Annotated in this window: 57 protein-coding genes and 2 tRNA genes (1 of these 59 only partly in view); 33 read left to right on the top strand and 26 right to left on the bottom strand. The window is 30.1% G+C overall.

Translation table 11 applies throughout. The annotated features are described in order from the left end of the window. Positions 1-661, bottom strand: the 5' portion of a protein-coding gene (locus ACW9UN_RS12465) for an MFS transporter (protein WP_459486624.1). Its footprint begins 647 nt before the window's first position; 661 of the gene's 1,308 nt are visible here — the first part of the coding sequence; its start codon is at positions 659-661; its stop codon lies off the left edge, out of view. Positions 662-791: 130 nt separating this feature from the next. After that, a complete protein-coding gene (locus tag ACW9UN_RS12470) occupies positions 792-1,607 on the bottom strand; it encodes a M48 family metallopeptidase (protein ID WP_459486625.1) in 816 nt (271 codons plus the stop codon). A gap of 182 nt (positions 1,608-1,789) precedes the next feature. Here ACW9UN_RS12470 and ACW9UN_RS12475 point away from each other — a divergent pair, with 182 nt between their 5' ends. From ACW9UN_RS12475 to ACW9UN_RS12510, 8 genes are all read left to right on the top strand, one after another. After that, positions 1,790-2,218 carry a hypothetical protein gene (locus ACW9UN_RS12475; RefSeq protein WP_459486626.1) on the top strand — a complete coding sequence of 143 codons (429 nt, stop codon included), beginning with the start codon at positions 1,790-1,792 and terminating at the stop codon, positions 2,216-2,218. Then, on the top strand, positions 2,215-2,373 hold the full coding sequence (locus ACW9UN_RS12480; RefSeq protein WP_459486627.1) for a hypothetical protein: 159 nt from the start codon (positions 2,215-2,217) through the stop codon (positions 2,371-2,373). The genes ACW9UN_RS12475 and ACW9UN_RS12480 overlap by 4 nt, the downstream gene beginning before the upstream one ends. Positions 2,374-2,400: 27 nt before the next feature. Beyond that, positions 2,401-2,595: a hypothetical protein gene (locus ACW9UN_RS12485; protein WP_459486628.1), complete on the top strand. Its 195-nt coding sequence runs from the start codon at positions 2,401-2,403 to the stop codon at positions 2,593-2,595. A 2-nt stretch (positions 2,596-2,597) separates the two neighbouring features. Next, positions 2,598-3,080 (top strand): peptide-methionine (R)-S-oxide reductase MsrB, encoded by a 483-nt coding sequence (gene msrB, locus ACW9UN_RS12490; protein ID WP_459486629.1) that lies wholly within the window; start codon positions 2,598-2,600, stop codon positions 3,078-3,080. Positions 3,081-3,873: 793 nt separating this feature from the next. After that, entirely contained in the window at positions 3,874-4,314 is a 441-nt protein-coding gene (locus ACW9UN_RS12495; RefSeq protein WP_459486630.1) for a hypothetical protein, read from the top strand. Between the two features lie 64 nt (positions 4,315-4,378). Further along, positions 4,379-5,707 carry a signal recognition particle protein gene (gene ffh / locus ACW9UN_RS12500; protein ID WP_459486631.1) on the top strand — a complete coding sequence of 443 codons (1,329 nt, stop codon included), beginning with the start codon at positions 4,379-4,381 and terminating at the stop codon, positions 5,705-5,707. An 88-nt stretch (positions 5,708-5,795) separates the two neighbouring features. Next, entirely contained in the window at positions 5,796-6,671 is an 876-nt protein-coding gene (folD, locus tag ACW9UN_RS12505; protein WP_459486632.1) for a bifunctional methylenetetrahydrofolate dehydrogenase/methenyltetrahydrofolate cyclohydrolase FolD, read from the top strand. 8 nt (positions 6,672-6,679) lie between these two features. After that, positions 6,680-7,594 (top strand): YitT family protein, encoded by a 915-nt coding sequence (locus ACW9UN_RS12510; protein WP_459486633.1) that lies wholly within the window; start codon positions 6,680-6,682, stop codon positions 7,592-7,594. A 162-nt stretch (positions 7,595-7,756) separates the two neighbouring features. Here the strand turns inward: ACW9UN_RS12510 and ACW9UN_RS12515 are convergent, their stop codons facing one another. Then, the gene (locus ACW9UN_RS12515; protein WP_459486634.1) at positions 7,757-8,572 is read right to left on the bottom strand and encodes an FKBP-type peptidyl-prolyl cis-trans isomerase; all 816 of its coding nucleotides are present in this window, start codon (positions 8,570-8,572) and stop codon (positions 7,757-7,759) included. 79 nt (positions 8,573-8,651) lie between these two features. Between ACW9UN_RS12515 and hslR the strand changes: the two genes are divergently transcribed. Next, positions 8,652-9,020 (top strand): Hsp15 family ribosome-associated heat shock protein, encoded by a 369-nt coding sequence (hslR, locus tag ACW9UN_RS12520; protein ID WP_459486635.1) that lies wholly within the window; start codon positions 8,652-8,654, stop codon positions 9,018-9,020. A gap of 4 nt (positions 9,021-9,024) precedes the next feature. Continuing rightward, the gene (locus ACW9UN_RS12525) at positions 9,025-9,528 is read left to right on the top strand and encodes a phosphoribosyltransferase domain-containing protein (RefSeq protein WP_459486636.1); all 504 of its coding nucleotides are present in this window, start codon (positions 9,025-9,027) and stop codon (positions 9,526-9,528) included. Here the strand turns inward: ACW9UN_RS12525 and ACW9UN_RS12530 are convergent. Continuing rightward, on the bottom strand, positions 9,520-10,035 hold the full coding sequence (locus tag ACW9UN_RS12530) for a shikimate kinase (protein ID WP_459486637.1): 516 nt from the start codon (positions 10,033-10,035) through the stop codon (positions 9,520-9,522). The two genes, ACW9UN_RS12525 and ACW9UN_RS12530, sit on opposite strands and share 9 nt — an antisense overlap. A gap of 95 nt (positions 10,036-10,130) precedes the next feature. Here ACW9UN_RS12530 and ACW9UN_RS12535 point away from each other — a divergent pair. The 4 genes from ACW9UN_RS12535 (at position 10,131) to ACW9UN_RS12550 (ending at position 11,878) form a co-directional block, all read left to right on the top strand. After that, positions 10,131-10,203, top strand: a tRNA-Lys gene (locus tag ACW9UN_RS12535). 52 nt (positions 10,204-10,255) lie between these two features. Next, positions 10,256-10,339: transfer RNA gene (locus ACW9UN_RS12540), tRNA-Leu, on the top strand. A gap of 70 nt (positions 10,340-10,409) precedes the next feature. Then, positions 10,410-11,216, top strand: a complete 807-nt coding sequence (locus ACW9UN_RS12545) for a carboxypeptidase-like regulatory domain-containing protein (protein ID WP_459486638.1) — start codon at positions 10,410-10,412, stop codon at positions 11,214-11,216. Positions 11,217-11,494: 278 nt separating this feature from the next. Continuing rightward, complete coding sequence (locus ACW9UN_RS12550) at positions 11,495-11,878, top strand: VOC family protein (RefSeq protein ID WP_459486639.1); 384 nt, start codon at positions 11,495-11,497, stop codon at positions 11,876-11,878. 75 nt (positions 11,879-11,953) lie between these two features. Here ACW9UN_RS12550 and ACW9UN_RS12555 read toward each other — a convergent pair whose 3' ends face one another. Together ACW9UN_RS12555 and ACW9UN_RS12560 are read right to left on the bottom strand one after the other, a co-directional pair. Further along, the gene (locus tag ACW9UN_RS12555) at positions 11,954-12,787 is read right to left on the bottom strand and encodes a prohibitin family protein (protein WP_459486640.1); all 834 of its coding nucleotides are present in this window, start codon (positions 12,785-12,787) and stop codon (positions 11,954-11,956) included. A gap of 64 nt (positions 12,788-12,851) precedes the next feature. Beyond that, positions 12,852-14,723 carry a VWA domain-containing protein gene (locus tag ACW9UN_RS12560; protein ID WP_459486641.1) on the bottom strand — a complete coding sequence of 624 codons (1,872 nt, stop codon included), beginning with the start codon at positions 14,721-14,723 and terminating at the stop codon, positions 12,852-12,854. A gap of 563 nt (positions 14,724-15,286) precedes the next feature. Here ACW9UN_RS12560 and pta point away from each other — a divergent pair. The 3 genes from pta to ACW9UN_RS12575 all read left to right on the top strand — a co-directional run bounded on the left by pta (position 15,287) and on the right by ACW9UN_RS12575 (position 19,469). Then, complete coding sequence (gene pta / locus ACW9UN_RS12565) at positions 15,287-17,377, top strand: phosphate acetyltransferase (RefSeq protein ID WP_459486642.1); 2,091 nt, start codon at positions 15,287-15,289, stop codon at positions 17,375-17,377. Between the two features lie 4 nt (positions 17,378-17,381). Next, entirely contained in the window at positions 17,382-18,566 is a 1,185-nt protein-coding gene (locus ACW9UN_RS12570) for an acetate/propionate family kinase (RefSeq protein ID WP_459486643.1), read from the top strand. 189 nt (positions 18,567-18,755) lie between these two features. Continuing rightward, complete coding sequence (locus tag ACW9UN_RS12575; protein ID WP_459486644.1) at positions 18,756-19,469, top strand: YebC/PmpR family DNA-binding transcriptional regulator; 714 nt, start codon at positions 18,756-18,758, stop codon at positions 19,467-19,469. Positions 19,470-19,820: 351 nt separating this feature from the next. Here ACW9UN_RS12575 and rny read toward each other — a convergent pair whose 3' ends face one another. The 3 genes from rny to ACW9UN_RS12590 form a co-directional block, all read right to left on the bottom strand. After that, complete coding sequence (gene rny / locus ACW9UN_RS12580) at positions 19,821-21,389, bottom strand: ribonuclease Y (RefSeq protein WP_459486645.1); 1,569 nt, start codon at positions 21,387-21,389, stop codon at positions 19,821-19,823. Between the two features lie 250 nt (positions 21,390-21,639). After that, entirely contained in the window at positions 21,640-21,933 is a 294-nt protein-coding gene (locus ACW9UN_RS12585) for a cell division protein ZapA (RefSeq protein WP_459486646.1), read from the bottom strand. A gap of 14 nt (positions 21,934-21,947) precedes the next feature. Further along, complete coding sequence (locus ACW9UN_RS12590) at positions 21,948-22,238, bottom strand: coiled-coil domain-containing protein (RefSeq protein ID WP_459486647.1); 291 nt, start codon at positions 22,236-22,238, stop codon at positions 21,948-21,950. Positions 22,239-22,384: 146 nt separating this feature from the next. On the opposite strand from ACW9UN_RS12590, the gene ACW9UN_RS12595 reads away from it, so the two are divergent. Genes ACW9UN_RS12595 through ACW9UN_RS12605 form a run of 3 tightly spaced genes read left to right on the top strand, consistent with a single transcriptional unit; the run spans position 22,385 to position 26,999 of the window. After that, on the top strand, positions 22,385-24,079 hold the full coding sequence (locus ACW9UN_RS12595; RefSeq protein ID WP_459486648.1) for a M23 family metallopeptidase: 1,695 nt from the start codon (positions 22,385-22,387) through the stop codon (positions 24,077-24,079). A gap of 14 nt (positions 24,080-24,093) precedes the next feature. Further along, positions 24,094-26,541, top strand: a complete 2,448-nt coding sequence (locus ACW9UN_RS12600) for a TonB-dependent receptor (protein WP_459486649.1) — start codon at positions 24,094-24,096, stop codon at positions 26,539-26,541. Positions 26,542-26,546: 5 nt separating this feature from the next. After that, positions 26,547-26,999, top strand: a complete 453-nt coding sequence (locus tag ACW9UN_RS12605) for a thioredoxin family protein (RefSeq protein ID WP_459486650.1) — start codon at positions 26,547-26,549, stop codon at positions 26,997-26,999. Here ACW9UN_RS12605 and ACW9UN_RS12610 read toward each other — a convergent pair. From ACW9UN_RS12610 to ACW9UN_RS12660, 11 genes are all read right to left on the bottom strand, one after another. Then, positions 26,996-28,036 (bottom strand): AI-2E family transporter, encoded by a 1,041-nt coding sequence (locus tag ACW9UN_RS12610; RefSeq protein WP_459486651.1) that lies wholly within the window; start codon positions 28,034-28,036, stop codon positions 26,996-26,998. The genes ACW9UN_RS12605 and ACW9UN_RS12610 overlap by 4 nt on opposite strands. 72 nt (positions 28,037-28,108) lie before the next feature. Next, positions 28,109-28,474: a cupin domain-containing protein gene (locus ACW9UN_RS12615; RefSeq protein ID WP_459486652.1), complete on the bottom strand. Its 366-nt coding sequence runs from the start codon at positions 28,472-28,474 to the stop codon at positions 28,109-28,111. 63 nt (positions 28,475-28,537) lie between these two features. After that, positions 28,538-29,095, bottom strand: a complete 558-nt coding sequence (locus ACW9UN_RS12620; RefSeq protein WP_459486653.1) for a hypothetical protein — start codon at positions 29,093-29,095, stop codon at positions 28,538-28,540. 44 nt (positions 29,096-29,139) lie between these two features. Continuing rightward, entirely contained in the window at positions 29,140-30,690 is a 1,551-nt protein-coding gene (locus ACW9UN_RS12625; protein WP_459486654.1) for a helicase HerA-like domain-containing protein, read from the bottom strand. A 92-nt stretch (positions 30,691-30,782) separates the two neighbouring features. Beyond that, the gene (locus ACW9UN_RS12630; protein ID WP_459486655.1) at positions 30,783-31,538 is read right to left on the bottom strand and encodes a LytR/AlgR family response regulator transcription factor; all 756 of its coding nucleotides are present in this window, start codon (positions 31,536-31,538) and stop codon (positions 30,783-30,785) included. Positions 31,539-31,585: 47 nt separating this feature from the next. After that, complete coding sequence (locus tag ACW9UN_RS12635; RefSeq protein WP_459486656.1) at positions 31,586-31,921, bottom strand: 2TM domain-containing protein; 336 nt, start codon at positions 31,919-31,921, stop codon at positions 31,586-31,588. Positions 31,922-31,925: 4 nt separating this feature from the next. Further along, positions 31,926-32,513 (bottom strand): 2TM domain-containing protein, encoded by a 588-nt coding sequence (locus tag ACW9UN_RS12640; protein WP_459486657.1) that lies wholly within the window; start codon positions 32,511-32,513, stop codon positions 31,926-31,928. 4 nt (positions 32,514-32,517) lie between these two features. Then, positions 32,518-32,805, bottom strand: coding sequence for a 2TM domain-containing protein (locus ACW9UN_RS12645; RefSeq protein WP_459486658.1), 288 nt, complete (start codon positions 32,803-32,805; stop codon positions 32,518-32,520). 2 nt (positions 32,806-32,807) lie between these two features. Then, positions 32,808-33,128, bottom strand: coding sequence for a 2TM domain-containing protein (locus tag ACW9UN_RS12650; protein ID WP_459486659.1), 321 nt, complete (start codon positions 33,126-33,128; stop codon positions 32,808-32,810). Continuing rightward, entirely contained in the window at positions 33,128-34,495 is a 1,368-nt protein-coding gene (locus ACW9UN_RS12655) for a 2TM domain-containing protein (RefSeq protein WP_459486660.1), read from the bottom strand. The genes ACW9UN_RS12650 and ACW9UN_RS12655 overlap by 1 nt, the downstream gene beginning before the upstream one ends. Positions 34,496-34,504: 9 nt before the next feature. Beyond that, positions 34,505-34,921, bottom strand: coding sequence for a DUF2141 domain-containing protein (locus tag ACW9UN_RS12660; protein WP_459486661.1), 417 nt, complete (start codon positions 34,919-34,921; stop codon positions 34,505-34,507). Between the two features lie 636 nt (positions 34,922-35,557). On the opposite strand from ACW9UN_RS12660, the gene ACW9UN_RS12665 reads away from it, so the two are divergent. The 11 genes from ACW9UN_RS12665 (at position 35,558) to argH (ending at position 47,065) form a co-directional block, all read left to right on the top strand. After that, complete coding sequence (locus tag ACW9UN_RS12665; RefSeq protein WP_459486662.1) at positions 35,558-36,175, top strand: GNAT family N-acetyltransferase; 618 nt, start codon at positions 35,558-35,560, stop codon at positions 36,173-36,175. Positions 36,176-36,179: 4 nt separating this feature from the next. Then, positions 36,180-37,355: an argininosuccinate synthase gene (locus ACW9UN_RS12670; protein WP_459486663.1), complete on the top strand. Its 1,176-nt coding sequence runs from the start codon at positions 36,180-36,182 to the stop codon at positions 37,353-37,355. Between the two features lie 64 nt (positions 37,356-37,419). Next, a complete protein-coding gene (gene argC / locus ACW9UN_RS12675; protein ID WP_459486664.1) occupies positions 37,420-38,403 on the top strand; it encodes an N-acetyl-gamma-glutamyl-phosphate reductase in 984 nt (327 codons plus the stop codon). Positions 38,404-38,503: 100 nt separating this feature from the next. Further along, positions 38,504-39,298, top strand: a complete 795-nt coding sequence (gene proC, locus ACW9UN_RS12680; protein WP_459486665.1) for a pyrroline-5-carboxylate reductase — start codon at positions 38,504-38,506, stop codon at positions 39,296-39,298. Between the two features lie 57 nt (positions 39,299-39,355). Further along, the gene (locus ACW9UN_RS12685) at positions 39,356-40,489 is read left to right on the top strand and encodes an aspartate aminotransferase family protein (protein ID WP_459486666.1); all 1,134 of its coding nucleotides are present in this window, start codon (positions 39,356-39,358) and stop codon (positions 40,487-40,489) included. 27 nt (positions 40,490-40,516) lie between these two features. Further along, entirely contained in the window at positions 40,517-41,710 is a 1,194-nt protein-coding gene (locus tag ACW9UN_RS12690; protein ID WP_459486667.1) for a glutamate-5-semialdehyde dehydrogenase, read from the top strand. A gap of 124 nt (positions 41,711-41,834) precedes the next feature. Next, the gene (gene proB / locus ACW9UN_RS12695) at positions 41,835-42,596 is read left to right on the top strand and encodes a glutamate 5-kinase (protein WP_459486669.1); all 762 of its coding nucleotides are present in this window, start codon (positions 41,835-41,837) and stop codon (positions 42,594-42,596) included. Between the two features lie 57 nt (positions 42,597-42,653). Continuing rightward, a complete protein-coding gene (locus ACW9UN_RS12700) occupies positions 42,654-43,592 on the top strand; it encodes an N-acetylornithine carbamoyltransferase (RefSeq protein WP_459486671.1) in 939 nt (312 codons plus the stop codon). 237 nt (positions 43,593-43,829) lie between these two features. After that, on the top strand, positions 43,830-44,609 hold the full coding sequence (gene argB / locus ACW9UN_RS12705) for an acetylglutamate kinase (protein WP_459486672.1): 780 nt from the start codon (positions 43,830-43,832) through the stop codon (positions 44,607-44,609). Then, entirely contained in the window at positions 44,609-45,679 is a 1,071-nt protein-coding gene (locus tag ACW9UN_RS12710) for a M20 family metallo-hydrolase (RefSeq protein ID WP_459486673.1), read from the top strand. The genes argB and ACW9UN_RS12710 overlap by 1 nt, the downstream gene beginning before the upstream one ends. A 108-nt stretch (positions 45,680-45,787) precedes the next feature. Further along, positions 45,788-47,065: an argininosuccinate lyase gene (gene argH, locus ACW9UN_RS12715; RefSeq protein ID WP_459486694.1), complete on the top strand. Its 1,278-nt coding sequence runs from the start codon at positions 45,788-45,790 to the stop codon at positions 47,063-47,065. A gap of 148 nt (positions 47,066-47,213) precedes the next feature. On the opposite strand, the gene ACW9UN_RS12720 is transcribed toward argH, so the two are convergent. Both ACW9UN_RS12720 and ACW9UN_RS12725 read right to left on the bottom strand, forming a co-directional pair. Further along, positions 47,214-48,554, bottom strand: coding sequence for a T9SS type A sorting domain-containing protein (locus tag ACW9UN_RS12720; RefSeq protein WP_459486674.1), 1,341 nt, complete (start codon positions 48,552-48,554; stop codon positions 47,214-47,216). A 74-nt stretch (positions 48,555-48,628) separates the two neighbouring features. Next, positions 48,629-50,266 carry a putative phage tail protein gene (locus tag ACW9UN_RS12725; protein WP_459486675.1) on the bottom strand — a complete coding sequence of 546 codons (1,638 nt, stop codon included), beginning with the start codon at positions 50,264-50,266 and terminating at the stop codon, positions 48,629-48,631. Positions 50,267-50,557: 291 nt separating this feature from the next. Here ACW9UN_RS12725 and ACW9UN_RS12730 point away from each other — a divergent pair, with 291 nt between their 5' ends. Then, on the top strand, positions 50,558-51,889 hold the full coding sequence (locus ACW9UN_RS12730) for a cytochrome P450 (RefSeq protein WP_459486676.1): 1,332 nt from the start codon (positions 50,558-50,560) through the stop codon (positions 51,887-51,889). Here ACW9UN_RS12730 and ACW9UN_RS12735 read toward each other — a convergent pair. The 3 genes from ACW9UN_RS12735 to ACW9UN_RS12745 all read right to left on the bottom strand — a co-directional run bounded on the left by ACW9UN_RS12735 (position 51,869) and on the right by ACW9UN_RS12745 (position 56,262). After that, complete coding sequence (locus ACW9UN_RS12735) at positions 51,869-52,081, bottom strand: hypothetical protein (protein ID WP_459486677.1); 213 nt, start codon at positions 52,079-52,081, stop codon at positions 51,869-51,871. The two genes, ACW9UN_RS12730 and ACW9UN_RS12735, sit on opposite strands and share 21 nt — an antisense overlap. A gap of 112 nt (positions 52,082-52,193) precedes the next feature. After that, on the bottom strand, positions 52,194-53,783 hold the full coding sequence (locus ACW9UN_RS12740; RefSeq protein WP_459486678.1) for a sulfatase family protein: 1,590 nt from the start codon (positions 53,781-53,783) through the stop codon (positions 52,194-52,196). Positions 53,784-53,847: 64 nt separating this feature from the next. Beyond that, positions 53,848-56,262 carry a T9SS type A sorting domain-containing protein gene (locus ACW9UN_RS12745; protein WP_459486679.1) on the bottom strand — a complete coding sequence of 805 codons (2,415 nt, stop codon included), beginning with the start codon at positions 56,260-56,262 and terminating at the stop codon, positions 53,848-53,850. Between the two features lie 369 nt (positions 56,263-56,631). Between ACW9UN_RS12745 and ACW9UN_RS12750 the strand changes: the two genes are divergently transcribed. Beyond that, a complete protein-coding gene (locus tag ACW9UN_RS12750; RefSeq protein ID WP_459486680.1) occupies positions 56,632-57,090 on the top strand; it encodes a helix-turn-helix domain-containing protein in 459 nt (152 codons plus the stop codon). A gap of 76 nt (positions 57,091-57,166) precedes the next feature. Here the strand turns inward: ACW9UN_RS12750 and ACW9UN_RS12755 are convergent, their stop codons facing one another. Next, on the bottom strand, positions 57,167-57,562 hold the full coding sequence (locus ACW9UN_RS12755; RefSeq protein ID WP_459486681.1) for a VOC family protein: 396 nt from the start codon (positions 57,560-57,562) through the stop codon (positions 57,167-57,169). Positions 57,563-57,671: the final 109 nt, after the last annotated feature.

Consider the following 57,671-nt stretch of genomic DNA (forward strand, 5'->3'; position numbering starts at 1 on the left):
TTTCTTCATTTGGCAATCTTGCATAGGTTATTTGTGCAAAACCTAGCCACCAAATACCTACTAAAACAAATGATAATTGAGAGCCAAATTGTTTATCAAAAAAACCAAATACTTCAGTTTCTATTAAAACTAAACACATAATTAATAAGATGATAGACCCTGTGTAACCTAACATAAAACCTTTTGCACTTACGTTATCTTGTTGTTCTGGATGCGCAACTTCTGGCAAATATGCATTGTAAAAAACAATACTCCCCCAAAAACCAATACTTGCCAAAATAGTGAATACTATACCCACCCAAAGTGTTTCTTTATCCGTAAAAAAAAACAAACACATTACTGAAATTGAGCCCAATAAGCAAAAACCTTTTAAAAATTTCTTTTTATTACCTGCATAATCTGCAGTACCCGATAACATAGGCGACATAAATGCTACCACTAAAAAAGAAAATGCTAATGCATAATCGTATAATGTAATTGGATTCCACACTGTACCTAAAAAGGCTATTTTTCCATCTGCACCTGCAAAATCTTCTGCCGTAGTTAAACCTGCATAATAAATAGGAAAAATAGCTGTACCAATTACCAAAGAGTATACAGAATTTGCCCAATCGTAAAATGCCCATGCATTTATTAATTTTTTATCTCCAATTTTTAACATCTATTTATTTTTTAGTGATTTTTTTAAAAAAAATACAGTACTAATTTTGTGTTTATTTAAAACAAAAAAACCGTTCAAAAAACTTATTTTTTGAACGGCTACAATATAGGCAATCTATTTTGTTATCTATTTACTTTACATTACCATTTGCATTATATTGCGTGGCATACTTTCTTGCCGTTGGTAAATAATTTTTCAAATCTTGAATTCTTGATGCATTAGATGGGTGTGTACTTAAAATTTCTGGAGTAGAACCACCACCAGATTTTTCACTCATTCTTACCCAAACTTCAGCAGCTTCTGTACCATCATAACCAGCCATAATCATAAAAACCAAACCTAATCTATCTGCTTCTTGTTCGTGAGTTCTACTAAACTTTAACATTCCTAAGCCAGATCCAACACCATATGCCGTATTCCATATCTGTTGGCCTTCGGCACTTTTATTAGATGTTCCTAACGCTACTAATAAGCCCCCTATTTGTTGGCCATAAGAGTTTGTCATTCTTTCTTGTCCATGTTTTGCAAATGCATGTGCAATTTCATGACCCATTACTGCTGCTACACCATCTTCATTTGCACAAATTGGCATAATACCCGTGTAAAAAACCACTTTTCCACCTGGCATACACCAAGCGTTAACTGTTTTGTCTTCTATTAAATTAAACTCCCATTTATAAGCATTTGCTTCTTCCACCATATTATTTGCACGCATAAAACGATCTACAGCTGCAGAAATATTTTTGCCAACGTTTTTTATTTGATTGGTCATTTCTCTATTTGTAGACAACTTGTTTTCATCTAAAAAACTACTATATTGGGCAAAACTTGCAGGTAATACCTGAGCATCACTAACTAAATTAATTCTTTTTCTACCTGTTATTGGAACAGTACTGCATTCTGATAACAAAAAAACTGCTGTTAGAATTATTACTATTTTTTTCATTTTTTAACTTTTTGGCTTCTTAAAGTAGGACACTAAATACCTAATTTCGTCACTACATAAGAATATTTATATTTTTTTTAAAATTACATATTCTAATCATATCTAAAAAATATTTTTTTGATGCAATTTTTCCCAAAACAGAAACCCTACCTCCAAATACATAAACTCTTACTATTGTAAAATTGATTATAAAAATTACGCTTACCTTTTCTAATCGTTTGTCGATGTTTCTTGGCTCTAAATTATTTACCACTCCTATTTCTTTTAAAACTCCTAAAAGAGAAATTCAAATGGAGGAAAGCGCTCAAAAAAAGATGTTAAAAGTAGTACCTATCGATAAAGAAATTTGCATTTTATCTTACGGTTTTTCTGACAAAAAAATACTATTGGCTCACGGTTGGTCTGGCAGAAAAATACAGCTTTTTATAGTTGCTAATAAACTATTAGAAAAAGGATATATGACAATTTCTTTTGATGTACCTGCTCACGGAAAATCATCAGGAAAAACAACAGATTTATTAGAATATATAACAACTATTAAAGCAATAATTAAAGCTTATGGCCCTTTTTATGCAGCTGTTGGTCTTTCTTTTGACCTATGGCTATTATGAATGTACAATCTCAAACTCAATGTTTTCAAAAAATTGTAACTATAGGTTCAGTTGATAAAATTACTGATATTCTATATGATTTTTCTAATAATTTAGGTGTAAAAAAAGTATTTGGAAACAAATTAATTACCTATTTTAAGCAAAAATGGCAGTAAAAAATAGAGGATTATGCCACAGGTAAAGTGGCTAATAATATAAAAATTTCTATTTTAGTTATTTACGATAGTATAGATGGTAATGTACATGTAAGTTCTGCCATACATATTCGACAAAACTTAAAGAAAGGGGTACTTCTTATAACAAATGGCTTAGGAAACACTAAAATTCTTAGAGATAATAAAACTATAAACAAAATAGTATATTTTATAAAACAATAAATATGAAAAAATTAGCAAGTCTTTTTATTTTAATATTAATGATAAGTTGTGCAGGTAATGCTCAAAATTCATCCAAAGAAAAAAAGAAAACTTACAAAGTTCAAAAAACAGAGGCTGAATGGAAAAAAATACTATCGCCAATGGCATACTATGTTTTACGAGAAGCAGGAACAGAAAGGGCATTTACAAGCCCACTTAATAAAGAAAAAAAAGCAGGTATTTTTGTTTGTGCAGCTTGCGAAACACCATTGTATAAATCTAAACATAAATACGATTCAGGCTCTGGATGGCCATCATTTGACCGAGCAATAAAAGGAAATGTTGAAAAAGATGTAGATTATAAAATTGGTTATGCAAGAACCGAACTAAAATGTAACACTTGTGGCGGACATTTAGGCCATTCTTTTGATGATGGACCAAGCAAAACTACTGGAAAACGCCATTGTATAAATGGTGTAGCATTAAAGTTTATACCAGAAAAATAAAATTATAGTATCTTTAAAAACCTCTTTTAATTTTTCAATATTTGGAGTTTTATATAGCTTTTCAGGTTGATAAAGGTTTATTTTACTACAAAACAGCAGATTATCATTTCTAATAGTACTGAAATAAAACTAAATCACTATGACCTGAAAGTCCATATTGGTTTAGTTTTAGAGTTTTAAGATTTTTTAAATGTTCTGATAAATGTATCTAACGCGCTAATATTCTAATTAATTTTCTTAAATTTAAACATCAAATGAGTTTAAATGAATAAACATGAAATAGTTGAGTTATTAGAAGATAAACATAATAAAATGTTGGCTTGGTTAGCAAAACAACCTATATAAAAATTGGAAAATAGGAGCCACTGATAAATGGATAACAGCGCAGCATATTTATGCATTTGGTAAACAGTTTACAGCTATTAAACAAAATAGTAAGATACCCTAAGTTTATTTTAAAATATAAATTTGCCGTTTGTAATAGAGCAAACAGAGATTATGAAAGAGTTGTAAATAGGTATCAACAAAAATTCAATGAAAATCGAGAGAATGCAAGAAGATTTAATTCAAAGTAAAAAAAGCTATGTATCGAAGAAAGAGAAAGCTTGTTAACTACTTACCAAATTCAACCTAAAAAAAATTACAATACAAAACAAAAAAAAATCAGCAATAAAAATTTAGATACTCTAGTAATTCCTCATCCTTTATGGCTAAAATGATCCTAGGAAAAATTATCATCTAAACAGCCTTTCGCACAGAGCACCACTTATCAACACTACAAAAATTGTATTAATTGAACAGAATCATTCAAAAACCACACTTATTTTTCTTTAGCCTTATTCCTATATTTATAGCTTTAGGTATTATCAAAAGAAACATTCCTATAGATATTAACATATCTTTTATTTATTACTTAATTAATGTAGATTTTTGGTGCTACATAACAGCAGTGTATTTTGGATTAATAGGTATTAATTATCTAGCTTTATATTGGATAAAAAAAACACCAAACAACTGGCTAACAGCTATCCATATTATTTTACAAATAATTTGCTTAATCCCTTATTTAATTTCTGTTTTTAATTTAGATGATTCTGGTAATTTAGCCTATTCTAATATTCCTTTTAAAGACAATTTAAGTAGTATTTTACTAATATCATTTTTTATATTTTTAGCATCAATTTTAGTGCATTTAATCAATTTTTTTAGTAGCTTACTTTTAAAAGCAGATTAACCTTTTTAATCTTTTTTAAGCGAACTCTTATTTTTATATTTGTCTTTTAAACAGAATACAAATTATGTTCAATAATTTAAGCGATAAATTAGATAAAGCCCTACACACCTTAAAAGGTCATGGGCAAATTACAGAGATAAATGTTGCAGAAACTTTAAAAGAAGTTCGTAGAGCTCTTTTAGATGCCGATGTTAACTTTAAAATTGCCAAAGATTTTACAAAGAAAGTTCAGCAAAAAGCCATTGGGCAAGATGTATTAACTACATTAAACCCTGGGCAATTAATGGTAAAGTTGGTTAAAGACGAACTTACTGACTTAATGGGTGGAGAAACTGTAGGTATAAATTTAGGAGGCGCACCTACTGTAATTTTAATGTCTGGTTTACAAGGTTCTGGTAAAACAACTTTTTCTGGTAAACTGGCTAATTACCTTAAAACTAAAAAATCTAAACAAGTATTATTAGTAGGTTGTGATGTTTACAGACCAGCTGCCATAAATCAATTACAAGTTGTTGGAGAACAAATTGGTGTAGAAGTTTATGCAGAAGTGGGAAACCAAAACCCTGTAGAAATTTCTCAGAATGCCATTGCACACGCCAAAGCAAATGGTAAAAATGTGGTGATTATAGATACTGCTGGGCGTTTGGCCGTTGATGAGGAAATGATGACTGAAATCTCCAACATTCACAAAGCAGTAAATCCACAAGAAACCTTATTTGTTGTAGACTCTATGACTGGGCAAGATGCTGTAAATACTGCAAAAGCCTTTAATGACATCTTAAATTTTGAAGGTGTTGTACTTACAAAATTAGATGGTGATACCAGAGGTGGTGCTGCTTTATCTATTAAATCTGTAGTTGATAAACCCATTAAATTTATTGGTACTGGAGAAAAAATGGAAGCTATTGATGTTTTTCATCCAGATCGTATGGCAGACCGTATTTTGGGAATGGGAGATGTTATATCTCTTGTAGAAAGAGCTCAAGATCAATATGATGAAGAAGAAGCCAGAAAATTACAAAAGAAAATTGCTAAAAATCAATTTGGTTTCGACGACTTTTTAAGTCAGATTCAGCAAATCAAAAAGATGGGTAGCATGAAAGATTTAGTGGGTATGATACCTGGTGCTGGAAAAGCAATGAAAGATGTAGATATAGATGATGATGCTTTTAAAGGCATTGAGGCAATTATCCATTCTATGACACCTTCTGAAAGAAGTACGCCCTCTACAATAAATGCCAGTAGAAAAAGAAGAATAGCTAAAGGATCTGGAACATCTATTCAAGAAGTAAATCAGTTAATGAAACAATTTACCCAAATGAGTAAAATGATGAAAATGATGCAAGGTGGTGGTGGTAGAAAGATGATGCAAATGATGAAAGGAATGCGTTAAAATCAATTATGAATTACGAATTTTAATTTTTTAAAATATCTGAAAATTTTAATTCATAATTCTAAATTTAAAATTCGTAATTACATATATGACACTTTTAGACGGAAAAAAGACATCTGCTGATATTAAAGAAGAAATTGCTTTAGAAGTAAATAACTTAAAAAATAAAGGATACAAAACTCCTCATTTAGCTGCAATAATTGTAGGAAATAATGGTGCAAGTATCACCTACGTAAATGCAAAAGTAAAAGCATGCGAACGTGTTGGTTTTGAATCTTCTTTAATTAGATTGCCCGAAGAAACCACAGAAGAAGAATTACTTAACGAAATTGCTGTTTTAAATGTTGATAATGACATTGATGGCTTTATAGTACAACTGCCTTTGCCAAAACATATAGATGAGCAAAAGGTAATTATGGCTGTTGATCCTGATAAAGATGTTGATGGTTTCCATCCAACCAATGTTGGTAAAATGGCACTAAACCTACCCACTTTTATATCTGCAACTCCTTTTGGAATTTTAGAATTATTAGATAGGTATGATGTAAAAACATCTGGAAAACATGTTGTGGTTTTAGGAAGAAGCCATATTGTAGGTAGCCCAATGAGCATTTTATTGTCTCAAAAAAGAAAAGTAGGTAATGCTACAGTTACCATGTGCCATAGTAGAACTAAAAACTTAAAAGAAATTACTTTACAAGCAGATATTATTGTAGCTGCAATTGGTATTCCAGAGTTTTTAAAAGCAGATATGGTTAAAGACAATGTAACTGTAATAGATGTTGGTATTACAAGATTGGCAGACCCAAGTAAAAAAAGCGGATTTAGATTAGTTGGTGATGTTGCCTTTGATGAAGTTTCAAAAAAATCTGAATTTATAACGCCAGTTCCTGGAGGTGTTGGTCCAATGACGATAGCAATGTTGCTTAAAAACACCTTATTAGCTTGTAAAAGAAAAAATTGACACCTTAAATGAAACACTCAAAAACCTCAAACTATTTCTCTGAATATTTTCAAATTTTTATTGGAATAGTGCTAACAAGTTTGGGGTTAAAAGCTTTTCTCCTCCCCAATGGCTTTTTAGATGGTGGTGTTACAGGTATTGCTTTATTGGTTAGAACTCAGGTAGATGTTAATATGTCTTACTTACTTGTTGTTTTTAGTATTCCTTTTTTAATTCTAGGCTACTTTACGGTTTCTAAAAGAATTGTTATAAAATCTATCATTAGTATTTTAGGAGTGGCTTTATTTATTCACTTCGAAAATTTTCAAACCATAACCAACGATAAATTATTGATATCAATTTTTGGAGGTTTATTGGTTGGTTCAGGAATCGGAATTGCCATTAGAAATGGTTCAGTTTTAGATGGTTCAGAAATTCTTGGTATCTTTTTGAATGATAAATATGGAATTAGTATTGGTAAAATTGTTATGTTTTTTAATATCGTTTTATTTACAATTACGGCTTTTGTAGAAACTATAGAAATTGCACTCTACTCAGTTTTAACTTATATTATTGCTGCAAAGGTAACAGACACAGTAATAGAGGGTTTTGAAGATTTTATTGGTGTAACTATTGTATCTAAAAAAAATGATTTGATTAAAATTGCCATTTTAGAAGAATTAGGCGTAGGATTAACAATTTACAAGGGCAGCTCTGGTTTTGGCAGTAAAGGTATTTCAGAAGAGTTTGATATTATTCATACCATTATCAACAGAATAGATATTAAAAAAATGCACAGAATTATAGACGATATTGATGCTGAAGCATTTACCATTGAATTTGATGTAAACAATGTTAAAGGAGGGGTTTTACGACATTATCTTGATAAGAAGAAAAACAGCAAATTCCTAAAACTTAAAGAATCTATAAATCAAACAAACTAGAAACAGAATTTTATCAAAAACTTGTTCGAGAATTGCAACTTTTCTAGGCATCTAACCCTATCTTAATACAAAATACCTTAAAGCAATCTCATAAAAAAACTCTTTATCATTTAAGAAAAAGAGTTTTTTGTTCTTTGAAACCTACGTATAAATTAAACTTGTTTAGTATTTTGGATTTAAATAATCTGGTAAATTCGGCTCACTAGAATCACTAAAATCGTTAGTAGGGTCACCATCACCATTAGCATCCTCTTCGATTGATGGAATACCATCATTATCATGATCTGTATCTTTTACAAAATCTAAAAGTTCTACTTTAAAAACAATAATTTTATCAAACAAGGGGTTATCAGGTCCACCCAATTGATAATTTATTGATGAATAAGCCAAACCACTAGGAATAAAAATAAAACCTTTACCCGTATTTTGAAACATAAGTGGTCCATTATTTGTGATGTTTTCTCCAGGTTTCAGTTTCGGAAATCCCTTAGTCCAACCTCTTATTGGTGTAGATGCCATACCTGGAATTCCAAAAGTAGTTGCCAAACTCCACCAAGTTTCATCTCCCTGATCAAAAGGATCTGTATCCAAACTATTATTAATAAGCTGTAATCCTGTTCTATTAACAAAAATAGAATCCATTTCTGTTGGGTTACCTTTATCTGGAGTCGTTACTCCTACTTCAGTAACAAAAACATACAACTTATGATCAATACTATTTTGTTCAGTTTCAATAATTTTTAACCTACTATCTTCTAGCATTGATGTTTGATTTGCATCTATTAATTGCAAAGAATCTAAACTCTCATTGTAAAAATGGCTACTTAAAAAAGCAACTATACTATCATTATCAGAAATTGCCAAAGCTTCATAATCTACATTTTCATATGGATTTGTAAAACCATTTAAATTATCATCGCAGGCATATGCAATCACTGCAAACACTACAAAAGCAAATAAATATTTTATTTTAGTCATTTAATCATAAAATTTAAGCGTGCAATTTACCATTTTTATACCTTTGTAAAAAGACAAAAGATATATTTTAACTTTTTTTATGAGGGTAGATAAATACTTGTGGTGTATTCGTATTTTTAAAACAAGAAGCCTAGCAACTGCAGCTTGCAAAAAGGGTCAAGTTAAGATAGATAATAGCAATATAAAACCATCTAAAGAAGTTTATGGAGATGAGTTGATTTTGATTCGTAAAAATCAGATTAATTATCAAATAAAAGTTTTAGATTTACCAAAAAGCAGAGTTGGTGCAAAATTGGTAGATTTATATCGAAAAGACATAACACCAAAAGAAGAGTTTGAAAAAAATGAGCTTTTAAAATACTCAAAAGATTACTATAGAAAAAAAGGGAGTGGAAGACCAACTAAAAAAGACAGAAGAGATTTAGAAGGATTTACTGAAGATTTGTAAAATTATGACTATACAAGGAAATATTATTTTAAATACCAATCAAATTAACCAAAAGATAAGACGTATTGCGTATCAAATTTATGAAACCAACAGCAACGAAAAAGAGGTTATTATAGCTGGTATTGTTGGTAATGGTTATGTATTATCTGAAAAATTAGTGAAAATTTTAAATGAAATATCTACTTTAAAAGTTACACTTTGTGAAGTGAAAATTAACAAGAAAAAACCTTTAGAAGCAATTTCTACATCGTTAAAAGTTGAAGATTATAAAAATAAATCTTTAGTTTTAGTTGATGATGTTTTAAATTCGGGTACCACTTTAATTTATGGTGTTAAGCATTTTTTAGAAGTACCTTTAAAAAAATTTAAAACTGCTGTTTTAGTTAATAGAAATCATAAAAAATATCCTGTAAAAGCAGACTTTAAAGGGGTTTCTTTATCAACATCAATTAAAGAACATGTACAAGTTGATTTTTTAGATGATGAAGCACAAGCTTATTTAGTTTAAAATAGTATAAATTTCTTCTGCAACTTCACGCTTTTTTTTATCATCAATTTTAATGGTTATTTTAGCCTGTTCGTAAAAAAAACGCCTTTCAAACAAGTGCTTGGCAACAAATTCTGGTATCTTATCATCTCCTAAAGAAGCTATTAAAGGTCTTTTGGCTTTCTTGTTAATCAATCTTTTTATCATTGTTGGTACACTACCTTGAAGATAAATGGAAGTGGAGTTTGAATCATTTATAAGTTTCATATTGTTAGAATAACAAGGGGTCCCCCCACCTAAAGAAAGAATACAATCAGCTTCATTCTCTAAAATTTCTTTTAAATATATATGTTCTATATTTCTAAAATAAATTTCTCCCTTTTCTTTAAAAATAGTGGTCACAGACATTTTTTCTTTGCCAATAATATAATCATCTAAGTCTATAAACTTAACATTTAACATTTTAGAAAGTTTTTTTCCAATACTCGACTTTCCAGAAGCCATATACCCAAGCAGAACAATTCTCATTTTTTTTAAATTTTTTGTAAATATCGGTAAAATTAATTCAATTTTATATTTCAGTTTTAAATGATTGATAGTATATTTGCACCTCGTAATTTTTTGACCTGGTAGCTCAGTTGGTAGAGCATCTCCCTTTTAAGGAGAGGGTCCTGGGTTCGAGCCCCAGCCCGGTCACTAAAAAAAAGTTAAGCAAATGCTTAACTTTTTTATTTGAAAATATTTTTATGCGCACGTGGCGAAATTGGTAGACGCGCAGCCTTGAGGGGGCTGTTTTCGTAAGAAAGTGGAAGTTCGAATCTTCTCGTGCGCACTAAAAAATTATTTTACATCTTCACAAAATATTAACCTTTCTATTCAGTTTTATACTTAATTTTGTTTTTATGCAAAAAAATCTACTCTTTCTGTACTTACTATGTTTAAGTTTAGGTACATTTTCTCAACAAGATAGTATTCGTACTAAAACTTTAAAAGGTCAAATTATTCATGCCGTTAACAAACGTGCTTTGAGCGCTGCACACATTTTAAATTTAAATACAGTACAAGGTACAATTACAGATGATAAAGGTTTTTTTAAACTACCTGCAACAGCCAACGATACCATTTTAGTTTCTTACTTGGGTTTTTCATCTATTAAAGTTAAAGTAACCAACGATTTATTAAAGGGTAATGAGTTAGAAATTGCATTGTACGAAAAACCAGAACAAATTAGAGAAGTTATTATAAAATCTACCAAACTAATTGGTGTTTTAGAAATTGATGTAAAACAAGTACCTAAAGACAGATTTACTAGAATTCATATTAATGGGCTACCACAAACGTATGAGGTGGGTGAACCTCAAAAAAGAAACTTTGCGTCTCCTGTTGCTGCACTTTTTCAGCCTGTTGATTTCCTCTACAATTTATTTGGTAAAAAACCAAAGCAGTTAAAAAAATTACAGAAATTAAAAAAAGAAGATGATTTACGTAAAATGCTAGCAGGAAAATTTGATAGAGAAGTGATGATGGAGTACTTGAATATGGATAGACAAGAGTTAACAGAACTTTTAACAGATTGTAGCTACTCTGAATATTTTATAAAAAAAGCTTCTGATTTACAAATGATTGAAGCTATTTTAGGCTGTTATGAAAATTATAAAGCTTTAAAAAAAGGAAAAATTCAACGAGATAAAATTCCGAGTAGAAATTAAGCAAAAAAAGAGTCAAAAACAAATGAATTGTGATTGACTCTAATCAACTATTAAAAACTAACTAATTCAACTAAATATCTTGTAAAGACTATAGTTGTACATTTATAAGACGCGGCTATATTTAATTAGTTACATTCATTTTTTGTGTTTAACAGAACTTTAAGAATATACTTTGTAAATACATCATTACACAATAATAGTATTTCAGAAATTTTACAGTTATTCTTATAAAAATCTACAAATAAATTTCGATATTTGATAACTAATTAGATTCAAATATGTCCAACTTTAACTTTAACCATATTGCACTTTCTGTAAAAGATGTTAATACATCTGTAGCTTTTTATAAAAAAGTATTTGACTTTAACGAAATAAAAAATACGGCTTCAAATTCTAAAACAAGATGGCTTTCATTAGGAGATGGAAAACAGCTTCACTTAATTCCTCGTCCTGATTTTGAGATTAAAGTAAATAAAGCAGTTCATTTTGCATTAACTACAAAAGATGTTCAATCATTTGTAAACCATTTAATATCACTAAAAATTGATTATACAGATTGGCTTGATACCCCCAATAAAGATTACATTAGAAAAGACGGAATTTTACAGGTATATTTTCAAGACCCCAATGGTTTTTGGATTGAGGTTAATAACGCATTTTAAAAAATACAAATTAAGTATATAAAAAAAATCCAGCTTTTTTCAGCTGGATTTTAAATTCTATGAAAATCAGAATGTTTAATTATTTCCTCCTAATATAATTGGCATTCCACTCTCTCCAGAACCGATAACAATTACCTTACTATTTGGCGATTTTGATAGCTCTAAAGTTGCTTCAATACCTTTTTCTTGCAAAATTTTGTCCGTTAAAGATTCACTTAAAATTTTATTTGCTATAGCTTTACCTTGCGCATCAATTTTTTGTCTTTCTGCCTCTTTTTCTGCTTTAGCAATTCTAAATTCATATTCTAAAGATTCTTGCTCTTGTTTTAATTTTGTTTCTATTGCAGTTCTAATTGTTGTTGGTAGTTTTACATCTTCTACCAAAACACGTTTTACAATTAAAAATTGATCTGCTAATAATTTTGTAACCTCGTCTAAAATTTCTTGTTCAATAACGTCTCTTTTACTAGAGTACAATTGTTCTGGTGTATAACGTCCTACAACACTTCTAGCTGCTGCATTAATTGCAGGGTCTAACAACTCACGTTCGTAATCTTCACCTTTTGTTTTAATTAATAAACCTAAATTTTCAAACTCTGGTTCATACCATATTGTTCCGTTTACTTTTACCTCTAATCCGTTTACAGAAAGTACATTCATTTCATCAGAAATTGATTGCTGACGTACTTTTCTTACAATCATCTTGTTCCAAGGTGCTACAATATGAAAACCTTCACCATAAGATCTTTCTGTATTTATACCATCACCAAGGGTTTCAAAAATTACACCTCCTTCTCCAGGTCCTATTGTAACTGTAGATTTCGAAAATAATATGATTACTGCAATTGCTATAACTACTAAAAAGATGCCTCCCTTTGGGAACTTCAATTCCATTTGATTATTTGCCATTTTATCTATTTTTAATTTTAACAAATTTACAACATCTAATCATCAAAGGCAATGTAACAAGAAGTTAAATTTTTCCATAATACTTTCTAATAAACCATTCTGCTGCAAATAGTGCTAAAATTACCAGCAACAACCATTTCCAATCAATTAAATTTTGGGGTTTGGTAGATGTTTTTTGAATGGTATAATAAGATGTATTATCTAATAGCACTTTGGTTAAACTTTCTATTTGATCTTTGTAATACACCTTCCCTCCTGCTTTGTCTGCTAATTTTTGCAATTTATCAACATTAGCATTCGTAAATTGTTCTTCAATTTGATAATCCGTTATTTTAAATCTACCTGTTTTAGAAATATTTTGTCCTAAAACTGAAACTTTATATGTATAATTGCCAGAAGGAAGATTTTCAATTTCTGTTTGAAAAGAATTGTTGACCAAAGAAAAAGGTACTTTTGTAACCTGATTTGTTGTAGAATTTATAATGGTAATTTCTAAATTAGCTCGAGCATCAAATTGATAATTTTTATCAGTATAAAATGCAGCAATTGTAATTGTAGAATTTGCTGGGTACAAAGATTCTGCATTAACATTAAGGCGATCTCTTTTTTTATTGGATGCTAAATATTGAATAAAGTTACCTAAAAAAGTATCAAAATCTTCGAAAGAATTGGTGTTTAAAAAACTATTGGCTCTCCATCTCCAAATACCTTCACCGAATACAAGTCCACTTTTTTGATTATTCGAATCGAAAGTGGCTATTAAAGGATTATTTGTCTGAAGTCCGTTGATATTTTGATACAACAATGTTTGATGCTTTTTAGAGATTTTAACTTCACCAAATTTATCTGTTAAAGGTGGAAAATTATTATATCCAATATCTTCTTGCAAAAAAGTTAAAAAACCATCGTTAAAAACTGCACCATAATTTTCGGTTTGGTCAATTGCATTCTTAGAAAATCCTAATTGTTTTTTATTGATAAAATTCCAATCTGTTTTAGACCCTGAAAACAATAAGAAATTGCTGTTTTTTTGTTGAATTTCATTAATTATGGTATTAAATCTACTATCTGGTTGATACAAAATAAGCAACTGATAATCTTCAATCTGATTTTTAAAATTATCGATATTTACAATATCAACACTACGCTGTTTATTACGTTCTATTGATTTTTTTAGAGCACCTAAATCTGGATGTAAAATAGAAGTTAATACTAACACTTTGGTTTGCTCATCAATAACATCGACAGAAAATGTTTTTATGTTATTTTTAATATTTTTTTCGTCACTAATTTTTGCTATCGATGCTGTGTAATATTGGGTACCTTTACTATTAGAGGTTAAATTGGCAGTAATGGTTGAAGATTTTTTTAATGCTGAAAAACGTATATTTTTTCTATAAATTGTTTTTCCTTTCCTAGAAATTGAAAATTGAGTCGTAACATCTTTCTTACCTTCATAATTCAAAATAACTTCTACAGGAAATTTGTTTTTAATATAACTGTACCTATTTACGTTTAATTGACTGATTTTTACATCAACATACATAGTAGTATCTCCTAAAATTATGGGGTAAATGGGTTGTTTTGAGTTGATAAATTCGTAATCTTGACCTATAGTTTGATTGCCGTCAGAAATTAAAATAATAGGAGCTATTTTCTTTTTTTGAAATTCATTAACACTAGAAATTGCTTTAAAAATATTGGTTTGAGGTTTAGAAAAAGAAAGACTATCTAAAACTTGAATACCATCTCCAAAAGCAAATTGTTGAATTTCGAATTTATTATTTATTTCATCATTGGTTTCTATGGCGCTGATAAAATCTTGCACTGATTTACCTTCTTTAAAAAAAGAAATAGACTGAGAGTCATCAACTAAAAGCGATAACGTAGGCTTTAAATTCGTTATTTTTAGGGTATCAATTTTTATGTTTATCAATAATAACAGTATTAAAAACAGGCTCAATGTCTTTAAAAAAAACAGCCAAAAAGTAACTTTTAATTTGTTTTTTACTTTGTAATAATACTGAAAATACGCAGTTGCAATACTAAAAAATAGGGCGAAAATTAAATAAAAAATCAAAGTAGAATGCAATAGATTTATTTTTATGGGAAAGATATAAAGAACTATTTGAAAAAGAAAAACCACAAAGGTTAAATATTAAGTTGTTTTTAAATATTTAAGATGTAGGCTTTAAAACAGATCATTTATAAAAATTATTTTTTCTTTTACAAAATGAAATGTTGTCACTAAAAAAATTTAGTTCATTGTTAATGAGCTTTAGCAAATTAGCCTTAAAAATAACAAACATATAATGAGAAATATTACTTTATGATTAATAAATCTTAAAGAATACATCCATTTTTGAAAATATATTGGCTTGTTTAAAGATTTTTTTGAACATCTTTTAACAAAAAATAACATTTAATGACTAATGTCACTTTTAGTATTTTTTTTATGTCTTATTTTTGCCTGAAACAATCAACATAATAATACATAAAATGAGTAAAGCAATCTATGTTACAACCATAGAATCTAATAGCGGAAAATCTTTAGTTTCCTTAGGTTTATTAAGAATGATGTTAACCAGATCTCCAAAAGTAGGCTATTTTAGACCTATTATCAATAAAGGGATTAATGATGCATTCGACAATCACACCAATACTGCAATAAGTTTTTTTAATTTAGAAACTGATCATGATGAATGTTTTGCTTACCATCAATACGAAGTGGTAGAATTATTAAGCGAAGGTAAAGAAGATGAAATTATACACACCATCATAAAAAAATACAAAGAACTCGAAAAAAAGTTTGATTATGTTCTTGTAGAAGGTACAGATTTTTCGGGCGAAGGTGGCTTTACAGAAGTTGACGTTAACTTAATGATTGCCAAAAATTTAGGAATACCCGTTTTAATTGTTGGAGCTGGTAATGGTAAAAAGAAGAAAGATTTTATCAATACCATGCAAATCACCTACAATTCTTTTGTAAGTAAAGAAGTAGATGTAATTGGTGTTATTGCCAATAAAATAGAAATTGATGAAGTAGGTTTTATCAAACAAGAATTAACCAAAGTTTTTCCTACTAAAGTTTCTATAGATATTATACCAAACATTAACTTTTTAGCATACCCCACAGTAAAAGAGGTAGTAGACGCTTTAGATAGTACCATTTTATTTGGTGAACAATTTATAGACAATGCAATTGGCAGCTACAGTATTGGTGCTATGCAATTGCGAAATTACTTAACAAGAATTCGAGAAAATGCACTAGTAGTAACACCCGGAGATAGAGCAGATATTATATTGGGCGCATTACAAGCAAATGCTTCTAGTAACTATCCAAAAATTGCAGGAATAATTTTAACAGGTAAATTAATTCCAGAAGACTCTATTATTAAACTAATTGAAGGGGTACAATCTACTATTCCAATTATTTCAGTTAGCGGCGGTACATTTAGTATCTCTAATAAAATTGGTGCTGTAAAACCAAAAATATACGCTGGCAATAATAGAAAAATCTTATTAGCTTTAGATACTTTCGATAACTATGTAAATGTAGAGCGTTTAACAAACATCTTATCTACCTTTCAATCAGAAAGATTAACACCAAGTATGTTTCAATATAATTTGCTGCAAAAAGCAAGACAAAACAGAAAACATATTGTGTTGCCAGAAGGTAATGATGAGCGTATTTTAACAGCAGCTGCAAGATTACAATTGCTAAATATTGTTGATTTAACAATTTTAGGTGATAAAAATACGATTCAATTAAAATGCGATCAAACTGGTTTGCAAATAGATTTAGAAAAAATCAATATTTTAAACCCTGAAGATTCTATCTATAATGATGATTTTGCAAAAACTTTATACGAAGCTCGTAAGCATAAAGGCATGACAGAAACTACTGCTGTAGATTTAGTTCGTGATGTTTCATACTTTGGAACACTGATGATTTTAAACGGCTTAGCAGATGGTATGGTTTCTGGTGCAGTACATACTACGATGCATACTATAAAACCATCTTTACAATTGATAAAAACAAAACCAGGAGTATCAGTAGTATCTTCTGTATTTTTTATGTGTTTATCAGATAGAGTTTCTGTTATGGGAGATTGTGCTGTAAACCCAAATCCGAATGCAGAACAATTGGCAGAAATTGCCATTTCATCTGCGCAATCTGCAGAAGCTTTTGGTATTGAAGCTAAAGTTGCTATGCTATCTTACTCTTCTGGAAGTTCAGGAAAAGGTGAAGAAGTTGAAAAGGTTAGAAAAGCTACAGAAATTGTACAAGCAAAAAAACCTGATTTAAAAATTGAAGGGCCAATACAATATGATGCAGCTGTAGATATGTCTGTAGCCAAAACAAAAATGCCAGATTCAAAAGTAGCTGGGCAAGCATCAGTGTTAATTTTCCCTGATTTAAATACAGGAAACAACACTTACAAAGCCATTCAAAGAGAAACAGGAGCATTAGCTATTGGCCCAATGCTACAAGGTTTAAATAAGCCTGTAAACGATTTAAGTAGAGGCTGTACTGTAGAAGATATATTTAATACAGTTTTATTAACCGCAATTCAAGCAAATCAATAATAATATGAATATTTTAGTTTTAAATGCTGGATCATCTTCTTTAAAATATCAATTAATTACAATGCCCTCACAAATAGTTAAATGTGTGGGTATTATAGAACGAATTGGTATGGATGATGCTATTTTTACTCACGAAAAAGATGCTGATGAATATACTGAAGTATTGCCTATTTTAAATCATGAAATAGGATTAAAAAAAATTGCAGATGCCTTAATGGATGCTAAAATTGGAGTTATCAATAATGTAGATGAAATAGAAGCAGTGGGTCATAGAGTGGTTCATGGTGGAGATAAATTTAGCAAAACTGTGTTGGTTACAAACCAAGTAAAAGAAGAGATTAGACAGTTGTTTGATTTAGCTCCTTTGCATAATCCTGCAAACTTAACAGGTATAGAAATTGCAGAAACTATTTTTACATCAGCAAAACAAATTGCTATTTTTGATACTGCTTTTCATCAAACAATGCCTAAAAAAGCATATCAATTTGCAATTCCTAACGAATATCTACATAAACATCATATAAGAGCTTATGGTTTTCATGGTACAAGTCATAAATATGTTTCCGAAAAAGCTATTGAGAAATTAAACAAAAAAGACTCTAAAATTATTTCCATACACCTTGGCAATGGTTGTAGTATGGCCGCTATTAAAAACGGAAAAACGATTGATACCTCTATGGGAATGGGCCCAATGAATGGTCTTATTATGGGAACACGTTCTGGAGATCTAGATCCTTCTGTGATTTTCTTTTTGATGAAAAAATTCAAAAAAAGTGCAGAAGAAGTAAATAATATTATACAAAAAAAATCTGGAATGTTAGGATTAACAGGGCATTCTGATCTAAGAGAAATCTCTGAAAAAGCAAATAATGGAGATAAAAATTGTAAAAATGCACTACAATTAGCGGCTTATAGAATTCAAAAGTTTATAGGTTCTTTTGTAGCGGCTCTAAACGGTTTAGATGCAATTATTTTTACAGCTGGAATTGGAGAAAACTCATCCATAATGAGAACGTTAGCTTGTGAAAATTTAGATTTTTTAGGTATTCATTTAGATGATGAAAAAAATAGTATTCGTTCTAAAGAAATTAGAGAAATTCAGTCCTCTACATCAAAAGTAAAAGTATTTATAATACCTACTAATGAAGAAATAGAAATTGCAAAACAATCTTACCAACTTTTAAATTAAGAAACTACCAAGAGTTCAAGAATAAGTAATGCTGTTTTAAACATTTGTGTTATAATTAGACTTGTTTGTAAATCCATCTAAAATTTATTTATTCTTGAATTCTTCATATTTTAATACATATAATAATTGTAAAAAAACAATGTAATCTTTACTTTTGCGAGCACTATAATTAAAAACAATCTTTAAAAAATGGGTAGAGCATTTGAGTTTAGGAAAGCAAGAAAAATGAAGCGTTGGTCAGCAATGGCAAAAACATTTACCAGAATTGGTAAAGATATTGTGATGGCTGTAAAAGAAGGAGGTCCAAACCCTGATACCAATTCTCGTTTACGTGCCGTAATTCAAAATGCTAAGGCAGCCAATATGCCTAAAGATAATATTGAGCGTGCTATAAAAAAAGCGTCAGACAAAGATACTGCCAACTACAAAGAAGTATTGTTTGAAGGTTATGCACCTCACGGAATTGCCATTTTATTAGAAACTGCTACCGATAATAATAATAGAACTGTTGCCAATGTTAGAGCTGCTTTCAACAAATGTGATGGTAGTTTAGGAACTTCTGGCTCTGTTGTTTTTATGTTCGATCATACCTGTAACTTTACACTTAGTAAAGAAAATATTGATGATTTAGAAGAGTTAGAATTAGAACTCATCGATTTTGAAGTTGAAGAAGTTTTTAACGATGAAGAAGGTGTAATTATTTATGCCCCTTTTGAACAATTTGGATCATTACAAACCTATTTTGAAGAAAATAATATCGAAATTCTTTCTTCTGGTTTTGAAAGAATACCAACAACAACTACTAAGATTTCTGACGAACAAAAAGAAGATGTCAATAAACTTTTAGAGCGCCTAGAAGAAGATGATGATGTGCAAAATGTATATCATTCTATGGAAGAATAGAATCGTTTTTTTGACTCTCTTTTTTTTATTTTACCCTGCACAGTATTTATAATCTATTCAAGCTTTGTTTTATTGCTTTAGCATTAGCAATATAGTTTTGAATGGATATATTGTATACTCCTAATGTTACTTTTAAAACTTAAAAAACAAAAGGCAGTCTGAAAAATTAATTTGTATGTCATTTTTTAATCGTGATTCAGAAATCTAATATACTTAATTATCAAAAATTAAGATTTGTAATCTACAGTTAAAACAACAAATTTTAATATTTTTCAGACAGCCTCTTTTCGCTTATTTAATATTTCTCAACAGAGTTTTTCTATTTGTATTGATTTAGAATGGTAGTGTTTTTTATTTTGCCACGTTTACAGCTCTTGTTTCTCTAATTACTGTAACTTTAACTTGGCCAGGATAGGTCATATCGTTTTGTATTTTTTGAGAGATATTAAATGACAATTCAGAGGCTTTAGTATCATTTACTTTAGTACTTTCTACCATAACTCTTAACTCTCTACCTGCTTGAATTGCATACGCTTTTTGCACTCCATTAAATCCAAAAGCTATGGCTTCTAAATCTTTTAAACGTTGTATATATGAGTCTAAAACTTGACGTCTTGCCCCTGGTCTTGCTCCAGAAATAGCATCACAAACCTGCACGATAGGCGATAATAAACTTTTCATTTCTATTTCATCATGGTGTGCTCCAATTGCATTACAAACTTCTCCTTTTTCACCAAATTTTTCTGCCCATTGCATCCCTAATAAAGCATGTGGCAGTTCACTTTCAGCATCTGGCACTTTTCCTATATCGTGTAACAAACCAGCACGTTTGGCTAACTTTGCATTAATACCCATTTCTGCAGCCATAATACCACAAAGGTTTGCAACTTCACGAGAGTGTTGTAATAAATTTTGTCCATACGAAGAACGGTATTTCATTCTACCTACTGCTTTAATCAATTCTGGATGTAAGCCGTGAATTCCTAAATCAATAACCGTTCTTTTACCAACTTCAATGATTTCTTGATGAATTTGTTTTTCAGTTTTCTTAACAACTTCTTCTATTCTTGCAGGATGAATTCTACCATCAGTTACCAATTTATGCATTGCTAAACGCGCAATTTCTCTACGTACAGGATCAAAACAAGATAAGATAATAGCTTCTGGTGTATCATCTACAATAATCTCTACTCCTGTAGCAGATTCTAAAGCTCTAATATTACGACCTTCTCTACCAATAATTCTACCTTTTACGTCATCAGATTCTAAGTTAAAAACAGACACGCAATTTTCTACAGCTTGTTCTACCCCCACTCTTTGAATAGTTCCTAAAACTATTTTTCTAGCCTCTTGCTCTGCTGTTAATTTAGCTTCTTCTACAGAAGTTTGTACAAAAGCCATGGCCTCTGCTTTAGCCTCATCTTTTAAAGATGCTACTAATTCTTTTTTAGCTTCTTCTGCAGATAGGCCAGAAATTTGTTCTAACATATCTACATGACGTTTGTGCATTTTATTTAAATCATCTTCTTTTTTTTCTAAGAAATCCAATTTAAAATTATAATCTTTTTCTTTTTGCTCTAAAGATTTATTTAAACGTTTATTCTTATCTACTTCAGATGCTGCTTTAGATTCTCTATCTCTAATTCTCTTTTCTACGTCAGAAATCTTTTTTTCTCTAGCTAAAATTACTTTTTCATGTTCCGCTTTTAGTTCGATAAACTTTTCTTTCGCTTGTAAAATTTTATCTTTTTTTACTGATTCTGCATCAATTTTAGCTTCTTTTAAAATAGTAGCTGCTTCTTTTTTTGTTTCATCAAGAAATTTAGTTCCTTTAGATTTTTCTATCATTTTAAAGATTACAAATCCTATTGCAATCCCAACTATAACTCCCAAAAGAATGGGAAGTAACATATCATCCATAATTAAAATTTATATATAAAAAAAAGCCTACATTAGTTTAGGTTTTTAAACTCCATAATGACATTTATAGGACTAACTAACTGTTCAAGGATCCAATTATATACTGAGGTGTGCTAAATAAATTTAGCTTATGCTCAGCACAATAGGCGTGCTTTAGTAGTTAAGACTCATCCTTCATAATAGAATAGTGTTGAGTTTAATAAACAATTACTAACGTAGGCAGTGTGTTGTTAATGTATTTTAATGAACTTTATTCTAAATGTGTACTCACCAATTGGGTAAGCTCATTTAATTTTTGTATTTCTTCAATTGTTGTGTCATTTTTTTGTAAAGATAATATTTCTAATTTTGCTGCAAATTGTAACGCAGCCATGGCCAAAACATCTTGTTTATCACTTACTGCATAGTTTTGCTCAAATTTGGCTATTAGTTGATTTATTGCATTTGCAGCCTTTCGCATACCTTCTTCTTCTTTAATATTATTTACACTTAAAGGATAGGATCTACCTGCAATTACAACATTTATCTTTAATTTTTGACTCACAATTTAAAAGAACTTTATTCTTGTAACTGAACTATACATTTATCAATTTCTCTAATTAACGAATTTATTTTCAGCTTTGTATCTTTTGTATTTGAACTACTGCCTTCAATAGTTTTTGCAATTTTTAGCAAATCATATTCTTTTTTTTGGTCTGCTAGCTTTTGCTTTGTTTCTAATAGTTGATGTTGTAAATCTGTATTATTTTGAAGCAATATCTGGTTCTCTTTTTTTAAAAACTGATAATTAGAAAGTAAGTTTTGCAACGTTTTTTCTAGTAAATGAATTGCTTCTAGTGTTTTACTCATGTTACTTTTAGAATAAACTATCTTTACAAAGTTAACAATCTGTTTTAAATATTACAACATTTTATGTGTTTTTTACTAAAGGCTTGATAGTGAATAAATTACAAAAACAAGGATTTTTAGTATTTTTACATTAAAATTATTGCATTTTGAAACATCTTATATTAATCCTTTTTTTATGCGTTCCATATACAAGTTTTTCGCAAAAAAAATACCCTAAAGACTATTTTAGAAACCCGTTAAATATTCCTACATTTTTAACAGGCTCTTTTGGAGAGTTACGCACCAATCACTTTCATGCTGGCTTAGATATCAAAACACAAGGCAAAGAAGGCTTAAAAGTTTTTGCTACTGCAGATGGTTATGTATCTCGTATAAAAGTACAACAATTTGGTTACGGAAAAGCCATTTATATTACGCATCCAAATGGTTATACGTCTGTTTATGGGCATTTAAGTAGGTTTAATGACGAGATAGAAAAATATGTAAAAAATATTCAATACAAAAAAGAAAACTATGAAACTGGAAATCTCTTTTTTAAGGACGATAAATTTCCGGTGCAAAAAGGAGAAATTATTGCTTTTTCTGGTGATACTGGTGGTTCTGGTGGGCCTCATTTGCATTTTGAACTTCGTGATTCACAGACCGAAAAAGTAATTAATCCTCTTTTATTTGGTATAAAAGTTGTCGATTCTCGAAAGCCAACCATACAATCTTTAAAAGTTTATACTTTGAGTGATGATGCTAGAGTCAATCAACAGAAAAAAAGTTTTCAAATACCTATAAAAAATTTAGGGAATGGTAAATACATAGCAGATAGAATTACCGCAAGCGGAACCATTAGTTTTGCAGTTAGTGTTTTTGATAGGTTTAATGGCATGCCCAATAAAAATGGAATTTATAGTTTAGCTATGTTTTTAAATGGAAAACGTTTTTATTATCATGATGTTGAAACTTTTTCTTTTGCAGAAAGTAAATTTTTGAATTTACATATCGATTATGAACATTACAAAAAATACAAAAAACGTTATCAAAAAACATTTAAAGAAACAGCCAACAAATTAACTACTTATGAAAAACTAGTTAATAATGGTAAAATTAATGTTCAAAAAGGAATGAATTATACTGTAGAAATTGTGGCTAAAGATTTTGAAGGGAATACAAGTTCTATTAAAATACCTGTTGCTGGTAAAGAGAGTAATGCTATTTTTACGTCCCAAAGAGACACAACTGCCTACAAAATACACAGTAAAAAGTTTAATAAATTTACCAAAAACGGTGTTACTATTGCTTTTCCAAAAAATACTTTTTACAAAGATTACTATTTAGATTTTAAAGTTGATGATAATATTGCCAAAATTCATACACCTACAATTCCGTTGAATAAAAGCTTTACGCTTACATTTGACGTTTCTAAATACTCAGAAGAAGAAAAAGAACAAATGTATATTGCCAATTTAGAATATCCAAAATACCCCAGATATTACTATACAAGAAAAAAAGACAGTACGTTTTACACCACTACTAAAACTTTAGGAAATTATACGTTAAAGTTTGATACAAAAAAACCAAAAATTCGATTATTGTATTTTAAAGACAAGCAGTCTTTAGAAAGCTCTAAAACTTTAAAAGTAAGAATTTCAGATATTGGATCTGGCATTAAAGATTGGAGAGCCACTATTGATGGTGAATGGATTTTAATGCAATACAATCATAAAAAAGGAATTTTAACCTATAATTTTAGTGATAAAAAATTGGTGGGTAACAAACATATCTTTAAACTTGTAGTTTCAGACAATGTTGGAAATACGAATACCATTTCTGCAACGTTCTTTAAAAAATAGATAAACTAATTTTTGTGAAAAAAATATTCTTATTTTTATTATTGATACCCACTTTTATTGTAGCTCAAAAAACCACTATTTTAAAAGGAACTGTTAAAGATAGCCAGAAAGATGGCATCGAAAAAGTATCTGTTAAATATGGTAATACAGGTACTGTTACCGATAAAAATGGTAATTTTAGTATTAGAATTCCTTTAAACCAAGAAATTACTATTACCTTTAGTCATGTTTCTTATCGTAGCTTCATAAAAAAAATTACAGCCAAAAGTAGAACTGTTATTCGTTTTTCGCCTACACTTTATTTAAAAACAGAAAATCTTGACGAAATTGTTATTAAGGATCAAAGAGATGCTGCTTCTGGAATACAAAAAATAGACATCAATACTGTAAAAAATATTATTGGGCCAAATGCAGGTATAGAAAATACCTTAATGACTTTACCTGGTGTAAATAACAATAACGAATTGAGTACACAATACAACGTTAGAGGGGGTAATTTTGATGAAAATTTAGTGTACGTTAATGGCATTCAGGTATATAGACCTTTTTTAGTTCGATCGGGTCAGCAAGAAGGATTAAGTTTTATCAATACAAATATGGTGCAGAATATTAACTTTTCTGCTGGTGGTTTTCAGGCAAAATATGGTGATAGATTGTCTTCTGTATTAGACATCACCTATAGAAAACCAACTGAAACAGCCACTACAATTGATGCTAGTTTGTTAGGCGCAAGCCTAACTTTTGAAGGACAATTTTTAGATAAAAAACTAAGTACAATTACTGGAGTTCGTTATAGAGACAACAGTTTATTTGTAAATAGTAAACAAATTGAAACTAATTTTAGACCTCGTTTTACAGATATACAAACCTATTTGTCTTATGATTTTTCTAAAAAACTTAAATTAAACTTTTTAGGAAACTTTTCATTAAACAATTATAATTACCAACCTTTATCTAGAAGAACGCGTTTTGGTACTGTTGCCAATCCTTTAGAATTGATTGTTTTTTATTCTGGGCAAGAAACAGATACTTATTTAACGCTATTTGGAGCTCTATCTGCTGATTATTATATCAATGACGATTTTAGCATAACTACAACTGCATCAAGATACAACACACAAGAAGAAGAATACTTTGATATTGCTGCCCAATACAGTTTAGGAGAAGTTGACGCTAATATTGGCTCAGAAAATTTTGGTGAAGTAGAATTCTCTCAAGGAATTGGCTCTCAATTAAATCATGCTCGTAATGATTTAGATGCTTTAATTACAAATGTGGAAATTAAAGGAACTATAAAGAAAGAAAATATTCAGTGGACTTTTGGTGTTAAATATCAAAAAGAAGATATTAAAGATAGAATTCGAGAGTGGGAAATTATTGATTCTTTAGGTTTTTCTATAAGACCTCCTTTTCACTCAACCAACAATCAACCCTACGAACCTTTTGAAGGTGAAATTGTACCTTTTCAAAACATAAGAAAAGATAATGGTGTTTCAATAAACAGAATTACTGGTTTTGCACAGTTTAATCAACGTACTTTTTGGAATGATCATGAAATTTTTTATAATCTAGGGGTTAGAGCGCATAATTGGTCTGTAACTGGAAACGGAATTGGTTCTAAAAATCAAATTATTATAAGTCCAAGAGGACAATTTGCTATAAAATCAGATTGGAAAAAAGATATGTTGTTTCGTTTTTCTGCTGGTTTATACGCACAACCACCTTCTTACAGAGAATTAAGAGATTTTAATGGCGATGTAAATGTTGATGTAAAAGCCCAAAAATCAGTTCATTTTGTATCTGGAATGGATTACAGTTTTACCATGTGGGAAAGGCCATTTAAATTAACAACAGAAGCCTATTATAAAGATTTATCTGATATAAACTCTTATACAATTGATAATGTAAGAATTCGTTACAGAGCAGATAATGTAACAAAAGCTTATGCTTATGGTTTAGATTTGCGTTTAAATGGCGAGTTTGTGCCGGGAAGCGAGAGTTGGGTAAGTTTAGGGTATTTAAAAACAGAAGAAAACATCGATAACCAAGGTTACATTGCTAGGCCATCTGACCAGCGTATAAAATTCGGAATTTTATTTCAAGATTATGTACCTAATTTACCAGATTTAAAAGCATATTTAAATTTAGTGTATAATTCTGGTGTTCCTGGAGGCTCTCCTGCATATGCAGATCCATATAATTTTCAAGAACGTTTACGAGATTATAGACGTGCAGATTTAGGGGTTTCTTACGTTTTTGCTGATGCTAACAAACAATTTGAATTGGGTTGGTTGGCTAACTTTAAAGAGCTAACTGCTGGTTTAGAGTTATTTAATATGTTTGATATTCAGAATGCCATTACTAATACTTGGGTTAGAGATGTATACTCTAAAACACAATTCGGAATCCCTAACTTTATGACAGGTAGAGTACTTAATTTTAAAGTTGCTATGAAATTTTAAAAATAATGGTATTTAAAACTACTAAACATTTACTACAAATCTTATTTTTCTTTTTGTGTTTCAGTCAGGTATTAAGAAGTCAAGAAATTAACATTTATACAAATTGGATCAAAACTAAAGAAATTGCAAAAAAAGAAGATAAACAAATTTTAGTTATTTTAACTGGAAGTGAGTGGTGTGCACCTTGCAAAAAAATGAATGAAAGGGTAATCAAAAATTCTACATTTAAAACGTATGCACAAAGTAATTTAGTATTATTTACTGTTGATATTCCTAAAGGTGTTATTGATTTGAATAGTAAAATTTATAAAGATTATAGAACGTTTGAAAAAAAATATAAAACAAATGCAATGCCTGCCTTGGTTTTAGTAGATAAAAATGGCATTAAAATAAAAAACTTAAAAGGCACACTGTTTCACTTAAAAAATGTCATGAAACAGCTTGTTACAAACTACTAAGTTTGCACTACTTTATCGTACTTTACTAAAGCTCCAAATTCTTTTTTATATATTTTAACAACTACCAAAAACAAGCTGATTAATAATGGTCCGAAAATTAGACCTATAAAACCAAATAAAGGTACACCAACAATTACACCTATCAGTGTTATTAACGGATGCACATTATCTAAAGTTTTTAACACAAAAAGTCGTATGATATTATCTGTAGAGCCTACAACAACCAAACCGTATATTAAAATTCCCCATGCCTCAAAGGTATTTCCATAAGACATCGTTAAAACAAAAACAGGAAGAATACCAACCAAAGTACCAATAAAAGGAATCATAGAACCTACTGTAACTACCACAAACCAGAAAAAAGGGTCTTTAATACCAAAAATTAAAAAACCAATTAAAGCAATAATTCCTTGGGCTATAGCAACAAGCGGAATTCCAATAGCGTTTGAGCGCACCATTGCTTGTGCTTCTTTGCCTATTACTTTCAAATTTTTTTCACTAATCGGAATATATTCATATAAAGAATACCTTAATTCTTTTCTATTCGTTAGCATATAATACAAAACAAAGTACATTAAACCAATAGATAAGAAAATATCAAACGTACTACCTGCAAAATTTTCTAAATTTTCAGAAATCCATGTTGAAACCTCTGAGGTATTAATTCTTGAGCTTAAATCAAAACCATATTCACTTTCAATTAAAGCCAATTTCTGCTCAACTACCTTGGCAATTTTTTCTGAATTTTCTACAGCTTCACCAACCTTATCACCTAACATAAATAAGATACCTGCTACTGGTAATAAAATACAGATAAAGGAAAATAACATTAAAAATATGGCTGCAAAATGTGGATTCCAATTTTTTTTGACTAAAAAAACCATCCACTTTCTTAACAGAACGTAAATGGTAATTGCTCCTAAAAGACCCGACAAATATGGTAACAGTTCTCTAAAAATAAGAAATGCAAATGCTAAAATTAACAAGAGTACAAATACTTGCCTTATGGTTTTTGGTGGAATTACATTTTTTTTCATAGCGCAATTTAAAATTTATTTCACTGTAAAATTACCCCAATCAAAAATAAAATTAATTCATATACTCTGGTATTATTCTTCTCTATTTACTAAATCTAAAGAAAAGGCGGGTAAACAAATGGCCAAATATTCGCATTCTTCATCAAAAGGATTGGCATACTGTACACGCGTGTTTTTTTGTATTTTAATAGATTGCCCAGCCTCTAACACAACTTTTTCATCCTCAATAATAAATTGTTTTTTACCTCTAATAATATATGTATACTCATCAAATTCAGGGGTTTGAAAAGGTTCTTTCCATTTTGGAGGTGCAATCATATGCGCAATACTAATACCAGAATCTTTGTTTGTTGCATTACCAAAATGCTCTTCTATTAATTTGCCATCTGATGTTGGAACAATAAAGGGTGATTTTTGAACGGTATATTTTTTTTTCATAAATGATTCAGAATAACAAAAGATGGTTTTAAAATTTAAAAAGAGACTGAAATAATTTTAGCATTAATTGAACCAAACTACAAAAGATTTTATTTTTGCTAAATCTGGAATTTGCTCTAAAGACACCTTTTGAGAGCTATAACTGCTCAAACCCAACTCGCTTTTATCGATTACCATTGTTGCATTTAATTCATCTAAAAAAAGGGTAACCGATTTTAAAGTTGATTCTGGTCTTAAGTGATTGCTTACATTGATTTCTGAAAAACTTGAATTTAAGTTGATGCCTTCTTTTGTTTTAAATCGCTTGTCGTGAATCTCTATGCTTTTTATGGTTGATGTAGAGTCTAATTGTTCTTTTGGTACAATAGTTAATAAGTGCTTCCCTCCTTTTTCAAAAATCAAATATTCATCATCATCTTGAAAATAATTATCGCCCAAAGCACCTTCACTTAAATTTTTAACGATAGAGTCTTTCTCAAAAATTTTATTCAATTCTTTTACTGTAGTTTTTGGTGTTATTAAACCCACTTTTCCTTTTTCTATGATGTACTTATCGTTATTGCTGCATCCAATTATTAAAAAACATGCTATAAGTAAAGGTAAAATACTATTTTTTATCATTATTGTTAATTTATAAACGTTTAAACGTTTGTTTTTTGATTTTGTTATTTGATTACTTTTTTTAAAATTCCGAACACGGCCCTAATAAAGGTGGCGCTTGTTAATACTTTTACTAACGGATCTTGTCTTCTACTTCTTGAGGAAGTTCTTTTTCTAGCCTCCTTTGCTTTTTCTTTAGCTAATCGTTCTTTTTCTTTTTTAGCTTCGGCATCTTTTATGGCTTGTTCTTCTGCAAGATTAATCTTTTCTATTTTGGCGTTTAGCAATTCATATGCACTTTCTCTATCTAAATCTTCGTTGTATTTGTAAAAAAGCCTTGAATTATTAATTACATTTTTTAACTCTTTATCCGTTAAAATATCCATTCTACTCATTGGTGCACGTAGCATTGTTCTTGCAAGTGGAGTTGGAATTCCTTTTTCGTTTAACACAGATACAAACGCTTCTCCTATACCTAATTGTGTTAACACTTCTTTGGTGTCATAATACTCTGAATCTGGATAATTTTCTGCTGCTAATTTTATAGCTTTTCTATCTTTAGCTGTAAAAGCTCTTAAAGCATGTTGTATTTTTAAACCCAATTGAGCTAAAATATCTTCTGGAACATCTTTAGGATTTTGAGTAACAAAATACAAACCAATACCTTTAGATCTAATGAGTTTTACAATACTTTCTATTTGATTTAGCAAGGCTTTAGAAGCTTCATCAAACACCAAGTGTGCTTCGTCTATAAAAATAATCAATTCTGGTCTTTCTGCATCTCCTTGCTCAGGGAAAGTTTCATACACTTCTGCTAGCAATTGTAACATAAATGTTGAAAATAGCTTGGGTTTATCTTGAATATCAGTTAAACGCAATACAGAAATGATACCTCTCCCGTTTTCATCAATTCTAGTTAAATCTTCTACATCAAAAGATTTTTCGCCAAAAAATAAATCACCACCTTGTTGTTCTATTTCTATAATTTTTCTTAGGATTGCTCCTGTACTTGCAGTTGAAATTCGGCCATATTCACTTTGAATTTCTTCTTTACCCTCATTAGTTACATATTGCAAAATCTTTTTAAAATCTTTAATGTCTAATAACGGCAATTTATTGTCATCACAATATTTAAAAATGATGGCAACAATTCCGCTTTGCGTTTCTGTGAGATCTAAAATTCTTGATAATAAAACTGGTCCGAATTCAGAAATTGTAGCGCGCAAACGTGTTCCATCTTGTTCTGAAAGCGTTAAAACTTCTATTGGAAAATTTTTAGCTTCAAAAGGAAAACCTATTTTTTGATGACGTTCATCTATTTTTGGATGACCATCACTTGCTTTTGCTAAACCAGAAAGATCTCCTTTAATATCCATTAATAACACAGGAACCCCTTTTTCTGATAAGTTTTCTGCTAAAACTTGTAGCGTTTTGGTTTTTCCTGTACCTGTTGCACCCGCAATTAAGCCATGCCTATTTAAGGTTTTTAAGGGCACTTTTACCAACGCATTTGTAATGGTATTTTCACCTAACATTGCAGCACCTAAATTTATAGCATCGCCTTTGGTTTTATAACCATTAGTAATATAAACGAAGAATTCTTCTTGTTGACTCATTTAAAGTGATTTATAGAACCCGAATTAACTTCAAGTTAAAACCATAAAAATAAGTAAAGTTTAAGATTTTAGAAATTATTTGTGGGTTTTGTTTAGTCTATCCAATTTTTAAAGTCTTTAACACGATCTCTACTCACAATAATTTCTGCATCCTTGTACGAATTTAAAATCAATTTTAAACGTGAGTTTGAGTACGCTACAATATCTTTTATGGCATTGATATGCACAATATAAGTTCGGTTTACTCTAAAAAAATGTTCAGGATCTAATTGTTCTTGCCAGTTTTCTAAAGAATTGTCTAATAAATAATTCCTGTTTTCTTTGGTATGTATATAAGTAGATTTATTCTCGCTATAAAAACACTCTACCTCATCAATATGAATAATTTTAATATGTTGCCCAACTTTAATGGTTAGCCGTTTTTTAAATTTACGATCTACAGGGTTTATCAATAATTTTCTGATATCGTCTAAATTTACCTGGACATCAGATTGTTGTGGTTGTTGTTTTTTAAATTGATGTACTGCAGCTTCTAATTCATCATCATCAATAGGTTTTAAGAGATAATCTATAGAATTTAGTTTAAAGGCTTTTAAGGCGTATTCATCATAAGCAGTGGTAAAAATAATAGCAGATTTTACATCAATTTCTTCAAAAATTTCGAAAGATAATCCGTCAGACAATTGAATATCTAAAAATATTAAATCTGGATGTTTATTATTTTGCAACCAATTTAATGATTCTTCTACAGAATGTAACATTTGTTGTACCTCGATGTTTAACGCAGCTAACATTCTATTTAATCTTCTTGCGGCTGGCTTTTCATCTTCTATAATTAATACATTCATTTTCTTAGTTTTTATTTATTGTTTTTGTTGATGACGACATTGAACTACTACTTCAATTTCTTGCGCTTATCATCTTTATCCATCAATTCTTGAATTTTTTTGTCTTCCCAATCTTTACCAAAACCTAAAGATTTGAATCCGAAAACTCCTAACCAATGGAAAAACATTCCTATTCCCCAGAAAAATGCTGTAGAATATGTTCCGAAATTGGTAAGTGCTTCTCCAAAAGTATCTCCGCTTTTCATTAAGCCGTAAACAATAATACTGCTTAAAAAAAGGTTTACCAAAACATAAACAATTAAGTGAATATAAAATCCTTTAATCTCTTTGACTCTTTTTTTAGCTCTTATATAATTTTGACTTTCTGTAAAATCTTGATGCATAATATTAATTATTTGTATTTATAAATTCTTGAATTTTTTTGTCTTCCCAGTTTTTACCTAAGCCTAAAACCTCGAAACCAAAGACACTTAACCAATGAAAAAACAAGGAAATCATCATGCCGCCTAAAACAAACCAGAAAAAATGAAATTCGGATACTAATTTTAAATTTACGAAAAGAATTAAAGGAAAAGAAAACAAATGCACAATTAAATGTACATAAAACCCTTTAATTTCTTCGGTTGCTTTTTTCGCTTTTAAATAATTTTGTTCTTGAATAAATTCTGATTCTTGATCTGATTTAACTTCTTTACAATCTCCTAAAATTTCTTGAACCTTTTTATCTTTCCATTCTTTTTTAAAATCCATTTTAGAAAATGCAAAAACATTTATCCAATGAATGATTACCCCCATACACCAAGCCACAATTGCGTACCAAAACCAATGAAATTGTGGCACTGTTTGCAGATTTATAAAAACTAAAAAAGGTAATATTAAAAAAGATGCTATAAAATGTGTGTAAAACCCTTTTAGATCTTTTACTTTCTGTTTTGCCTTTAATTTTATGTGATGGGCTATGTAGTTTGATGACATGGTGTTAGTTATTATCGTTCATAAACTCTTTGATTTTTCTGTCTTCCCAGTTTTTCCCAAATCCTAATAGATTAAAACCAAAAGTATTTAACCAATGAAAAAACAAACCAAAACCCCAACCTAATACTGAAAACCAAAACCAATGAAAATGAGGTACAAATTTTAGGTTTACAAAAATAATTAAAGGAATTATTAAACAATAAACGGTTAAATGAATGTAGAAACCTTTTATTTCTTCTACTTTTTTTTGTGCTTTTAAAAAGCGTTGTTCTCTTGTAAAATCTTTTTCCATTATCATGTTTTATTTTCTTGTTCTAAATATTCGTTTATTTTTCTTTCTTCCCAATCTTTGTTTAGAAATAAAGGCAAACCAAATGTGCTTATAGCTTGAAACAAAATTCCGATTCCCCAATACATCCAAATTTTATAATTATGATAGTTCCAAAATGCTTCATTAAATGTATCTCCATTATTAACATCACCTACAATAAAAATGGCACTTATAAATGTATTGATAATAATGTAGGTGGCTAAATGCTTGTAAAATTTACTTATTTTTTCAACTTTTTTACGAGCCAATACATAACGCTGTTCTTCTGTTATTAGCTGTTTCATTATCTTAATCTTTTTTGTTTGTTTTCTCGCTGCATTAACTCTTTTATCTTTTTATCTTCCCAATTTTTTCCTAAGAAAATATTGTAATTATTTACTTCTAAAAAGTGGAATACTAAACCTATTCCCCATCCAAAGACTGGAAACCAAAACCAGTAAAATCCTGGAGAGAATCTTAGATTGATAAATATTAAAAAAGGAATTACTAAACTGTAAGATGCCAAATTCTGATAAAATTCTTTTATTCTTTCTACTTTTTCTACAGCTTTAACGTATTTACTATTTTCTAAATCTTCTGTGTACATAATATTGTTCATTTTATAAAGGAGAGGTAAACTCACCTTAAAAGTTGTGTTATTGTTTTCTATTTTAACAGGTCTATCTGTAATTAATCCATACCTATCAGCAATATTTTGCAAACCAACTTTGGTACTTTTGCCAATAGCTTCTTTTGGATTGATGTTATTTTCTATAATCAAATGATTATTTTCCTCATAAATTGAAATTACCAGTGGTTTTGAGGAAGATACCACATTGTGTTTTACTGCATTTTCTAATAATAATTGTAACGAAAGAGGTACCATTTTTAGGGTATCATTACTGATATTATCTGGAATATTAAATTGAATTGCATCTTCAAAACGCATTCCCAGCAATTGCATATAGGTTTTTGCAAATCGTAATTCTTCTTGAATAGGAACCAAATCTTTGTTGCGCTGCTCTAAAACATACCTGTATACTTTAGATAGTTTAGTGGTAAATTTTTCTGCTTGATCTGGATTCTCGCCAATTAAACTCGTCAATACATTTAAACTATTGAATAAAAAATGTGGATCTAATTGATTTTTTAAAGATTCAAATTTTGCAGTTTCTGTTTTCGCTACAATTTCTTGTTTTGTGGTTTCTTGGGTTGTAGATTTTTTCCACTCTAACATAAAACCTCTGGCGTGTAAAAAAGAGGAAATCATAAAGGAAAAAATCATCCAAAAAAGGTGTGTCCACATCATTGGGTAACTAAAGAAATTATCAACATTATACCCTCTAATGACAACAAATAATACATAGTGAATTGTTAAAATCATGGGTACTGTATATAGTACTGTGGCTATGATTCCTGCCCAAACCCTTAAGTTGGTTTGTTTTACCCAATCCCATTTAGCACTCAAAAAGTCGTTTAAAAATCCTTGTCCTAAACCTAATCCAAAAGTATACATTGCAGATATTCCTACAGATATTAAAAAGCTTTTTATAGTATAGTTCCCTCCACCTACTGTAAAGAAAAAAACTCCACAGATTAAGGTTATCTTTAAAGCTAATAAAAGTCCTTTTTTCAATTCTTTTGGCGAAAAAATATCTACCCTGTTTTTCATTGTAAATTTCTAAAATTTAATATCTAAAGATACATCTTTATCAGAAACTACAAACTTTGCATTTTCAAAAGAAGGTGGTGCAAATGCCATGTAATTGTTAGATGCTCCATAATCTTCTAATGGCATTCTTTGCTTAGAAAAATCCATCTTATCATTATTATTTTTGTCATGATAACAAATAATTGCGTAAACTCCTGGGTCAATATCTTTAAAAGTTACGGTGCTTTTTCCGTCTACAATTTTTCCATTTGCGCCTTTAATAGGTTGCTTCATAAAATTGTTTTTATTATACAAAGCAAAACTAATTTTTCCGTCGTTTGAGGTTGCGTTAATTACAGTTGCAGTAATACTAACTTTGTCTTGTGCATTTATTTTGTTTGAAATAAATAATGTTGCTGATAATAATAGTGTTAAAAGAAATTTCATAATAGTGTTTTTATGAGTTAGTGATTAATTATGGTACAAATATGCAACCGAACCACAGTTTTTAAAAGTAAACTATACCGAGTTGTAATTTTTTAAGGCCGAATTGTAGTTTTAATGATGAAACTTTTATAATTCAGCTTAAAATCTATAAAAATGTAGTTATAGATTATAAGTGAAATATCATTAATTGTAGAAATTTATAGTTTTTAAATATTAAAATCTTAACGAAAATTATAAATTGGTTAATATTTAATAAATTTTGATAAAAACCTTTACAATTGTAGTATTGAAAAAGAAAAATATATATACTTTTACACCAATGATTATTTTAACAATAAATAGAATATGTACTTTAATTGCACCCAGCTTTCGTTTTCGCTGCGTTCGCCGCTAAAAATCTCTTTTAGCAAACCAATAATCTTTTTAAGTACTCAACCATTTTATTTATTATCGTGAATCTTTCAAAAACATCTTATTACAAATTACCAGTTATTTTAACTAATAACAGAAATAATATGCGACGTAGGTTCCCTTTCCGCCCTTTGGGGTAATTATTATTTTTCAGAATTTAGGTGCGTCCAATTCTACATCAACAACAAACAAAAAACACTTTATAAAAATAAAAAACACAATGCAATGGAAATTGTAATTGCAAACAAATCACATACTATTTACGCTCAAATTATCTGCGATACAATTGCAGATGCAGCACAAGTTAGAGGTACAGGTATTGCTAAAAGAAAACCTGAATATATTGCTTCGAAAATGGAAAATGGTAACGCTGTTATTGCTTTAGATGGTAATAATTTTGCTGGTTTTTGTTATATCGAAAAATGGGGACATGGGAAATTTGTTGCCAATTCAGGATTAATTGTTCACCCAGATTATAGGAATTTGGGACTAGCAAAAAAAATTAAAGAAGTTATCTTTAAGCATTCTAGAACCAAGTTTCCTGATGCAAAAGTTTTTAGCATTACCACAGGATTAGCGGTTATGAAATTAAATAGCGATTTGGGTTATAAACCTGTTACGTTTTCTGAACTAACTGACGATCAAACATTTTGGGATGGTTGCCAAACTTGTAAAAACTATGATGTTTTAACCAGAACTGAACGTAAAATGTGTTTGTGTACGGGTATGCTGTTTGATCCTAATAAACAAAACAAAGAAGAAACTGAGGCTTTAAAAAAAAGTCGGTTCGAGCGAATTAAAAAATTTAGACAAAATATATTCTTAAAAAAAGACAAAAAATAATATCATGAAAAAATTAGTCATAGCCTATAGTGGTGGTTTAGATACTTCGTATTGTGCTGTAAGTTTATCAAAAGAATACGATGTACATGCTGTAAGTGTAAACACAGGCGGATTTACATCCGAAGAAATAAAAAACATAGAAAGTAACGCTTATAAAATGGGTGTTACCACCTATAAAAATATCGACGCTGTTGCTACTTTTTACAACAAAGTAGTGAAGTATTTAATTTTTGGTAACGTGTTAAAAAATGCAACGTATCCACTTTCTGTAAGTGCGGAAAGAATTATACAAGCCATCGAAATTATTGAATATGCAAAAAGTATTGATGCAGAATATATTGCTCATGGAAGTACAGGTGCAGGAAACGATCAAGTTCGTTTTGATATGATTTTTCAAACCTTAGCTCCACATATTAAAATTATTACGCCAATTAGAGATCAAAAATTAACAAGAGAAGAAGAAATTGAATATTTAAAGTCTCAAGGTGTAGATATGAATTGGGAAAAATCTAAATATTCTGTAAACAAAGGACTTTGGGGAACTAGTGTTGGTGGTGTAGAAACTTTAAAATCAGAAAAACCTTTGCCAAACGAAGCTTATCCTTCGCAACTAGAAAAAGAAGGTGAAGAAAAAGTAACGCTAACTTTTAAAAATGGTGAGTTTGTTGCTTTAAACGGACAAGAAAATGCGCCACAAATAAACATCGAAAACTTAAATACTATTGCTTCTAAATTTGCAATTGGTAGAGATATTCATGTTGGTGATACAATTGTAGGTACAAAAGGAAGAGTTGGTTTTGAAGCTGCTGCTGCTTTAATTACGGTAAAAGCGCATCATTTATTAGAAAAACATACTTTAACAAAATGGCAGTTACAACACAAAGAATATTTGTCTAGTTTTTACGGAATGCATTTGCATGAAGGGCAATATTTAGATCCTGTAATGAGAGATACAGAAGCTTTTTTAGAAAGTTCTCAAAAAATGGTTTCTGGTGATGTTGTAGTTACGTTAAAACCTTATCATTTTACTTTAGACGGAATTGTTTCAGACCACGATTTAATGTCAAGCGCATTTAGTACTTATGGCGAAGAAAATAAAGCTTGGACTGCTGATGATGCAAAAGGATTTATCAAAATTCTAGGTAATCAGAACAAAATTTATCAACAAGTAAATAAATAAAATCTCTTGCAAGGATTCAAAAACCTTGTAAGTATTCTATATAAATTTTTTACACTTTTAAAAAATGAAAGAATTACAAGTAGGAATTATTGGTGGCGCAGGTTATACAGCAGGAGAATTAATTCGATTATTATTAAATCATCCAGAAACTAATATCAATTTTGTATACAGTACTTCTAATGCTGGCAATAAATTATACCAAGTACATCAAGATTTAATTGGTGATACAGAAATCAGTTTTACAAGTGATATTAATGCTGATGTTGATGTTTTATTTTTGTGTTTAGGACATGGAAATTCAACCGCTTTTTTACAAAAAAACACGTTTTCTGATGATACAAAAATCATCGATTTAAGTAACGATTTTAGGTTACTTGCCGATAAAAATTTCGAAGGAAAAGAATTTGTATATGGATTACCAGAACTAAACAAAGCCGATATTATATCAGCAAAATACATTGCAAATCCTGGTTGTTTTGCAACAGCTTTACAATTGGCAATTTTACCTTTGGCTGCAAACGGATTGTTAAAAAATGATGTTCATATAAATGCGGTTACAGGTGCAACTGGTGCAGGAACTTCTTTATCAAAAACCACGCATTTTACGTGGAGAGATAATAACTTTTCGCATTACAAAGCCTTTAATCATCAGCATTTAGGCGAAATCAATCAGACAGTACATCAATTGCAAAGTGATTTTAATTCAGAAATTAATTTTATACCAAATAGAGGCGATTTCTCTAGAGGAATTTTTGCAACCACTTACACTAAATTCGAAGGCACTTTAGAAGAAGCAAAAGAAATTTATAATTCTTTTTATAAAGATGCAGCTTTTACTTTTGTAACTGAACAAAGTATATTTTTAAAGCAGGTAGTAAATACCAACAAATGTTTGGTACAATTAGAAAAACACGGAAATAAATTATTAATTACAAGTGCTATTGATAATTTGTTAAAAGGTGCTTCAGGGCAAGCCATTCAAAATCTAAATTTAATGTTTGGCTTTAAAGAAACTTTAGGATTAAACATTAAAGCAAATTATTTTTAAGACTTGTAAAGGCTTAAAATACTGAACTTTTTTCAGTATCTAATTATTAACAGTTTTAACTTTTGAAACATTCAAACTTTGAAACTTTGAAACCAAAAAGATGAAAGTAGCAATCATAGGCGCAGGTAGTTTAGGACAATCTATAGCAAAGGGTTTATTGTCTGAAAAAGTAGTTAGTTGTTTATATTTAACAAAAAGAAATACATCTTCTTTAGATGCTTTTCAAAGATACCCAGAAGTAACTCTTACATCAAATAATACCTTGGCTGTTGAAAATACAGATATTGTAATATTTGCTGTTCAACCCAAACATCTCAGTAAAATTTTAGAAAGTGTAAAATATGCACTTAAAAAAACACAACTAGTCATTTCTGTTGCTACAGGTTACTCTATAGGAAAAATAGAAAATACCATTGGCGCAAAGCACGCTATTGTTAGAGCTATGCCAAATACAGCAGCTTCAGTGCGTCAATCTATGACCTGTCTTTCTCCTAATGAAAAAGGAAAAAGTCAAATTGAACTAGCCAAAAATATTTTTGATAGTTTAGGTATTTCTATGGTAATACCCGAAGAACAACTACAAGCTGCTACTGTTATTTGTGCAAGTGGCATCGCCTTTTGGATGCGATTAATCAGAGCTACAACTCAAGGTGCCATTCAATTAGGTTTTGAAGCCGCAGAAGCTCACGAATTGGCAATGCAAACTTGTTTTGGTGCAGCTACCTTATTAAAAAAGTCAGGCAATCATCCTGAAGCAGAAATTGATAGAGTAACCACGCCTAGTGGATGTACAATTGAAGGTTTAAACGAGATGGAACACCAAGGTTTAAGTTCTTCTTTAATTAAAGGAATAAATGCTTCCTTTGAGAAAATCAATCATATTAAAACAAAATAATGCAGTTAAATCATATATTTTCTAGCAACAAAATACTAACGACTTAAAACTATTTATATGCCACTATTTAATGTATATCCTTTATATGATGTAACTCCTGTTAGAGCGAAAGGAGTGTATGTTTACGATGAAAATGAAAACGAATATTTAGATTTATACGGAGGTCATGCAGTAATTTCTATTGGCCATGCACATCCAAAATATGTAGAGGCTATAACGCATCAGGTAGCTTCATTGGGCTTTTATTCTAATGCTATTCAAAATCCGCTACAAAAACAATTAGCAGACAAAATTGAAAAACTATCTGGATGTAATGGTTATGCACTTTTTTTATGCAATTCGGGTGCAGAAGCTAATGAAAATGCTCTTAAATTAGCATCATTTCAAACCGAAAAATCGAGAGTTATTGCTTTTAAAAATGGTTTTCACGGACGAACATCTGCAGCTGTAGCAGCAACCGATAATCCTAATGTAGTAGCTCCTATTAACGCTCAACAAAAAGTAACTTTTTTAGAATTAAACGATATTGATGCAGTTAAAGTTGAGTTAGAAAAAGGTGATGTTTGTGCTGTTATTGTAGAATTTATACAAGGTGTAGGCGGTTTAGATCAGGCCACTGCAAGCTTTTTTGAGCAATTAGACATACTTTGTAAAGCAAATCATACCCTGTTTATTGCTGATGAAGTGCAATCTGGTTATGGTAGATCTGGAAAGTTTTTTGCTTTTCAGCATTATAATGTCACTCCAGATATTATTTCAATAGCTAAGGGAATGGGGAATGGATTTCCTATTGGCGGAATTTTAATTCACCCAGATATTAAAGCAAAATTTGGTATGTTGGGCACTACTTTTGGAGGAAACCATTTGGCTTGTGCAGCAGGATTATCCGTTTTAAATGTTATCGAGGAACAGAATTTAATTGATCATACAAACAAAATGTCTGAGTACTTTATACAAATTGCAAAAACCATACCTCAAATCAAAAAAATAAAAGGAAAAGGCTTAATGTTAGGTTTAGAATTTGATTTTGAAGTGGGTGATTTACGTAAAAAATTAATTTACGATTATCAAATTTTTACTGGTGGTGCAATGAATAAAAAGTTGTTACGAATTTTACCTCCTTTAACCGTTAAAAAAGACCATATCAATCAATTTTTTGAAGCTTTAGTTGATGCTTTAGAAGAAGAATAAATCCAACTAAACACAGCATATAAAAAAATGAATACTTTATTATCAATTGAAACTAGAAATGCAGTTTTACAAACAATGGCAACTCTTTTGGATGAAAATAGAGAAGCAATTATCAACATCAACCAAAAAGATTTAGAAGGGTATAAAGGTGATGATATTTCTATGTTCGATCGCTTAAAAGCGGATGATACAAAGGTTGATGAAATGATTAAAGCTGCCAAACATTTGGCTTCTCAAGCAGATCCTGTGGGTGTAGAACGTTTTAGTTTTAGGCATGAAAACGGAATGCAAGTGTATAATAAAACTGCCTCTTTTGGTACGGTTTTAATTATTTACGAATCTAGACCAGATGTTACTGTAGAAGCTGCAGGAATTGCTTTTAAATCGGGTAATAAAATTCTTTTAAAAGGCGGAAAAGAGTCTTTAAATTCTAATTTAAAAATTGTAGAATTATGGCATCAGGCATTAAAAAAGCACAACGCTTCTACAAATTGGGTAGCATATTTGCAATTTAATAGAACAGAAACTCAAGCATTTTTAGAAAAACCAACGCAAAAAGTCGATTTAATTGTACCAAGAGGTGGAGAGCGTTTAATTGCTTTTGTAAAACAACACGCTACTTGTCCTGTTATTATTAGTGGTCGTGGAAACAATTTTGTGTATGTTTCTAAAGAAGCTGATTTAGAAATTGCCATTGATATTATTTTAAACGGAAAATCGAAAATTTCGGCATGTAATGCTGTTGATAAAGTTTTGGTTGATGCTAATCTTGCTGATAAAGAAACATTTATCAACCAATTGATATCAAAATTAAATGAAGCTAAAATTCAGGTTTTAGGTGATGAAATTGTGGCTAAAAATCATCAATTAGAACAGATTTCATCCAACGAAGTTTGGTACGAAGAATTTTTAGATTACAAAATTGTAATTGGAGAAATTGTCTCAAATGAAGCTGCCATTTCTATGATAAATACCTATGGTGGAGGCCATTCTGCTGCTATCATCACAAAAAATAATGAAGAAGCAAAACTTTTTATGGAAAACGTAGATACAGCTGCTGTTTATCATAATGCTTCCACGCGTTTTACTGATGGTGGCCAATTAGGTTTGGGTGGAGAATTGGCAATTAGTACAGACAAATTACATCAACGTGGACCAATTGGGTTACAACATTTGGTCACCAATAAATGGTACATCCATGGAAATGGACAGATTAGGTAGAAGTTGGAAGTTAATATTTAAATATTTTTTTGTCATTTTGAGCGAAATGAAATGTAGTCGAAAAATCTCTTTATAGATTTCTCCTTAAAGTCGAAATGACAGAAGAAAAAATCATCATTAATAATTGAATAAAAAGAAACGCATATTACTAAAAATTGGTTCTAATACCTTAACCAAAGAAACTAATAATATCTCTAGAGGTAAAATTGAAGATCTTGCTAATCAAATTGCAAAATTGAAAGACACTTGTGAGTTTATTATAGTAAGTTCTGGTGCAATTGCTGTTGCTAAACAATTTGTTAAATTAGAAAGCAAACAAGAAGAAGTCTTTGTAAAACAAGCTTTGGCTTCAATTGGTCAGCCTCATTTAATAAGAATTTATCAAGAAATTTTTAGAGAATATGGTTTGTTAAGTTCACAATGTCTTCTCTCCTATTCCGATTTTGAAAAGCAGGAAAGCAAAACCAATATTGTGAACACCATAAATGTTCTAGTAAATAATAATTACATTCCTATCATCAACGAGAATGATACTGTTGCCACAGATGAAATTAAATTTGGTGATAATGATAAATTAGCAGCGTTAACTGCTACTTTATTAAAGGTAGATTTGTTGATTATTGCCACAAATACCAATGGAATTTACACCAAAGAATCCTTCAAAAATAAGCATCCAGAAACTATTTTAGAGATTGATAATTTTGAGGATTTAAGAAAAGAAGTTGTCAGTTCTAAATCCACTCATGGCAGTGGAGGAATGGAATCTAAAATTGAAGCAGCTTCTTTAACACAGAAAGCAAATATAGAAACATGGATTGTAAACGGATTAGAAGATAATTTTATTACAAATGCTTTTGAAAATAAAGTTCCGTTTACAAAAATATAATAACAATTAGACCTTTCAGGTTTTTAAAACCTGAAAGGTCTGAGAAATAATCACAAAATGAAACATTACACATCCATAAACGATATAGAAAATATAGATACTTGGATTTTAGAAGCCAAAGAAGTTAAAAGAAATCCTTTAAAAAATAAAGATTTAGGAAAAAACAAAACCTTAGGATTGTTATTCTTTAATTCTAGTTTACGTACGCGTTTAAGTACTCAAAAAGCTGCCTTAAATTTAGGTATGGATCCAATTGTTATGAATGTTTCTGGTGATGCTTGGGGAATTGAATTTGGTGATGGAACTATTATGAACGGAAATACAGCCGAACATATTAAAGAAGCTGCACAAGTGGTTTCGCAATATTGCGATATTATTGCTGTTAGAGCTTTTCCGAGTTTAACAGACAAAGAAAAAGACGAATCTGAGCAAATTTTAAATTCGTTTGTAAAGTTTGCAACTGTGCCTATTGTAAGTATGGAAAGTGCAACTGGACATCCTTTACAAGGTTTAACAGATGCCATAACAATTGCAGAAAACTCCACTAAAAAGAAACCAAAAGTAGTGTTAAGTTGGGCGCCACATGTTAAAGCTTTGCCACATGCAGTTGCCAACAGTTTTACACAAGCCATGCAAAAAATGAATGTTGATTTTGTAATTGCAAACCCTGAAGGATATGATTTAAGCAAAGAAATCACAAAAAACACACCAATTTATCACAATCAAGAAGAAGCTTTTAAAGATGCTGATTTTGTGTACACAAAAAACTGGAGTTCTTACGAATCTTATGGTCAAATTTTAGATATTGAGGACAATTGGACCATTACAAAAGATAAAATTGCTGATGCTAAATTTATGCACTGTTTACCTGTTAGAAGAAATGTTGTGGTAGAAGATGCTGTTTTAGATTCAGACAATTCATTGGTTATTGAGCAAGCAAATAATAGAACTTTTGCAGCACAATTGGTATTGAAAAAAATATTAGAAAATAACTAAAGTCATCGCGAGGTACGAAGCAATCTGTAATTTAATAATGAGATTGCTTCATCCTTTTTTATCATTGACAACAAAGTGAGACAATCTTATTATATAAAACATATTATTTGTTTTTGATTAATGTAATGACCTAATTAGATTTATAAAAAGACCTTTCAGGTTTTGAAAACCTCATAGGTCTGCAAAAAATACTATCGAGTAAAATTTTTTCCTCTTTAGGGAAATTAAAAGAAAATTATGAAAGAACAGTTATCAATCATAAAAATTGGAGGAAATATTATAGAAGATGAAACTTCTTTAAATGCTTTCCTAAAATTATTTGCAAATCTTAAAGGACATAAAATCTTAGTTCACGGAGGAGGAAAACGAGCAACTCATATTGCATCAAAATTAGGAATCGAATCTAAAATGATAAATGGTAGACGCATTACTGATGCTGAAGCTTTAGAAGTAATTACCATGGTTTATGGAGGATTAGTCAATAAGAATGTTGTGGCCAAATTACAAGCTTTACAAGTAGATGCAATTGGTTTAACTGGTGCAGACATCAACAGTATACAATCAGATAAAAGACCTGTAAAAGAGATTGATTTTGGTTTTGTAGGTGATGTGAAAAAAGTAGCTTCTAATTCTATCGACAAATTGATTAAAGCAGATTTTACTCCTGTTTTCTGTGCCATTACACATGATGGAAATGGACAATTATTAAACACAAATGCAGATACCGTTACAAGTACAATTGGTGTTGGAATGAGCAATATTTATGAAACATCCATTTATTACTGTTTTGAGTTAAATGGTGTTTTACAATATTTTGCTGATAAAAATTCGGTAATCAAAAATATCAATTCAGAAACCTATCAAAATTTATTAAAAAAAGGTATTATTTCTGACGGAATGATTCCTAAATTAGACAATTGTTTTGATGCTTTAAACAACGGAGTTAAAAAAGTTCATATTGGTAATACAGCCATGCTAACAAAAGAAAACGATAATTTTACAACAATTACATTATAATGATAAGTATTGAAAAATTAACTGAAAAAGCAATTTCACTTTTAAAAAGTTTAATTGAAACGCAATCTTTTTCATCCGAAGAAGAACAAACAGCAGCATTAATTGAAGCTTGGTTTTTAGAATTTGAAATTCCGTTTAAAAGAACCAAAAACAATGTTTGGGCAACTAATAAACATTTTGTAGAAGGCAAACCAACATTATTGTTAAACTCTCATCACGACACTGTAAAACCCAATTCTGCCTATACAAACGATCCTTTTAAAGCCTTTGTAGAAGAGGGTAAATTGTACGGTTTAGGTTCTAATGATGCAGGTGGTTGTTTGGTTTCTTTAATGGCTACATTTACTCATTTTTATGCACAAGAAAACTTAAAATACAATTTGGTTATTGTGGCTTCTGCAGAAGAAGAAAGCTCTGGATCAAATGGATTAAATAGTATGTTGCCTATAATTCCGCATATAGATGTTGCTATTGTTGGCGAACCAACTTTAATGAATTTAGCGGTTGCCGAAAAAGGTTTGGTAGTTTTTGATGCAGTTGTAAAAGGAACTCCAAGTCATGCAGCACATCCAAATAACAACAATTCCATTTACAATACCATCGAAGTTTTACAGTGGTTTAAAGATTTTAAATTTGATAAAACTTCTAAGGCTTTAGGTGATGTTAAAATGACAGTTACGCAAATAAATGCAGGTAAGCAGCACAATGTTGTACCTGCTCATGTAGATTTGGTCATTGATGTTCGTGTAAACGACGCGTATTCCAATCAAGAAATTGCAGCTATTTTACAAGAACAATCTCCTTGTACAGAAATAACACCAAGAAGTTTACGATTAAACTCCTCTTCTATCAATCCAAATCACGATTTGGTAAAAGCCGGAATTTCTATGGGAAGAGAAACCTATGGTTCTCCAACATTATCAGATCAAGCTGTATTATCTTGTCAATCTTTAAAATTAGGTCCTGGAGACAGCACACGTTCGCATTCTGCCAATGAATTTATTTATCTTGCAGAAATTGAAGAAGGCATACAAATTTATGTGGAGTTGTTGAATCGTGTAATTGTTTAAATTAATAAAATATAAATGTCATTTCGACCTTGTGGAGAAATCTAAATCTAAGAGATTTTTCGACTCCATTTCATTTCGCTCAAAATGACAAACAAAAACCAAGAAAATATGAAACTTTGGGATAAAGGATTTTCAATAGACAAACAAATAGAAAACTTTACAGTTGGTAATGATAGAGAAATTGACATTCATATTGCCAAATACGATGTGCAAGCTTCTTTAGCACATGCCATAATGCTAGCATCTATTGGAATTATTACTGCTGATGAATTAGCTGACTTAAAAAAAGGCTTAAACGAATTAGCATCAGATATCGAAAACGGAACATTTATAATTGAACCTTCTTTTGAAGATGTACATTCTAAAATTGAATGGGAATTGACCAATAAATTAGGCGAAGTTGGTAAGAAAATTCATACTGCTCGTTCTAGAAACGATCAGGTTTTAGTAGCACTACAATTATATTATAAAGAAAATTTAGCTATTGTTAATGATAAAGTAAAATCACTTTTTGATACTTTATTAAATTTAGCTGAAACTCACAAAGATTCTTTATTACCTGGCTATACACATTTGCAAGTGGCAATGCCATCGTCTTTTGGGTTGTGGTTTTCTGCCTATGCAGAATTATTAATTGATGATGTTTATGTACTAAATGCAGTTTCTAAAGTAGTAGATCAAAATCCTTTAGGTTCTGCTGCTGGTTATGGTTCATCTTTTCCTATTGATAGAGAATTAACCACAAAAGAATTAGACTTTGCCACTTTAAAATACAATGTGGTGGCTGCACAATTGAGTCGTGGAAAAAGTGAACGTTCTATAGCTGCTGCTTTAGGCGGATTGTGTAATACTATGGCTCGTTTTGCCATGGATGTTTGTTTGTATATGAGTCAGAATTTTGGATTTATTACGTTTCCTGATGAATTAACTACAGGAAGTAGCATTATGCCTCACAAAAAAAATCCTGATGTGTTTGAATTAATTCGTGGAAAATGTAATAAAATTCAGGCTTTACATTCAGAAATGTTATTAATTACCAATAATTTACCAACAGGATATCACAGAGATTTTCAGTTGTTAAAAGAAAACATCATTGCTGCTTTTGAAGATGTAAAAGATATTTTAGACATTTTTAATTATTCGATTCAACAAGTAATTGTAAAAGATATTGATTTGAATGATGAAAAATATCAATATTTATTTACGGTTGATAGCATTAATAATTTAGTAGTTGAAGGTATGTCTTTTAGAGAAGCCTACCAAAAAATTGGAGGTCAAGTACAAGCAGGAACTTATCAACCAGATTTAGGAAAACAACATTCGCATTTGGGAAGTATTCATAATTTAGGATTGGATAAGATTAGAGAGAAGTTTCCTGAGAATTAGGGAATTTCGCTAACGTTGATGTATATGGTTTGTTGCGTGTTTCAAGTAACTAATTTAGTAAATAATTACTGACCAAGAAAGTCCGCGAGGACTTTCGTAAGTAGGCAAGAAGCTAGCAATAAATTATATACGGTGTTGGTAGCAGTACTTATTTCTTAATAATTTTAAAACTTTCATTCCCTTCACTACTTTCAATAAATAGTGTATATGAACCTGCTTTTATAGGATTGATATTTAATTCCGTAGCGTTTTCTTTAATTTTTAAAACTACTCTACCATTAATATCATAAAGCCGTATTTTTTTTATAATATTATTATTTTTATTTCTAAAAAAAATTATGTCTGATGTTGGATTTGGAAAAATTGTAAATAATTTATTCTCATTCAAACTTTCAATACTTAAGGTACTACATTTAATTTCAAGTGGTATTATTGTTTCATTAACATTATTACCAACACCTAATTGACCATTATAATTCTTTCCATAACTCCACAATGTGTTATCTTCTTTTAAGGCTAGAAAAAACTCTGATGACGTTTTAATGTTATGCCAATTATTATTTTCCCCAATTTGAACACCTTCTTTGATATTCCAAATAGAACCATCTTTTTTTCTGCCAATTAAAAGTCTTTTCCCAGATATTTTATCCCAGTCATTATTTAAACTAAGTTTAGTTGGTGTTAAAATTTGACTGGGATATTGTTCTCCAAAAATTTTTGTTCCAATCCAAGGAACATTATTTCTACCCCAGCCCCATATTGTTCCATCAGTTTTAAGTGCAAGTGAATGCCCATAACCTCCAGAAACATCTAACCAATTGTTTTCATTACCCACTCTTTCAAAATTTAACTGATCAGTTGATGACATATTACCATTACCTAAAGAACCTTCTTGGTTGTCACCACAAGCCCAAAGTGAACCATCATCTTTAATTGCTAAAGTGTGGGTGCCACAGCTAACAACTTTTACCCAATCAGTATCTGTATTTACTTGGGTAGGATAAAGCTCAAAAGATTTCTTGTTAATTCCTAGTTGACCCGAAAGATTATAACCCCAACCCCATAAAGTACCATCCGTTTTTATGGCTAAAGTTGCTTCATTTGTAGATAAAAATTTCCAATCAGTATCACTACCCACTTGAGTTAATTCTTTTGCGCCTTCTCTAGAACCAATTCCCAAATTTCCATTGGAATTATTACCCCAAGCCCACAACGTACCATCTGTTTTTATACCAAAAGAACTATTTCTGCCTGCAAAAACAGCTTTCCAGTTATTATCACTACCAACCTGTAAAGGGGTATAAACTATTGCAAATCTTACTATATAACCTAAATAGCCCTCGCCATTACTATCATCTCCCCAAGAATACAGTGTACCACTATTTGTTATTGCCAAACTGTGTCTATAACCAGTAGCTATGTCTTTGAAACATTGTGATTGTAAGTTTAAAGATAGACTTAACAAAAAAATGAACATAAAATTTTTCATAACTATAGTTTTTAATTTTTTTAATACTTTCTTTTTACTTGATTTCATTCGTAAATATACTGAAATTTAAACGGTTATGGTGTGTTAGTTTTCATAACAGATAACAATTGATAAGTGGCATCATAACTTCCTACAATATTATCAATTTTCACAAAAACAGCAATTTCTCCATTTGCTAATGAAAAAGATGATTTATTGGTTAGAAAAATATTTTCAGTATTATCAAAAGAAATAGAACCACCATTTGCTCTAATAGTAATAGTTTCTGATGCATTAATTGAAGATTCAATTATTTTTATTATCGTAGATGAAGCATTAACAAAAACTAACTTGTTTCTACCTATTTGAAGATTGTTTGTGCTTGAGACATTAATTACTTGCATAACCCCAAAAGTTTTCCCTAGTTTTTTATTTTGAAAAACATTGTCAGCTATAGCTACACCACCTAGAGTGTTGTTATTAGCAATTAAAAACTTTGAGCTTGGGCTTAGATTAGGGTCATTTGGTTCAGTAACAGAAACATAATTGTTATACACATTTACAAATGAATTAGATATAGAAATACATTGCCCTGTTTTTATATTACCTGAATCTACAATCATAGAACCATACCCAGCAGCATTGGCAAAACGATTGTTTTGAATGGTAATATCTCTACAGCTATTAAAACTATTACCATTAATTGTTATAGCTACACCTAAACTTTCAAACCAACAACTATCAATATTTATATTTTCTGCATAATTCATATAAATGCCATAATCTGCTTCTTGAAAAGTACAATTGATAAAGCTTAAAATACCTGTAGTTTGACTAGCACTATGAGAAATATTGACATTTTGACCTTTAGGAAAAATATTGCTGTTGTTTCTATTAAAGCCATCAAAAGTACAATTTAAGAATGTATGTTGACCATTTTGTCCTTCCATTTTCAAGGAGTTTGAGAAATCACTATCCTTACCAACTCTCACATTTTCAAAAGTATTAAATTGATTTGGGGTTAATCCGTCTGCACTTCCTCCTTTTAAATAGATACCATCACCCTTAAATCCAGAAATTTGAATGTTTTTAAAAAAAGAATTCCATAAACCACCGTGTTCGTTGGTGTTTTTTTGTGCCCAAAAAAAGAAACACCCAGCTTGGGTTTCTCTTCTACCAAAAAATTTAATATTAGAGATGTTTAAAAATACAGGGCCTATATCCATTTTAATCATATAATCAACATTATGGTTTTCTGTAGTTTGTATTAAAGTATTTTCTAAAGATTCTCCAAGAATAGAAATACCACTTTTTAAAGTTAATTGATTAATTCTATAATTTCCATTAGGAATATAAACCACAGAACCCTTTAATTCTGGGTCATTTTTAGCATTTAAAGCTGCAAAACCTAGGGCATTCTGAAATGCTATTGTATAATCTTGAGTTTTACCAAAAGCTCCAAAGAAAAGCACATTAATATAGCCTTCATATTGTCTGACCCATCTACCCAACAATTTACCAGATGCACATGCTGTTTTAATAACAGTTCCATTATTATCAATTGCATAGTTTCCATTACCATTAGGTTGAGGCTTAAAGTCATTTCCTGTACGCCACATAAAAACACCACCACCTCCGTCTCCAGAGTTTGTATGTCCTTTCACGTAGTATAATTCTCCATTATTGTTTCCTGTAATAGCTCTTAAAGCTTGTAAATTTGTTACTTCATTCATAGTTTTATTTTTTTTAATTACTATCGTTTATTTCTGCTAGGTATTGCTACCAACTCTATTTGGATATGCCGAGTTTTAATTCGTTATATTCAGAGTTAGCGAAGTTCGGTTTTTTAATTTGAAAAATCAACAGGAAAAACACTCTTTCTGAAATCAAAATACAAGAAAAAACCAACAAACCAAATTTAGGCAAAAGGTATATTCTTCTCTAAACTATTCATAACTTAGCATTAGATAAAATTAGATAGCAATATCCCAAATAAAATTGCAAACTGATTAAATAATGAATGTATGCAAAAGCCAAATGAATTTCCAAAAGTTCCCTTTACCAATTTTATAAAACACAGTTTAGAAATACTTAAAAATCCACTGCCTTTTCACAATAAAAACTTTGAGAATTTAGGAGATACTTTTCAGCTTAACATTGGACTTAAAACGCATATATTTTTTTCTAGAGATGCCAAATTTTTAGAATATGTACTTCAAAAAAATCAAAGAAATTACACGAAATCTAAAATACAAACCAAAGAAGTTGCTAAATATTTAGGTAAAGGCTTACTAACTGCAGAAGGTGAACATTGGAAAAAACAACGTAAATTAATTCAGCCCGCATTTCACAAGCAGAAAATAAAAGGACTCTTAACTACCATTCAAGAACAAATTAGGGATAATTACAGTCAGCTGAAACCCAATGAAAAATTTGATATTTTCCCCATATTTAATGATTTAGCATTTCAAGTAGTAGCAAAAGCGTTGTTTAGTAGTACCTCAAACAAAAAAGATATTGCAGCACTACAGCATATTACTGAAGATGCACAACGCATGTTGGTAAAAGAACTAAGACAACCTTACTTGGGGTGGTGGTTTTCGCTAAGTGGTAAGATTCAAGAATACAAAGATTTAACAGCTTATGCCAGACAAATATTACAGAAAATTGTAGAAGAGCGTAAAAAGTCAAAAACTCGTTTTGAGGACTTATTAGATTTACTGCTAGATTCAAAATACGAAGATGGTAGCTCAATGGAAGAAAAACAATTAATGGATGAAATATTGATTCTTTTTGTTGCAGGCCATGAAACTACTTCGAATTCACTAACTTTTACAAGTCAGTTATTGGCACAACACCCTGAATGGCAAGAAAAAATTTATCGAGAAGCCATTACTTTAAATGAAAATAATGATGATCTAATGGATATTGTTGCCCAATCTAAAATATGCCAACAAGTAATCGAAGAATCAATGCGATTGTATCCTCCTGCCTATTTTATAGATCGTTTAAATTATAAAACGGATACATACAATAATATTGAAATAAAACCTGAGTCTGACTTGTTGTTTTCTGTTTACGAAATTCATCGTCATCCAAAGCTTTGGAAAAATCCAGAAGAGTTTCAACCAGAACGTTTTGAAAACGGTGGTCGTCAATATTCATCGCATTACTTTCCTTTTGGTGCAGGACCAAGAAAATGTATTGGTAATAATTTTGCGATGTTTGAAATGATTATTGCTGTTAGAGAGTTGGTTTTAAACTGTAAAATACAACCTAAATTTACAACTATTGGCATTACGCCCCTAATCACCTTAAAACCGAATAATGCTTATTTAGAACTTGAAAATAGGTAATGTGATGTATTTATTTCTGTCAAACTCAGATTTGTCTCCTACAATATGTTTTACATTTAGGTTGACATCAACTTGAACTTGTGCATTAATTTTTGTGATGCTAAATGACGCAACCAACATTAAAAAGACGATTTTTTTCATATTTTTTCTACTATTATTTGGGTGTTTAGAAACCAAGTTAATTATTCTCATAAAACTAAATGAGACCGAAAAATTCTTTGACAATAGATGTTCTTTTGAGAGATAATTATTGCTTAATGTGGTATTTTCTGAATTATTTTCAATTGTAAATCACTAAAACACTTTAATCATTCCAGTGTTTTTCAACTATAGCTTTTATCTTAGGATAGTTTTCATCGGTTTCATTCAATTCTAAACGTTGTTGTTTTAATTGAATTTTCATTTTAGCAATAATCTCTTTGTAAGCAGAATCGTTATATCTGTTGTGCAACTCTTGTGGATCGTTTTTTAAATCATAAAATTCCCAAGTATGAGGTGTTTCTTTGTCAATTCCAAAATATCCTTTAGACCAATAATGCTTTTGAAAATCTTTGGGATCTAAATAATGTTTACCATAATAAAAAATCAATTTATAATCTTTAGAACGAACTCCAAAATGCGCAGGCACATAATGATGAATAATGTGCATCCAGTAACGATAATAGTAAGTGACTTCTCTCCAATCTTCTTCCTCATCACCTTTTAGCGTTTTTATAAAACTCTTTCCCTGCATATAATCAGGAGATTTTCCACCTGCCAATTCAATCATAGTTGGTGCAAAATCGGTATTATTAATCAACACATCAGATACTCTAGATTCTTTTATCATCTTTGGATAGTGCACAATAAAAGGCATTTGCATCGATTCTTCATACATCCAACGTTTGTCTTGAAAATCGTGTTCACCTAGCATCATTCCTTGGTCTGAAGTGTAAATGATGATGGTATTTTCCCATAAGCCTTCTGCTTTTAAATATGCAAATAATCTACCCAAATTATCATCAATTCCTTTTACACAGCGTAAATACTTTTTCATATAATCTTGATAAGCCACATGAGCAGATTGTTTTCCTTTTAAGCTATCTTTATGAAATTCGTGATTGTAATTTCTGTATTTATTGCGATCTGAAACTGAAGAACCAATATACCATTCTAAAGAACCATTTTTACCACGAGTGGCCTCTGAACCCCATTTTGGTTGATAATACAAACTTGATGGTTCAGGAATTTCGGTGTTTTTTAAGAAGTCATCATATCTTGGAGCGTACTCAAAATAAGCATGTGGTGCTTTGTAATGATGCATTAAAAAGAAGGGTTTCTTTTTGTCTCTTTTTTCGAGGTAATCAATAGAAATGTCTGTAATTACATCTGAAGATTGCCCTTTGGTTTTTACCTTGTTTTCCGGCCAAGTTCCTTTTCCTTTTTCTAAAAAAGAAGGATTAAAATACTTTCCTTGACTTGGTAATATTTTGTAATAATCAAAATTTACAGGTTCGTTTTTTAAATGCCATTTACCAACAACAGCTGTAGTGTAACCTAATTTTTTTAATTCTATGGGTAAATATTGTTTATCAGTATCTAATTTATGATCTAAATCTAACACGCCATTGGTTTGTGGATATTGACCTGTAATGATTGATGCTCTACTAGGAGTACAAATTGAATTGTTGCAAAACACATTATTAAAACGCAACCCTTGGTTGGCTAATTTATCTAAATTTGGGGTGATATTTAATGCTGATAATCTACTTTCATAAGCACCAATTGCATTTGCTGCATGATCGTCTGCCATAATATAGATGATGTTTGGCTTTTTTTTCTGAGCACAAAGTGCCATTGAAAAACAAATTGTGAATAACCAAAGATGTACTGTTTTATTGTTTTGAAAGATCATTTTTATCACTTTTATGTAACCAGAAATAGGTGAAGAAACACGTTAAGATAATTCATTTAAAAACCTACTGTTTTATAATTTTTTTTATCATCTTACTTTCATCAGTCTTAACTTCTATAAAGTAAATTCCAGTATTTATTTTACTTAAATTTATTGTAGTTTGATTGTCTGTAAATGTATGTTGATAAATTAGTTCTCCTCTAATTCCATACAAGCGAATCAAATTATTTTTTGACGAACTATTCTCTATTTTGATTTTTATTTCATCCTTAAAAGGGTTTGGAAATAATGACAATTTATTTTCTTCTATAAATATATCGTTTGTACTTAAACTATTATCATCAAAAGAAGAGCTCGTTAAATTTGAACCAGCATTAAATACCCTGTTTTTTAAGGCATTCGTGTTTCCTTCCCAAGCACCCAAAGCCGGAGTTGTTTCGGAAGTTATACCAGGAATAACAACACCACTTGTATTATATGGAGAACCACTTTTTAGTCTGAAATTGCCATTGTTAGCATCTTCATAATGATTTGTTACATTAGCAATGGTTTCATTATTGTTAACAGTAATAGTATAATTTAATTCATTTGCTGTTTTCTGCGCAAAAATATTGAGGTTTGTTTCAGAAATTTTACCTACCGAACTTGGTTTTCCCTGCATTAAAAGATTGTTTTTAAAATGTAAATCATTTATGCCTCCACCATCTAACTGCCAAAAAGTAGCGAAATAGTTATAGTTCCAAAATGTATTGTTAAAATAATACATTTTTCTGGTGAGTTGTTTGGTTCTTGGCCCTAAATACATGGCATCCGCTTTGTATTCAGTTTCTACAGGTATTCCGTTTGTAACTCGTTTACTCACGTAATTACCAAGATTAATATCATAAACAAGGTTATGATGTACTGTATAATTATCAACATCTTCCAAATAAATGGCAACTACTTTTTGTCTTTTATAATTAGGATCAGTGTCATATGCTGGAATTCCTGTCATATCGTGAATTTTATTGTAAGCTATAACAGTACCTTGCATATTCAATTGGTTTGATTTGCCTGTACTTGTAAACATGATAGCCCCTGCATCTTCTCCCATAGACATCGCTTCGTAAAAATCATTGTCCATAATTTCAGCATATACGTGCTCTGTAGTTCTGATATGAAAACGAGAGGCACTCCCAAATGTATTGTGTGTTATTTTAGAGTTTTTACCTTGGTTGTGCAAGGCAACCGTAAATTGTCCCATCCATCCAATATCTTCAATAAAACAATTATTTACAATGGTATTATCAGAATCAGCTTCTATAATAATACCACTACCCCAAGTATGGCCAATATAGCAACTATTAAAAATAGTACTGTCTGCATTATCTAATACAATTCCTCCCTGATACACACCATAGTTTCTTCTGTACACATAAGGAGTTAGATATGTAAATTTGCACTTTGTAATCGATGTTGCATTGGCGTTTTTAAGTTCTACTTCACCAGCTTTAAAGTTTATATTCTGTATAGAAACATTATCAGCATTTACTTTAAGCACATGTTTGCGCCTTCTTATTTCAAAGTTTTTTCCATCAACTGATCCTCCTTCTGGCTTATAATATATTGTGTTTTCATTTTTTTTGTAAAACCATTCACCTTCATAATCTAAAACTGATAAATCCATAATATATCCAAACCCTTCAGGAGCAGAATACGCTTCTGATGTTGCCCAAGAATTTCCTTGTGTGCTATAAGATTTAAAGGTAACTAAACGATCTCCTGATTTTGTAATCTGACCACCATCCTGCGAATAGCAGAAAATATTATTTCTTACTTTACCAATAAAACCTCTTAGAATGGCTTCGTTTGTAAATGTAACATTGGGCAAATTTGGTGTGCCCTCGTGATTAGAAAACGTAACTTGAGCAGTTGCGTTTGTACCTATTGGTTTACTAGCGTTTAAAAGTACTGCAAAACCACTTTTTTGATTCAAAGGATCCATCATTTCACGATTTTGACCTTCGATATAACTTTCTAAAGGAGTTGTATTATTAGGGAATCTAGCAATTTGTTGGTGAATACCATTGACAAATAACTGCGTGAAACCTGTTTCTACTTGATTACTATTTAAGGTTAGTTTAAATACTCCAGCTCTGTTTGGGTCTGCTGTCCAACTCGTACTGCCATACCAATTTGCTCCAGAAATGGTAACCTTATCATTTTGATAGGGTTTTATAGTGATATTATTAACATTTACAGTTACTGTTTCTCTATAAAAACCTTGATGAATTACAATAATATCTCCAGAATTAACCAAGTTATTGTTAAATACATACATAATGGTTTTGTATGGTGCAGCAACTGTACCTCTTCCTGATAATACATTCACACCATCTTTGGCAATATGAATTTCTTCTGCATACGTATGTATTGTGCATAACAACATGATTGTAGAAAATAAAAAATAGCTCTTAGAAAAGAATGGTCGTTTTTTCATAGGATAAAAATTATATGGTAAAATTAACGGATGATGTTTCTTCCTTATACCACGAATAATCTAATTGACACCTTAAAATTTCTATTTTATATGATATTCATTTATATTTTTACTATTTACTTTCAATATAGGTGACTATGCTTGTAAAGTAGAACAAAATAAAAAAACAGGTACTAGTAATAGTTGTCTCAGCTTTGTGAAATTTTTACAAGGTTCTATTTTTATTAAAATTGATGAATTATTAAGTTGATACAATTTTTACATAAAAAAATCATTCTATTGTTAAGCAATAATTTTAAAAACCCAGGCATATTTTAAATCTACCTCTTTCGGTAATTTTATGGTTGTACCATTTATAGATTGTTAAAAATGATAGAAGTTCATTCTTTTGAAAGGCTCATCCTTTTTTTGCAAATCTTACAAAAACTAGCCTTAACTGTTGAATTTGATTTATTAGCAGGACCTAGTTTTACTGATAGTTTATCATCAAAAGAAAGTGAACGCATTAATGTTGTTTATAATTATTTAAAAGAACATCATCTGCAAAAAAATACGCTTGATGCTATTTCTAATCAAATGAATATGAGCAATGATACCTTTTCTAGATTCTTTAAAAAAACGTTTAACACTTCTTTCTTTTCTTTTTTAAATGAATACAAAGTTAGTATGGTTTGTAAAATGTTAATTAATGAAGATTTATCTATATCTGAAATTGCCTATAAAGTGGGGTATAATAATTTGACATTTTTTTATCGTCAGTTTCAAAAGCATATGGGCATGTCTCCATCAAAATACAGAAAAGCCTACCAAAGAATTCCTGAAATTTAGAATGATAAATTCTATCGGTTATAGAAATTTTGAACTGAAAATCTAACCAAGTTGTTAAGAAAGTATTCTTAAGAAGTTATAAAGTTTCTACTAATTGAATATTATTACCACAAGTATCGTTAAAAATTGCATATTTTACAGTACCTGCGGCTGTAGGTTTTACACTAAATGCTACATCTAATTGTAACAATCTTTCATATTCAGCATCTACATTATCAACATCAAATTGTGTGTAAGGATAACCCGCTTTTAACAATGCATCTTGATATACTTTGCAAGGTTCAAAATGATTTGGAGCTGGCTCTAACAATAATTCTGGTCCATCTTTCCAATCTTTAGAAACTAAAGTAAGCCATCTGTTTCCACCTCCTAGAGGTTCATCCTTCTTTACTAAAAAGCCTAGTTTTTTGGTGTAGAATTGAAATGCTTTTTCTTGATCTCTAACAGGAATGCTAATTAAAGTTACTTTCATTTTTTAGTGATTTGGTTGATTAACTTTCCAAATATCAAAAATTTAAATCTTTTTTACGAATCGTTCTAAAATTATTTTTTAGAAATGCCATTTATCAAGTGACAACCTT

It is taken from the genome of Polaribacter litoreus, from assembly GCF_054584775.1.

Excerpts from the sequence above, each read along its gene's own strand:
- argC (WP_459486664.1), top strand. The coding sequence starts at position 37,420 with ATGAAAGAATTACAAGTAGGAATTATTGGTGGCGCAGGTTATACAGCA.
- ACW9UN_RS12730 (WP_459486676.1), top strand. The coding sequence starts at position 50,558 with ATGCAAAAGCCAAATGAATTTCCAAAAGTTCCCTTTACCAATTTTATA.
- ffh (WP_459486631.1), top strand. The coding sequence starts at position 4,379 with ATGTTCAATAATTTAAGCGATAAATTAGATAAAGCCCTACACACCTTA.
- ACW9UN_RS12610 (WP_459486651.1), bottom strand. The coding sequence starts at position 28,036 with ATGAAAAAAAATGTAATTCCACCAAAAACCATAAGGCAAGTATTTGTA.
- ACW9UN_RS12745 (WP_459486679.1), bottom strand. The coding sequence starts at position 56,262 with ATGAAAAAACGACCATTCTTTTCTAAGAGCTATTTTTTATTTTCTACA.
- ACW9UN_RS12755 (WP_459486681.1), bottom strand. The coding sequence starts at position 57,562 with ATGAAAGTAACTTTAATTAGCATTCCTGTTAGAGATCAAGAAAAAGCA.
- ACW9UN_RS12700 (WP_459486671.1), top strand. The coding sequence starts at position 42,654 with ATGAAACATTACACATCCATAAACGATATAGAAAATATAGATACTTGG.
- ACW9UN_RS12605 (WP_459486650.1), top strand. The coding sequence starts at position 26,547 with ATGGTATTTAAAACTACTAAACATTTACTACAAATCTTATTTTTCTTT.
- ACW9UN_RS12525 (WP_459486636.1), top strand. The coding sequence starts at position 9,025 with ATGACTATACAAGGAAATATTATTTTAAATACCAATCAAATTAACCAA.
- proC (WP_459486665.1), top strand. The coding sequence starts at position 38,504 with ATGAAAGTAGCAATCATAGGCGCAGGTAGTTTAGGACAATCTATAGCA.
- ACW9UN_RS12660 (WP_459486661.1), bottom strand. The coding sequence starts at position 34,921 with ATGAAATTTCTTTTAACACTATTATTATCAGCAACATTATTTATTTCA.
- ACW9UN_RS12515 (WP_459486634.1), bottom strand. The coding sequence starts at position 8,572 with ATGACTAAAATAAAATATTTATTTGCTTTTGTAGTGTTTGCAGTGATT.
- ACW9UN_RS12550 (WP_459486639.1), top strand. The coding sequence starts at position 11,495 with ATGTCCAACTTTAACTTTAACCATATTGCACTTTCTGTAAAAGATGTT.
- ACW9UN_RS12735 (WP_459486677.1), bottom strand. The coding sequence starts at position 52,081 with ATGAGAATAATTAACTTGGTTTCTAAACACCCAAATAATAGTAGAAAA.
- ACW9UN_RS12530 (WP_459486637.1), bottom strand. The coding sequence starts at position 10,035 with ATGAGAATTGTTCTGCTTGGGTATATGGCTTCTGGAAAGTCGAGTATT.
- ACW9UN_RS12555 (WP_459486640.1), bottom strand. The coding sequence starts at position 12,787 with ATGGCAAATAATCAAATGGAATTGAAGTTCCCAAAGGGAGGCATCTTT.
- ACW9UN_RS12620 (WP_459486653.1), bottom strand. The coding sequence starts at position 29,095 with ATGATAAAAAATAGTATTTTACCTTTACTTATAGCATGTTTTTTAATA.
- ACW9UN_RS12570 (WP_459486643.1), top strand. The coding sequence starts at position 17,382 with ATGAATATTTTAGTTTTAAATGCTGGATCATCTTCTTTAAAATATCAA.
- ACW9UN_RS12625 (WP_459486654.1), bottom strand. The coding sequence starts at position 30,690 with ATGAGTCAACAAGAAGAATTCTTCGTTTATATTACTAATGGTTATAAA.
- ACW9UN_RS12640 (WP_459486657.1), bottom strand. The coding sequence starts at position 32,513 with ATGTCATCAAACTACATAGCCCATCACATAAAATTAAAGGCAAAACAG.
- ACW9UN_RS12725 (WP_459486675.1), bottom strand. The coding sequence starts at position 50,266 with ATGAATGAAGTAACAAATTTACAAGCTTTAAGAGCTATTACAGGAAAC.
- ACW9UN_RS12650 (WP_459486659.1), bottom strand. The coding sequence starts at position 33,128 with ATGAAACAGCTAATAACAGAAGAACAGCGTTATGTATTGGCTCGTAAA.
- ACW9UN_RS12480 (WP_459486627.1), top strand. The coding sequence starts at position 2,215 with ATGAATGTACAATCTCAAACTCAATGTTTTCAAAAAATTGTAACTATA.
- ACW9UN_RS12740 (WP_459486678.1), bottom strand. The coding sequence starts at position 53,783 with ATGATCTTTCAAAACAATAAAACAGTACATCTTTGGTTATTCACAATT.
- argH (WP_459486694.1), top strand. The coding sequence starts at position 45,788 with ATGAAACTTTGGGATAAAGGATTTTCAATAGACAAACAAATAGAAAAC.
- ACW9UN_RS12690 (WP_459486667.1), top strand. The coding sequence starts at position 40,517 with ATGAATACTTTATTATCAATTGAAACTAGAAATGCAGTTTTACAAACA.
- ACW9UN_RS12685 (WP_459486666.1), top strand. The coding sequence starts at position 39,356 with ATGCCACTATTTAATGTATATCCTTTATATGATGTAACTCCTGTTAGA.
- ACW9UN_RS12665 (WP_459486662.1), top strand. The coding sequence starts at position 35,558 with ATGGAAATTGTAATTGCAAACAAATCACATACTATTTACGCTCAAATT.
- hslR (WP_459486635.1), top strand. The coding sequence starts at position 8,652 with ATGAGGGTAGATAAATACTTGTGGTGTATTCGTATTTTTAAAACAAGA.
- argB (WP_459486672.1), top strand. The coding sequence starts at position 43,830 with ATGAAAGAACAGTTATCAATCATAAAAATTGGAGGAAATATTATAGAA.
- folD (WP_459486632.1), top strand. The coding sequence starts at position 5,796 with ATGACACTTTTAGACGGAAAAAAGACATCTGCTGATATTAAAGAAGAA.
- ACW9UN_RS12720 (WP_459486674.1), bottom strand. The coding sequence starts at position 48,554 with ATGAAAAATTTTATGTTCATTTTTTTGTTAAGTCTATCTTTAAACTTA.
- ACW9UN_RS12630 (WP_459486655.1), bottom strand. The coding sequence starts at position 31,538 with ATGAATGTATTAATTATAGAAGATGAAAAGCCAGCCGCAAGAAGATTA.
- ACW9UN_RS12510 (WP_459486633.1), top strand. The coding sequence starts at position 6,680 with ATGAAACACTCAAAAACCTCAAACTATTTCTCTGAATATTTTCAAATT.
- ACW9UN_RS12710 (WP_459486673.1), top strand. The coding sequence starts at position 44,609 with ATGATAAGTATTGAAAAATTAACTGAAAAAGCAATTTCACTTTTAAAA.
- ACW9UN_RS12645 (WP_459486658.1), bottom strand. The coding sequence starts at position 32,805 with ATGGAAAAAGATTTTACAAGAGAACAACGCTTTTTAAAAGCACAAAAA.
- ACW9UN_RS12615 (WP_459486652.1), bottom strand. The coding sequence starts at position 28,474 with ATGAAAAAAAAATATACCGTTCAAAAATCACCCTTTATTGTTCCAACA.
- msrB (WP_459486629.1), top strand. The coding sequence starts at position 2,598 with ATGAAAAAATTAGCAAGTCTTTTTATTTTAATATTAATGATAAGTTGT.
- ACW9UN_RS12670 (WP_459486663.1), top strand. The coding sequence starts at position 36,180 with ATGAAAAAATTAGTCATAGCCTATAGTGGTGGTTTAGATACTTCGTAT.
- ACW9UN_RS12655 (WP_459486660.1), bottom strand. The coding sequence starts at position 34,495 with ATGAAAAACAGGGTAGATATTTTTTCGCCAAAAGAATTGAAAAAAGGA.
- ACW9UN_RS12575 (WP_459486644.1), top strand. The coding sequence starts at position 18,756 with ATGGGTAGAGCATTTGAGTTTAGGAAAGCAAGAAAAATGAAGCGTTGG.
- ACW9UN_RS12470 (WP_459486625.1), bottom strand. The coding sequence starts at position 1,607 with ATGAAAAAAATAGTAATAATTCTAACAGCAGTTTTTTTGTTATCAGAA.
- ACW9UN_RS12635 (WP_459486656.1), bottom strand. The coding sequence starts at position 31,921 with ATGCATCAAGATTTTACAGAAAGTCAAAATTATATAAGAGCTAAAAAA.
- ACW9UN_RS12545 (WP_459486638.1), top strand. The coding sequence starts at position 10,410 with ATGCAAAAAAATCTACTCTTTCTGTACTTACTATGTTTAAGTTTAGGT.
- ACW9UN_RS12750 (WP_459486680.1), top strand. The coding sequence starts at position 56,632 with ATGATAGAAGTTCATTCTTTTGAAAGGCTCATCCTTTTTTTGCAAATC.
- rny (WP_459486645.1), bottom strand. The coding sequence starts at position 21,389 with ATGGATGATATGTTACTTCCCATTCTTTTGGGAGTTATAGTTGGGATT.
- ACW9UN_RS12590 (WP_459486647.1), bottom strand. The coding sequence starts at position 22,238 with ATGAGTAAAACACTAGAAGCAATTCATTTACTAGAAAAAACGTTGCAA.
- pta (WP_459486642.1), top strand. The coding sequence starts at position 15,287 with ATGAGTAAAGCAATCTATGTTACAACCATAGAATCTAATAGCGGAAAA.